Source organism: Kitasatospora sp. SUK 42, assembly GCF_015776785.2.
Classification (GTDB): Bacteria; Actinomycetota; Actinomycetes; order Streptomycetales; family Streptomycetaceae; genus Kitasatospora.
This window is the reverse complement of sequence record NZ_LFMD02000003.1, coordinates 1-57,671: the sequence shown is the minus strand read 5'-3', so window position 1 is coordinate 57,671 and position 57,671 is coordinate 1. Positions and strand designations below refer to the sequence as shown.

Below are 57,671 nucleotides of genomic sequence, written 5' to 3'. Positions count from 1 at the left end.
GGCAGGGAGTTGGCACGGCGGCGGCCCGCTACCGCTTGCGGGCCCGGCTCGGCTGCACCCGGGTGGGCTCGCCCGCCGCCTTGGGATGGTCGGGCGGGTACGGGAGTTCGCCGAGGCCCTCGTCGCGCAGCTGCTTCTCGTACAGCTCCAGCAGCCCCTCCAGCCGGAACGCGTGCTCCTCCATCCCGGCGTTCAGGTCCCCGAGTTCGGCGAAGCGCGCCGGGACGGTCCGCAGGTCGAAGTCCTCCGGGGCGGCGTCGTCCAGCTCCTCCCAGCGCAGCGGGGTGGAGGCGGTGGCGCGCGGGCGGGCGCGCAGGGAGTAGGCGGAGGCGATGGTGCGGTCGCGGGCCATCTGGTTGTAGTCGACGAAGATCCGCTCGCCGCGCTCCTCCTTCCACCACGCGGTGGTGACCCGCCCGGGCATCCGCTGCTCCAGCACCCGGCCGAGGGCGATCACGGCGTGCCGGCCGTCGGTGAAGGTCCACTCGGGGGCCAGCGGGACGTAGACGTGCAGGCCGCGCCCGCCGGAGGACTTGGGCCAGCCGCGCAGCCCGTACTCCTCCAGCAGGGCGCGCAGTTCGTGGGCGGCGCGGACGGCGTCGTGGAAGTCGGTGCCGGGCTGCGGGTCGAGGTCGATGCGCAGTTCGTCCACGTGGTCGGTGTCGGAGCGGCGCACCGGCCAGGGGTGGAAGGTGAGGCAGCCCAGGTTGGCCGCCCACAGCACGGCGGCCGGTTCGGTGGGGCAGATCTCGTCGGCGGAGCGCCCGCTGGGGAACTCGATCCGGGCGGTGGGCAGCCAGTCCGGCAGGCCCTTGGGCGCGCGCTTCTGGTAGAAGAACTCGCCGTCCACGCCGTCCGGGAAGCGCTGCAGCGTGGTGGGCCGGTCGCGCAGCCCGCGCAGCACCCCGTCGGCGACGGCCAGGTAGTACTGCGCGACGTCCAGCTTGGTGAAGCCGCGCTCGGGGTAGTACACCTTGTCCGGGTTCGACAGCCGGACGGTCCGCCCGGCGACTTCCAGTTCCACGGCTGAGCCCATGCCCCACACGCTAAGCGTGCGGTGCCCGGCGCGCGCCCCGGGGCGAACCGGGCGAGGATCGGACCCATGGACCTGCCCGTGATGCCGCCGGTGGCGCCGATGCTCGCCAAGTCGGTGGCCAGGATCCCGCCGGGGATGCAGTACGAGGCCAAGTGGGACGGCTTCCGCACCATCGTGTTCCGCGACGGCGACGAGGTGGAGCTCGGCAGCCGCACCGGCAAGCCGCTGACCAGGTACTTCCCCGAACTGGTCGAGGCCTGCAAGCGCGAGCTGCCGCCCCGCTGCGTGCTGGACGGCGAGGTGGTGATCGCCCGGGACGGGCGGCTGCGCTTCGAGGAGCTGCTGGAGCGCATCCACCCGGCGGCGAGCCGGGTCAGGCTGCTCGCCGAGCGGACGCCCGCCTCCTTCGTCGCCTTCGACCTGCTCGCCCTCGGCGACGACTCCCTCCTGGGCCGCCCGCTCTCGGAGCGCCGCCCGGCCCTGGAGGCGGCCCTGGCCGGCGCCGCCGACCCGGTGTTCACCGCCCCCGCCTCCACCGACCGCGAGCTCGCACAGGCCTGGTTCGCCGAGTACGAGGGCGCCGGGCTGGACGGGGTGGTGGCCAAGCCGCTGGACCAGCCGTACCGGCCGGGGGAGCGGACCATGTACAAGATCAAGCACGAGCGCACCGCCGACTGCGTGGTGGCCGGCTACCGCGAGCACAAGAGCGGCCCGGTCGTCGGCTCGCTGCTGCTCGGCATCAACGACGCCGAGGGCAGGCTCCAGCACGTCGGCGTCTGCGCGGCCTTCCCGATGGCCCGCCGACGTGAACTCGCCGAGGAGCTGGCCCCGCTGCGCCTCGACGACCCCTCCCAACACCCTTGGGGCGCCTGGGCGGAGGAGTCCGCGCACGCCGAGGGGCGGCTGCCGGGCGCGGTCAGCCGCTGGACCGGCGGCAAGGACCTCTCCTGGATCGCGTTGCGCCCCGAGAGGGTGGCCGAGGTCGCCTACGACCACATGGAGGGCACCCGCTTCCGGCACACCGCGCAGTTCCGCCGCTGGCGGCCGGACCGCACGCCGGGGAGCTGCACCTACGAGCAGCTGGAGGAGCCGGTCTCGTACGATCTGCGCAAGGTGCTGGGGACCTGACGACCCGTCATCACCGGGGCGACATCTCGGTCGAGTCGGGCTCCTCGGTGGGCGACAGGGTGTAGACGTTGTTCGGCGAGACGATCCGGGTGATCGCCCTGGCCAGCAGTGTCGAAGGCTGCGAATCCTGGCACGGCACATCGGTGTTGATCAGGATGACCAGCGAGGCCCGTGCCGACGGCAGGTACACCATCACGGCCTGGTAGCCGGGCAGCGAGCCGTTGTGCCCGAGCCAGCCGTGGATGGTGAACAGCCCGAAGCCGTAGCCGACGTCGGGCACGCCGGTGTCCTCGAACCTCAGCCGCTGCGCCTGGGCGGCCTGGCCAAACAGCGGCGTGCCGGTGGCGAGCGTCCTCGACCAGCTCCGGAGGTCGCGCAGGTCGGAGATCGCCGCGCCGGCGGCCCAGATCCAGGACGGGTTCCAGGTGGTGGTGTCCTGGAGCGATCCGTTGGTCGCCAGGATGGTGTAGCCGCGGACGTGCGGGTCCGGGAAGGCCGCGTCGGTCGGGAGGACCGTCCTGTCGAGCCCGGCCGGGCCGAAGACCTGGGCCTTCAGGAAGTCGCCGAGCGGCTGCCCGGCGACCTTCTCGACGACCAGGCCGAGCAGGATCGTGTTGGTGTTGGAGTACTCGAACCTGCTGCCCGGAGCGAAGTCCGACGCGTGCCGGTACGCGTACGCGAGCAGCTGGTTCGGGGTGTAGGCGCGGTCCGGGTGGCTGAACAGGGCCCGCTCGAAGTCCGGGTCCTCGGTGTAGTTGTACAGGCCGCTGCGCATGGTGCCGAGCTGGCGCAGGGTGATCGCGTCGCCGCCGGGCACGTCGGGGACGTACTTGGCGATCGGGTCGTCCAGGTTGAGCCTGTTCTGGTCGGCCAGGCGCAGGACGGCGCTGGTGGTGAAGGTCTTGGTGATGCTGCCGACCCGGGTGGACAGGTCGGGTGTCATCGGCGTTCCGGCGATCTTGTCGGCGATGCCGAAGGCCCGCTGGTAGTCGCCGTCGGGGGTGCTGTAGCCGATGATCGCGCCGGGGATCGAGGCCTGGCTCATCACCTGCCTGATCGTGTCGTCGAGCTCGCTCGTGACGGCGGGCGTGAGCGCCACCACCCCGCCGGGCGCGGTGGGGCCGCCGAGGGCCATGGACGGGCTGGATCCGCCGGTGTCGCCGAGGGCCGCGGACGGGCCGAGCGCGGCGGGTTCGGCGGTGACCGCCCGGCCGCCGGCCGACCCGGGGTGCTGCGCGCCGCTGGAGCAGCCGTAGACCGCGAGCAGACCGGCCAGCGCGAGGGCGGCCCCGCGGCGGCGGACGGCCCCGCGGCGGCGGACGGTCCCGCGGCGGAGGGTGGCCCCGGGTCGGGGACCGGTCCCGGGGCGAGGACGGGTCCCGGGGCGGGGAGGGGTCGGGCGCGGCCGTCGGGTGCTGGTCATCGGTAGAGGCGCCTCTCTGGGGGCGGATCTCCGGGGCGGACGGCCCCTTGGCGAGAAGCGGCCCCGGAGCGCTGCTCCACGGGGCCGCGGGGGAGCGCCGCCACCGTAAGCACCGGCGTCGCCAGGCCGCGCGCCGGTCGCGGCGCCGCTGGCCCGAACGGATCCAAGCCCACCCGAGTGGCCCGACCCGGCTGGCGGTGCGATGTCAAGTACCCCGGCCCACCCGCCGGTTGGTGTCGGCACCGGACGCCCGCGCTCCGCCGGACGGGTGAGCACCGGCATGCCGCGCCCGCCCCCGGCCGCAGCTCGGGCACGATCGTTTAGCCCTGCTGTGGCCGCCGTTAAGAATTCCTCGATGGACCGCACCCGCTCTCACCAGGCAGATTTCTGCCTGCCCGGAGCGTGTCCGTCGGAAGCGGCCGAACCGGGCCCCGTCGGCCTGCCCCGCACCCGCGGGCCGTCCCAGATCCGCACGTCAGGAGCCGCCGCCCGTGAAGGCACTCGTCAAGCAGAAGGCCGAGCCCGGGCTCTGGCTGATCGACGTCCCCAAGCCCGAGATCGGCCCCGGCGAGGTGCTGATCAAGGTGCTGCGGACCGGCATCTGCGGCACCGACCTCCACATCCGCAAGTGGGACGGCTGGGCGCAGCAGACCATCAGGACCCCGCTGGTGCTGGGCCACGAGTTCGTCGGCGAGGTCGCCGAGATCGGCGCCGGCGTCGTGGACATCGCGATCGGCGACCTGGTCAGCGGCGAGGGCCACCTGGTCTGCGGCAAGTGCCGCAACTGCCAGGCCGGCCGCCGCCACCTGTGCCGCAACACCATCGGCCTGGGCGTCAACCGCGACGGCGCGTTCGCCGAGTTCGTGGCCCTGCCCGCCTCCAACGTCTGGGTGCACCGGGTGCCGGTCGACCTGGACGTGGCCGCGATCTTCGACCCCTTCGGCAACGCCGTGCACACCGCGCTGTCCTTCCCGCTGGTCGGCGAGGACGTGCTGGTCACCGGCGCGGGCCCGATCGGCATCATGGCCGCCGCCGTCGCCAAGCACGCCGGCGCCCGCAACGTGATGATCACCGACGTCTCCCCGTACCGCCTCGACCTGGCCCGCAAGGTCGGTGCGACGCTGGCGCTCAACGTCGCCGAGCACACCATCGAGGAGGGCCAGCGGAAGCTGGGCCTGCGCGAGGGCTTCGACGTCGGCCTGGAGATGTCCGGCCGCCCCGAGGCGATGCAGTCGATGATCGCCAACATGACCCACGGCGGGAAGATCGCCATGCTCGGCCTGCCCGCCGAGCAGTTCCCGGTGGACTGGGCCTCGATCGTCACCTCGATGATCACCATCAAGGGCATCTACGGCCGCGAGATGTTCGAGACCTGGTACGCGATGTCCGTGCTGCTGGAGGGCGGCCTGGACCTCAGCCCGGTGATCACCGGCCGCTACGCCGCCTCCGCCTTCGAGGACGCCTTCGAGGACGCCGCGAGCGGCAACTGCGGCAAGATCATCCTCGACTGGACCGCCTGAGCCCCCGCGAACCGCTAAGGAGACCGCCGTGTTCGACAACGTGCGCGCCGACATCGCCACCACCCTGGACGAGATCCGCGAGGCAGGCCTGTTCAAGCCCGAGCGGGTGATCGGCACCCCGCAGAGCGCAGCCGTCACCGTCACGGGCGGCGGCCGCCCCGGTGAGGTGCTGAACTTCTGCGCCAACAACTACCTCGGCCTGGCCGACCACCCCGAGGTGCTCACCGCCGCCAAGGACGCCCTGGACCGCTGGGGCTACGGCATGGCCTCGGTCCGCTTCATCTGCGGCACCCAGGACGTCCACAAGGAGCTGGAGGAGCGCCTCTCGGCCTTCCTCGGCCAGGAGGACACGATCCTCTACTCCTCCTGCTTCGACGCCAACGGCGGTGTCTTCGAGACCCTGCTGGACGACCGCGACGCCGTCATCTCCGACGCGCTCAACCACGCCAGCATCATCGACGGCATCCGGCTCAGCAAGGCCCGCCGCCACCGCTACGCCAACCGCGACATGGCCGACCTGGAGCAGCAGCTCAAGGAGACCCAGGACGCCCGCCGCCGCCTGATCGTCACCGACGGCGTCTTCTCGATGGACGGCTACGTCGCCCCGCTGCGCGAGATCTGCGACCTGGCCGACCGCTACGACGCCATGGTCATGGTGGACGACTCGCACGCCGTCGGCTTCGTCGGCGCGGGCGGCCGCGGCACGCCCGAACTGCACGGCGTGATGGACCGGGTGGACATCATCACCGGCACCCTGGGCAAGGCGCTCGGCGGCGCCTCCGGCGGCTACGTCGCCGCCCGCCGGGAGATCGTCGCCCTGCTGCGCCAGCGCTCCCGCCCGTACCTGTTCTCCAACTCGCTGGCCCCGGTGATCGCGGCCGCCTCGCTCAAGGTGCTCGACCTGGTCGAGCAGTCCAACGAGCTGCGCGAGCGGCTGGCGGCCAACACCGCGCTGTTCCGCACCAGGATGACCGAGGCCGGGTTCGAGATCCTGCCCGGCGACCACCCGATCGCCCCGGTGATGATCGGCGACGCGGCGAAGGCCGGCCGGCTCGCCGAACTCCTGCTGGAGCGCGGCGTGTACGTGATCGGCTTCTCCTACCCCGTGGTGCCGCACGGCCAGGCCCGCATCCGGGTGCAGCTGTCCGCGGCGCACTCCACCGAGGACGTCGAGCGCGCCGTCGCGGCCTTCGTCGACGCGCGCGCCGCGCTCGACGCGTAGGCGCCGCACGAGGTACCGCCGGGCAGGCGGCACAGAGACCGCCCGTGGGCCGGTCCGCTCGGAACCGGACCGGCCCACGGGCCCATGAACGCCGTGCGGCGGAGGTGATGCGATGCGCCTCCGTCGTGCGGTCCACCAACCACCTGCCCCACCCTCCCGCTTCGGGGGCGGGACGCCGGCCCGGCCGACGTCCCGCCCCCGTCGCGGTTCCCGGGGTCGGCCGGTCAGTCGTCCTCGTTCTGGCCCTGGTCGTCGCCGTCGCCCCGGTGGCGCCCGGTGGGCTTGGCGAAGACCTGGGAGTTCTCGACCGGCGGGGTGTTGACCCCGGCGACCAGGTTGCCGCTGGTCGAGCCGAACACCACGGTGTCGCCGGAGGCGTCCACGAAGGGGGCGACGGAGGAACCGTTGCCCGGCGAGCCGTCCGGCGCGGTGGCGACCCGCTCGGTGCGGCCGGTGCGCAGGTCCTGGCGGTAGACGTCCCAGTCCGGGTGCTGAGGGCCGGGCACCAGGTTGTCGGCGGCGGACGCGAAGTAGAGCCAGCGGTTGTCGGCGGTGATGGAGCCGTGGTCGGAGGAGCCGACCGAGCTGGTGCCGGGCAGGCCGCCGCTGACCTTCGTCACGGTGCCGGTCCTCAAATCCCGGACGTGGAGCACGGTGTGGTACCGGTGGCCGTTGGTCGAGCCGCCGGGCTCGGGCAGGGCGTAGATCGCGCGCCGTCCGTCGGGGCTGATCGTGGCGTCGAAGCTGGCGTAGCCGAGCTTGCCGTCGAGGTCGAGGCTCGCGGCCGAGAGCTTCCCGGTGGCCACGTCGTAGGTGTAGTAGACGCCGGTCGTCGGGGTGGCCGCCAGGTTCGGCCGGGCCGGGTTCTCCGGGGTGGCGTGGAGCGCGGCTTCGGCGGCGCTCGGGGCGAGCTCCACGTCGGCGGACGCGGCGGACGCGGCGGACGCGGCGGCTTCGGCCGCCGGGGCGGCGAGGGCGGGGGTCTGTTCGGCCGGCAGCAGGTCGGAGAGGGAGGAGAAGCCGATGGTGCGGCCGTCCGCGCTGATCGTCGGACGGACCGACAGGCTCTCGCCCGGCCTGCCGTTGACGTCGCGGGAGACCAGGCGGGTGGTGTGGGTCCGGCGGTCGGTGAGGTAGATGTTGTACTTCAAGGTGTAGGGCCTGGTGAGCGAGGGGGCGTCGCCCCCGGCGGTCGCTCCGGTGGCTGCTCCGGAGGTCGCCCCGGAGGTCGCCTCGACGGTCGGGTCCAGGTCGGTCCGGGAGGACACGAAGGCCACGTAGCGGCCGTCGGCGCTGAGCGAGGGCTCGTACGAGGCGTGGAACCGGTCGGTGTCGGCGCCGGTGGGGCTGCCGCTGACCAGCTCGGTGCGGCCGGTCTTCCGGTCGCGGAGGTACACCTCGGTACGCCCCTTGACCTGCACGCCCGGCACCACGTTGTCGGCGTCGCTGTCGAAGGCGACGTAGCGGCCGTCGCCGTTGATCGCGACGTAGTCGGTGAAGCCGTCCAGCGCCTGGCCCGAGTCGGACAGGTTGACCCGCTCGGTGCGGCCGTTGCGCAGGTTCGTCACATAGGCGTCGCGCCCGCGCAGCGCGGGCTGGGGCACCAGGTTCCTGGCCCAGGAGGTGAACAGGGCGTAGTGGCCGTCGGCGCTGATGCCCCGGCTCGACGACTGGCTGTCGGGTGCGGCGCCGTTCAGCCCGGTGCTCACCTGGGTGGTGCCGCGCGGAGCCGGGTCGGCCTGGGCGGGCGCGGCGGCGGCCGCGAGTACGGCGACGGCCGCGAGCACGCTGCCGGTGCCCGACAGCCACCGGTTGCGGGTCGTTCGGGTGGTGCGCGTCATGAGGTCTGTCCTCCCCCAGTGATCGCCCGGCCGGGCTCCCTCCCGGCGGCGGGCTCTCGGGAGAGCCAAGCGCGGGGTGGACGAACGGTCAACAGCTGAGATGAATCCAATCTGAAGATACGTCAATAGACGTATGTGGTGCGGGGATCGGTGTTCCGGCCCGATCCCCGTACCGGAGCAGTTCAGAGGCGGCGCAGGAAGACGTCCGTGAAGGTGTTGGTGTCTCCCGGCACCAGGTTGCCGTCGTCGGCGTTGAAGATCACCGTGTCGCCGGCGGCGTCCACGTACGGGCTGGAGGAGTAGGCGGTGCTCTGCGAGCCGTCCGCGGTGAGGCTGACCCGCTCGATCCGCCCGGTCCGCAGGTCGCGGCGGAACACGTCGCCGGAGTTGTTGGTGTCGCCGGGCACCAGGTTCTCCGCGTCGGAGTCGAAGTAGACCCAGCGGTCGTCGGCCGTCATGACGGGGTTGTAGGAGCCGCCGGTGGTCTTGGTCCCGGGCAGGAAGGTGTTGACCTGGGTGACCTTGCCGGTGGCCAGCTCCAGGGCGTACAGGTCCATCCGGATGCCGTGCGAGCCGGGCTTCCCGGCGCCGTAGGTCGGCAGGCCGTAGAGGGCGAAGCGGCCGTCGGGGCTGATCCGGGCGTCCGAGCCGGTGCCGCGCAGGCCGCCGGTGGCGTCGAGACTGGCGCCGGTGATCTTGCCGGTGTCGGCCTTCCAGACGTAGTACGGGTAGAACCTCGGCCCGGCCAGCTCGGGAGTCCCAGCGGTTTCGGCGGCTGCGGCGGGACGAGGTTGCCGGCCCGGGAGGTGAAGCCGACGGCGGAGCCGTCCGCGCTGATCGTCGGGCGGAAGGAGTTGTTGTCGGCGCTTCCGCCGTCGAAGCCCGTGGTGACCAGCCGGGTGGTGTGGGTCCAGCGGTCGGTGACGAAGACGTTGAACTTGCCGCGGTGCACCCCTGGAGTGAGGTCGGTGCGGTCGGAGGAGAAGGCGACGTAGCGGCCGTCCGCGCTCAGGGTGGCGTCGTGGGCGCTGCGGATCGTCTCGTCGTCGGTGGTGGCGAGGTTGCCGGTGGAGATCAGCTCGGTGCGGCCGCTCCAGCGGTCGTGGACGAAGACGTCGCTCTCGTGCTTGGCCTGGCCGGGCACCACGTTGGTGGCGGCGGTGCTGAACGCCACGAACCGGCCGTCGGCGCTGATCGAGGCGTCCGAGGTGGGGGCGTTCAGCTTGGAGGCGTCGTCGGCGACGCTCACCCGCTCGATGTGGCCGTTGCGCAGGTCCCGCACGTAGACCTCGTCCGCGTTCGGGGTGCCGTCCTCGGGCAGCAGGTTGGTGGCGGTCGAGGTGAACAGCGCGGAGCGGCCGTCCGCGCTGAGCCCGAGCGCCGACGAGTAGCCGTTCAGCTGCTCGCCCTTGAAACCCTCGCTGACCCGGGCGGTGTCGCCCTTGGGCGGCCGGGCCTCGGCGGCGGGCATCACCGCGCCGGCCACGACGGCGGCCACCAGGACGACGCCGGTACGGGCCAGTCGGCGGCGGGAACGGGCGTTGGTCATGGATCATCCTCCCCAGATGAGTGCCGGGCCCTGGACACCCCCGCGGCCTGGCTCGGGGAAGAGCCAAGCGCCGAGCGGCCGGGGCGGTCAACGGAGCGGAGGGATCTCGGCCGGAAATACGCCACCGGTGGTATCCCGCCCTCCGCCCCTGTGATCCACCCGGTGGGGCGGATCACAGGGGCGGGGGGTCAACGGGCTTCTCCCGCAGGGGAGTCAGGGCCTCACAGGCGGCGCAGGAACACGTCCTGCAGGATGTTGGTGTCTCCCGGCACCAGGTCGCCGTCCGAGGCGTCGAAGACCACCGTGTCGCCGGTGGCGTCCACGTACGGGTTGTGGGAGGAGGCGGTGCTCTGCGAGCCGTCCGCGGTGAGGCTGACCCGCTCGATGCGCCCGGTCCGCAGGTCGCGGCGGAACACGTCGTAGGCGTGGTTGGTGTCGCCGGGGACGAGGTTGTCGCTGTCGGATTCGAAGTAGACCCAGCGGCCGTCCGCCGTCATGACGCCGCCGGAGGAGTCGCCGTTCGCGGTGGTGCCCGGCAGGCCGGCGTTCACCTGGGTGAGCCTGCCGGTGGCGAGCTCGTGGACGTACGCGTCCAGCCGGGCGTTGCCGCGGCCCGTCAGCAGGCTGTAGACCGCGTAGCGGCCGTCCGGGCTGATCCGGGCGCCGTAGGCGGCGTCGTTCAGCCGCCCGGCGCCGTCCAGGCTGGCGCCGGTGATCCTGCCGGTGTCGGCCTTCCAGACGTAGTACGGGTAGTAGCGGGGCCTGCGCGCCAGCCCGGGGGCGCCGGCCTCGGCGGAGGCGGCCGGGGCGTCGGGGAGCAGGTTCTCCGCCCGGGAGCCGAAGCCGACGGTGGAGCCGTCCGCGCTGATCGTCGGGGAGAAGGAGTTGGCGTCGGCGGCCCTGCCGTCCGCGCCGACGGAGACCAGCCGGCTGGTGTGGGTCCAGCGGTCGGTGACGTAGACGTTGTTGGTGCCGCCCGCCCCGCCCGGGGCGAGGTCGCCGCGGTCGGAGACGTAGGCGACGTAGCGGCCGTCCCGGCTGATGGACGGGCTCGTGGCGTCGAAGGGGCTCTGGTCGCCGGTGCCGGGCAGGCCACCGGCGGAGACCAGCTCGGTGCGGCCGGTCCAGCGGTCGCGGACGAAGACGTCGCCGAGGTGCTTCGGCTGGCCGGGCACCACGTTGGTGGCACTGGTGCTGAACGCCACGTACCGGCCGTCGCCGCTGATCGAGGCCTGGAAGGTCATGCCGTTCAGCTGGGAGCCGTCGTCGGCGACGCTCACCCGCTCGATGTGCCCGTTGCGCAGGTCCCGCACGTAGATCTCGTTCAGGTTCGGGGTGCCCTCCTGGGGCAGGAGGTTGGTCGCCGTCGTGGTGAACAGTGCGGAGCGGCCGTCCTCGCTCAGGCCGAGCGCGTGCGACGGGCCGTTGAGCTGCTCGCCCTTGGGGCCCTCGCTGACGCGGGCGGTGTCGCCCTTGGGCGGGCGGGCCTCGGCGCCGGGCATCGCGGCGCCGGCCACGGCCGTGACCGCCAGGACGGCGGCGGCGCGGGCCAGCCATCGGCGGGTGCGTGCGGTGGTCATGGATCATCCTCCCCAGATGACGTTCCGGGCCCAGGACCCCCGCGACCCGGTTCGGGACGAGCCAAGCGCCGCGCCGGGCGGGCGGTCAACGATTGGGAGCGATCTCGTCCGGAAATGCCCCACCGCCCGTGGTTGCGGCCGAAAGCCCCCGCTCCGCCGGGGGCGCTCCCCGGCCCCGGACGGCCCGCCCCCGCCGCGCTGGCAGAATTGGCCTGTGATCGACGCACGACGGCTGCGGACCCTGCGGGCCGTGGCGGACCACCGGACGGTGACCGCCGCGGCGGCCGCCCTCTACCTGACCCCCTCCGCGGTCTCCCAGCAGCTGGCCGCGCTGGAACAGGAGACCGGCCACCACCTGCTCGCCCGCGAGGGCCGGGGCGTGCGCCTGACCGCCGCCGGGGAGATCCTGCTCGGCCACGCCGACGCCGTGCTCGCCCAGCTGGAACGCGCCGAAGCCGACCTCGCCGCGTACAGCGCGGGCGTCGCGGGCGAGGTCACCGTCGCCTCCTTCGCCACCGGCATCTCCCACGTGCTCGCCCCCGCGATCGGGCTGCTCGCCGAACGCGCCCCGGGCGTACGGCTCAAGGTGCTGGACGCCGAGGGCGACGCCAGCCTGCCGATGGTCCTGGACGGCCGGGCCGACCTCGCGGTGGCCGTCGAGTACCGGGGCGCCCCGCGGGCCGACGACGCCCGGCTCACCCGCGTCCCGCTCTACGCCGAACCCTTCGAGGCCGTCCTGCCGCTGGCCCACCCGCTGGCCGCCGAGGAGGGGCCGCTGGCCGTCGCCGCCCTCGCCGGCGAACCCTGGATCGGGCCCTACCCGGGCAACCCCTGCCACGACGTGGTCCTGCTGGCCTGCGAGCACGCCGGCTTCCAGCCCCGGCTGCTGCACTCCTCCGACGACTTCCGCGCGGTCGTGGCGCTCGCCTCGGCCGGCGCGGGCGTCGCCCTGGTGCCCCGCTCCGCGCTGCGCGGCGTCGACCTCTCCCGGGTCGCGGTGCGCCCGCTCGACAGCGACCTGGCCACCCGCAGGGTCTTCGCCGCCGTCCGGGCCGGCGCCGACGGGCACCCGCTGCTGCGGCCCGTCCTCGACACCCTCGCCGAGGCGGCCGCCTCCGGGGCCTGAGCGCGGCACCAGGGTCAGGCGCGCGCCGGGCTGCCGTCGGGGCGAAGGCCGGCGAACTCGTCCAGGACGGCGACCCGCAGCTCGTGGGCGCCGTCCGTGCGGGTCCACTCGTAGTAGAGGTACCAGCGGCCCCGCGCGGAGACGACGTCGGCGTAGCGGACGTCGAGCCAGGGGCCGTCCGGGGTGAGGCGGCGCCAGGTGCGCAGGTCGGTGGAGGCGGCCAGGCCGCAGCGCTCCTCGTAGTTCCCGGCGGCGTCCGCCCCGCCGTCGTAGAGCGCGAGCCAGCCGCCCCGGCCGTCGGGGAGGACGGCGGTGATCCGCGACTCGTAGCCGTCCCAGGAGCCGGCCGGGCCGACGTCCAGGGCCTCGGCGGCGCGGCCGGGTGCGGCGGTGAAGCGCAGGCCGTCGGGGGAGAGCGCGAGCGCGGTCGGCTGGACGGTGAGGCCGGTGGTGTGGATGTCGGCGGTGGCGTGGGCGCGGTCGCGTTCCTCGGCGGTGAACGGCCGGGCGCGGGAGACGGTGGTGAACAGGTGGACGCCGTCGCCGGTTTCGAGCAGGTACGGGTCCTTGACGCCCTCGGTGCCGGTGCCGGCGGCGGTGAGCACGGGGGTGCGGGTGGAGAGGTCGAAGGACTCGGGGGCGGCCGCGCTCAGGGCGTCGATGCGCCAGCGGTTGTCGGCCGGGTCGACGTAGCTGAGGTGGAGCAGGTAGCGGCCGTCGCGGCGCAGCAGGGCGAGGCGTTCCATCGAGGGGGAGCCCAGCTCGTCGCTGCGGACCGACCACAGGTCGCGGAAGCCGACGCCGTCGTGGCTCTCGGCGACGGCGCAGCGCCAGCCCCGGTCGGGCCCGCCCGCCGCGCCGCGCGGGCGGCGCTCGCGGTAGGTGAGCAGGAAGCGGTCGCGGTCGGGCTCGTACCGGACGCCGGGGCAGCCGGCCCAGTAGCCGGGTTCGGGGCGCTCGGGTGGGCGGACGAGGTGGGAGGCGGTGAGGTCGGGGGCGGCGGGCAGGGCGGGATGCGGCATCGGGACCGTCCTTCGGGAGGGAGGCATCGGGGAGTTTCTATCAGATCGATCAAAAGTCTGAACTGTCCGTGCTGATCGGCGGTCGACCGGCTGACCTGCTCCTTGCTCTCTTCACCTGCCGATCTCCTGTGAAGGCGATGTTTCGCCCGATGGCGATCACACGACACCGACTGGCCCGGCCTTGACCGGGCCCCGGAGAGCGCGGCTAGCTTCTTCTCAGAGTCGATCAAACATCGAGCGACCACGACCCGAGGAAGCCCCGCCCCGATGACCGCCCCCACCACCGACGCACCCGGCTACGCCGGTCTGGGCCTCTACGTCGGCGACCTCCACAGCCACTGCGGCATCAGCTACGGCCACGGCAGCATCGAGGACGCCTACGCCAACGCCAGGCTCCAGCTCGACTTCGCCAGCGTCACCGGCCACGGCTGGTGGCACGACCTGCCCGAGCGCACCCCCGAGCTGGCGAGCCTGGTCGACTACCACACCGAGGGCTTCGCCCGGCTGGACCGGCTCTGGGAGCACGTCCAGGACGTCACGGCCGCCGTGCACCAGGACGGCCGGTTCGTCACCTTGCAGTCCTTCGAGTGGCACAGCCTCGCCTACGGCGACCACTGCGTCTACTTCGACGGCCCGCGCGGCGAGATCATCCGGGCCGCGAGCCTGGAGGACCTGCGCGCCCGGCTGCGCGTGCTCGGCGCCCGGGGCGTACGGACCTGGGCCCTGCCGCACCACATCGGCTACGGCCCGGCCCGCCGCGGCATCGACTGGGCCTCCTACACCGAGGAGTTCTCCCCGGTGGTGGAGATGATGTCGATGCACGGCTGCGCGGAGTCGGACGAGGCGCCCCGCGACTACCTGCACACCATGGGCCCGCGCACCGCCGCCGGAACGGCCGTCCACGGCCTGCGCCTGGGCCACCGCTTCGGGCTGATCGGCTCCACCGACCACCACAGCGCCTTCCCCGGAAGCCACGGGCACGGCCGACTCGCCGTGTGGGCCCCGGAGTTGACCCGCGAAGGAATCTGGAACGCCGTCCAGCGCCGCCGCACCTACGCGATCACCGGCGACCGCATCCTGCTCGCCACCTCCGTCAACGGTGCGCCGATGGGCGCCGAGACCGCCTCCGCCGACCGGCGCCGGATCCGCGTCACCGTCCGGGGCCGGGACGCCCTCGACCACGTGGAGCTGCTGCGCAACGGCGTACCGGTCCACCGGATCAGCCGACCCGAACTCCTCGCCGGAGCACGGGCGTCGGACGCCTTCACCGGCACCCTGGGCCTCGCCGTCGGCTGGGGCCGGCGCGGCGAGCCGGTGCACTGGGACGTCACGCTGCGGATCGAGGGCGGGCGGCTGCTGGACGTCCAGCCCCGGCTGCGCGGTTCGGAGACGGTGGCACCGGCCGAGGCCGAGCCGGACACCTACCGGCCCTCCTCGTGGGAGCGCACCGCGCCGGGCGAGGTCCGGCTGCGGACGGTCACCGACGGCAACCCCAACACCGCCACCGACAGCACCCAGGGCCTCTCCCTGCGGGTCGAGGGCGACCCGCGCACCCGGCTGCTCGCCGTCGTGAACGGCGTGGAGACCGTCCACACCGTCGGCGAGCTCCTGGACGGCGCGCGGACCGGCTTCACCGGCGGGTTCGTGTCCGGCGCCTACCGCTTCGACCGGGCGGTGCCCGACCGGGAGGCGACCGCCGAACTCGACCTGACCGACGAACGCCCCGGCGGCGACGGGGACTTCTACCACGTGCGGGTACGTCAGCTGAACGACCAGTGGGCCTGGTCCAGCCCGACCTGGGTGGGACCGGCCGACTCCTGTCGGCGGGCCGGCTGACCCGACCCCGGGTCAACCGGCCGTGCCCACCGGTCGCCCGTTTCCGAACCCGAGAAGGAGAACCATGTCCCGCCTGCCCGGCCGCCTCGCCGCCGCCGTGCTCACCGCCGCCCTGGCCGTGACCGCCGCCGCCCCCGCCTCCGCCGCCCCCGCCGCGCAGTCCGACGGCACCGTCGTCTTCGCCGACGACTTCGAATCCGGCACCGTCTCCGCCTGGACCCGCCAGCGCGTCGACGGCAACGGCAGCATCACCGTGGCCCCCGCGCCCGCCGGAGGCAGCGGCCTGGCCGCCCGCTTCGACGTTCCGAACGACGGCGTCTCCTACCGCTCCGAGGTCGCCGTCAACTCCCTCGGCTGGGGCAGCTACCGCTTCGCCCTCGCCGACTACCTGCCCGCCGACTGGGTGCGCACCCCCACCGAGACCATCCTCGCCCAGTGGCACGGCTACCCGCTCGCGGACGGCAGCGACACCAAGCCGCCGATCGCCCTCACCCTCAAGGACGGCAGCTGGCGGCTCAAGGTGCACTGGCTCACCGACCCCACCACCGTCCAGGAGGCGGTGATCCCGCTCGGCGACGCGCAGTTCGACCACTGGAACCAGTGGGCGTTCGACATCACCTGGTCCACCGACACCACCCCCGGCGCCATCACCGTCTACCGGGACGGCGTGCAGGTCGGCGCCTACAACGGCCTCAACAACTACCACCAGAACCAGTCGCCGTACTTCAAGACCGGGATCTACCGGGCCAACTGGAACCCGGCCAAGAACATCCCCTACCCCACCGGCGGGCCCGACGTGGTGGCCTGGAGCGACAGCGTCGTCGTGACCAGGTACTGACCCGCCCCCCACCACCGATCGAGCCCCGAGACCCGAAGAGGTAGCACCACCATGAGCGACGCAGCCCGCCACCGAGGCCTGCCCCTGCCCCGACGAGGCTTCCTCGGCCTGAGCGCCGGAGCGGCCCTGCTGGTGGCGGGCTGCCGCTCCGCCACCGAGGACGCCGCCGGCGGGGCCCCCGCCTCCGCCACCGCCTCCGCGCCGGACCTCCAGATCGTCTACGGCGCCGCCCCCGACCCGACCCAGCTGCTCCACCGCGGCCCCGACACCCCGGTGTTCGCCAACCTGGTGCTCGACCGGCTGGTCGACCTCGACCCGCAGACCCTCCAGCCGGTGCCCTGGCTCGCCACCTCCTGGGAGTGGAACACCGACCGGACCAAGGTCGTGCTCAAGCTCCGCGAGGACGTCACCTTCCACGACGGCCGCCCGCTCAGCCCGGACGACGTCGTCTTCTCGCTCACCGGCGCGGCCAGGACCTCCCAGGTCAAGCCGCTGCTGGAACGCCTCGCCGACATCCGGGCGAGCGCCCCGAACGAGGTCACCCTCACCCTCGCCAAGCCCACCAGCAACCTGTTCGACGCCCTCGCCTTCAACCCCGTGGTGGACGCCCGCAGCTACGTCGACGGCAAGGCCGCCGAGAAGGTCAACGGCACCGGGCCCTTCACCTGGCAGGCGTTCAAGGGCGGCAACCAGCTCGACCTGGCCCGCTACGACCGCTACTGGCAGAGCGGCCAGCCCCGCTTCGAGCGGATCACCGTCCGATCGGTGACCAGCAGCCAGGCGGCGCTCTCCGCCCTCCAGTCGGGGCAGTCCCACCTGATCGGAGCGGTCCCCGGGCGCGACCTCAAGGTGCTCGCCGGGAACTCGGCCGTCACCGTGCAGTCCGCCCGGGCCTCCTACCAGCAGGCGTTCCTCGGCGCCAACGTCACCAGCAGGCCGTTCGACGACCGGCGGGTGCGCCAGGCCCTCCAGTACGCGGTGGACCGCGAACGCATCGTCGCCCAGGTGTACGGCGGCTACGCCGAGGCCAGCAGCCTGCCCTGGCCCTCCAACACCCCCGGCGTCACGCCGGACCAGGTCTCGCGCTACCCGCACGACCCGGAGAAGGCCCGAGGGCTGCTCCGGGAAGCCGGCGCCGAGGGCGCCAGGGTGCCGCTCACCGCCGCCAACTCGCCGGTGTTCAGCTCGCTCGTGGAACTGGTCAAGTACGACCTGGAGCAGGCCGGGTTCGGCGTCGACGTCCAGCTGCTGGACAACGCCGCCCTCCAGCCGAAGATCCAGCAGGGCACGCTGGAGGGGCTGTTCATCGCCAACCACGGAATGGTGAGCGTCTCCCCGCTGAGCGGGATCACCGTCTCCGGCCCGCTCCAGGTCGGCCGGAACACCTCGCACGTCACCGACCCGGCCTACGCCGACCTCCAGTCCCGGGCCTTCGCCGCCGCCGACGAACGCGCCAGGGCGGACGTCAACCACGAGCTGTCCGAGTACCTGCTGACCGAGTCCTTCCACATCACCCTCGCGCACGCCTGGGAGACCTACGCCTTCGCCTCCTCGGTGCACGGCGTGGCGACCAGCGCGCTCGGCTACCTGCGGCTCGGCGACACCCGGCGCACCGCCTGAGGCCGCCTGCCCGTCGCGCCGTCCCAGGGCGACCCCCACCGCCCTGGGGCGGCCCTTCCGACCCACCTGGAGTACCCCCGTGCCCTACTGGACCAGAAAGGCGGCCGGCGCGCTGGCCACGCTCTGGCTCGCCTCGGTCGCCGTCTTCCTGCTGCTGCGCCTGGCCCCCGGCGACCCGGTCTCCGCCGCGCTCGGCGCCGAGGCCGACCAGGAGCAGCGCGACCGGCTCGCCGACAGCCTCGGCGTCGACCGGCCGCTGCCCGTCCAGTACCTGGGCTGGCTGCACGGGCTGCTCACCGGCGATCCGGGCAGCTCCTTCCACTACCGCGAACCGGTCACCCGCCTGATCGGCCAGAGCGTCGGCAGCACCGTCCAACTCGCCCTGGTCGCAGGCCTGCTGATGCTGCTGCTCGGCCTGCTCCTGGGCGTCGCGCTGGCCTCCGAGCACCGCGGCCGCCTGGCCCGGCTGCTCGACCCGCTGGTCACCGCCCTGCTGGCGCTGCCGGTGTACGTCACCGCCGTGCTGTTCGTCTTCGTCTTCGCGGTGCTGCTGCGAGTGCTGCCCGCCGGCGGCGAACGGGACCTCCTCACCGCGCCCGACCTCGCCGTCCAGTACCTCGCCCTGCCCGCCGTCGCGCTCGCCCTGCCCGGCTCGGCGGTCCTGGCCCGGCTGCTCGCCACCGAGCTGCGCCGCACCCGCCAGGAGGAGTTCGTCCTGACCGCCGTCGCCAAGGGGGCCTCGCCCCGGCGCGTCCTGGCGCGGCACGTGCTGCCCAACAGCCTGGCGCCGTTCTGCGTCGAATTCGGCCTGCACCTGGGCGAGTTGCTGGGCGGCGCGGTGGTCGCCGAACAGCTCTTCGCCCGACACGGACTCGGCCAGCTGCTGCTGGACGCCATCAACCAGCGGGACTACCCCGTCGCCCAGACCCTGATCATGCTCGCGATCGCGGTCGCCGTGCTCGTCCAGCTCGGCTCGGAGCTGCTCGTCGGCCGACTCGACCCGCGGATCGCCCGCGCCGGCACGGGGGAGGCCCGATGACCGTCACCACCGCTCCCGTCCGTCGCCCGTCACTGCTGCGCCCGCTCCCGCCCGCACTGCGCACCCCGCGCGGGCGCACCGGTGCGCTGCTGGTGCTCCTGGTGGTGCTGCTGGGACTGCTCGGCCCCCTGCTGCTCGGTACGGACCCGTACCAGCAGGGCCGGGACGCCCTGGCCGGGCCCTCCTGGGACCACCCGCTGGGGACCGACGAGGTCGGGCGCGACCTGCTGGCCCGGGCACTGGCCGGGGTCCGCACCGAGCTGCTGGTCTGCCTGCTCGCCGTACCGGCGGCCGCCGTGCTCGGCACGCTGCTGGGGCTGCTCGGCGGCCTGAACCGGCTGCTCGGCGAGCTCGTCCAACGGCTGTTCGACCTGCTGCTCGGGCTCCACGGGCTGCTGCTCGGGCTCGCCCTCGCCCTGCTGGTGCGCCCGGGGCTCGGCACCGTGGTGGCCACCATCGTGCTGAGCGCGCTGCCCTCCTTCGGGCGCCAGGCGCGCGCGGCACTGCTCGGCCAGCTCGCCCGCGACCACGTGGTGGCCGCCCGGGTGCTGGGCGTGCCGCGTGGGCGGATCCTGCGCCGCCACGTGCTGCCGAACGTCGTCGACGCGACCACCGCGCTGCTGGCCGTGGCGATGGCGCACGCGGTCAAGATCGAGGGCGGCCTGAGCGTGCTCGGCCTCGGCGTCCAGCCGCCCGCCCCCGCGCTCGGGGCGATGATCAACGCGGGCTCCAAGTACCTGTTCCTCCAGCCGGGTTACGCCCTGACGCCGGTCGCCCTGCTCGGCCTGCTGGTGTTCGGCCTGACCCTCCTCGCCGACTCGTTCAACCGGGAGAGACTGCGTTGACCGCGACCGACACCGACCGGGCCTCGGCCGCCGCCACCGTGAGCGGGGCGCCCCTGCTGGAGGTGCGCGGCCTGCGCGTCGCGGCGGGCGGCGCCGAGGCGGTGCGCGGGGTGGACTTCACCGTGCGGCCGGGCGAGATCCTGGGCCTGGTCGGCGAGTCCGGCTCGGGCAAGACGCTCACCGCCCTGGCCGTCAACCGGATGCTCCCGCCGGGCTGCCGCACCACCGCCGGCACCGTCCGCTTCGACGGCACCGACCTGCTCGCCCTGCCCGAGCCCGCCGTGCGCGCGGTGCGCGGCCGCCGGATCGGCATGGTCTTCCAGGACCCGCTGGCCTACCTCAACCCCCGGATGCCGGTCGGCCGCCAGCTCGCCGAGGCCGCCCTGGTGCACGGCGCCGGCCGCCGCGAGGCCCGCGCCCGGGCGCTCGAACTGCTCGGCCTGGTCGGCATCGACGGGCCCGGGCGCCGCTACCACGACCGGCCGCACGAGTTCTCCGGGGGCATGCGCCAGCGCGTGCTGATCGCGATGGCGATGGCCAACCGGCCCGAGCTGCTGATCGCCGACGAGCCGACCACGGCGCTCGACCCGAGCACCCGGGTGGAGATCCTGGACCTGCTGGTCCGGCTGCGCGACGAGACCGGCACGGCCGTCCTGCTGATCACCCACGACCTGGGCGTGGTGGCCCGCAGCTGCGACACCGTCCAGGTGATGTACGCCGGGCGGATCGTCGAACGGGCCCCGGCGCGTGACCTGTTGGCCGGCCCCCGGCACCGGTACACCGCCGGGCTGCTGGCCGGGGTGCCCCGGCTGGACGGCCCGCCCGGCGCACCGCTCACCGTGATCGGAGGGCGCCCGCCGGCGGCCGGCGAGGCGTCGCCGGGCTGTGCCTTCGCACCGCGCTGCGCGGCCGCCGTGGAGCGCTGCACGAGCTCGGAGCCGCAGTGGTCGGGCGCCGGCGAGTCCGGCTTCGCCTGCCATCTGCCGGTAGTGCGAGCCGAGGTGACGGAACGTCAGAAAGCGGTGGAGCGGCGCGTGGAGCGGGCCGAGGAGCCCGTCCTGGTCGCCGAGGACCTCACCGTCCGCTACGGCCGGCGACGGCCCCCCGCCCTGGAGGGCGTGAGCCTGAGCGCCGCACCCGGCCGGGCGGTGGGAGTGATCGGCGAGTCCGGCTCCGGGAAGTCCACCCTGGCCCGCGCACTGCTCGGACTGCTGACCCCGCACACCGGGACGGTACGGGTGGCCGGCCGCTCCTGGGCCGAGGCCGGGCGCGCCGGGGAGCGCGAGCTGCGGCGCCGGGTGCAGATGGTCTTCCAGGACCCGTACGCCTCGCTCAGCCCCCGGATGACCGTGCGCGAGGCACTGGCCGAACCGCTGGTCGCCCACGGCCTGCGGGACCGGCGGGATCCGGCGGAACTGTGCGAACTGGTCGGCCTGCCCGAGGCGGTGCTCGACGCCCGGCCGCACCGCCTCTCCGGCGGCCAGCGCCAGCGGGTCGCGATCGCGCGCGCCCTCGCCGTCGACCCGCAGGTGCTGGTCGCCGACGAACCGACCTCCGCCCTGGACGTCTCGGTCCAGGCGCAGATCCTCAACCTCTTCGCCGACCTGCGCGAACGGACCGGCGTCGGGCTGGTGTTCATCTCGCACGACCTCGCGCTGGTCCGGCACCTGTGTGACGACGTCCTGGTGCTCCGGCACGGCCGGGTGGTCGAACGGGCCCCCGCCGCCGAGCTGTTCGCCGCCCCCGCGCATCCGTACACCCGGGAGCTGCTGGCCGCCGCCAGCCCTCCCTCCCGTCCCTGATCCGACTCTGGAGAACCATGCCTGCCGTGACCCCCTCGCGTCGCCAACTCCTGCTCGGCACCGGCGCGGTGGCCGCGCTATCGGTGCTCGGCCCGCCCACCGCCGCCGCCGTCGCGGCGGACGCTGGGCCGGACGTCACCGAACTGGGGCCCGGGAACGCCGACTTCCCGCTGATGAGCGCGACGCTGATCGGCGAGACCCTGTGGATCGGCTCGCGCAACCTCGCCCCCGCCCGGGTGGTCGGCTACCACCTGCCGACCGGCACGGTCACCGCCACCGTCGAACTGCCCACCGGCAACTTCGTCCAGGGCTCGGCCGCCCACGGCGGCGCGCTCCACCTCGGGGTCACGGACGCCCCCGGCGAGGCCAACCTCTACCGCTACGACGGCACCCTGACCGCGCTCGGGAACGTGCCCGGCGCCGACGTCCGGGACGTCGCCGTCGCGCCCGACGGCACGGTCTACGCGACCGGCCGGCAGAAGGGCCGCGCCGCCGGACCGGGCCTGTACGCCTGGGACCCGGCCACCGGCGCCGTCACCGAGGTCGCCTCCCCGGCACCGAACGCCACCCAGGGCCGCGCCGTCGCGGCCACCGCGACCCACGCCTACCTCGGCGTCGGCAGCAACCTCGCGGGCGGCGGGGGAGCGACCGGGGCCGCCCTGTACGCCGTCGACCGGGCCACCGGCGCCGTCACCGACATCACCCCGCCCGAACTGCGCGGCGACACGATCATCCGCCGGATCACCGTGCTCGGCGACGACCTGCTGGCCGTCTCCACCGAGGGCGCGCCCGCCCACGTGGCGCTGCTCGACCCGGCGAGCCACCGGGTTCTCAGGGCCTTCGCCGTCCCCGGCACCAAGAGCGTGACCAACTTCCAGCGGCGGGGGGACACCCTCTGGTTCACCTCCACCGAACACGGGGTGCTGTGGCGGCACGACCTCGCCACCGGCGCGCTCGACCAGCTCGCGGTGCCCGTGCCGGAGGGCAACTCCTGGGGCCTCGGCCGGCTCGGCGACACCCTGGCCGGGGTCACCGAGGGCGGCACCGCGTGGACCCTGGACCTCGCCACCGGGGCCGTCGCCACCCGGGACCTGGTCGAGGCGGGCGCGCCCGCCTCCGCCCAGCTCGGCATGTCGGTGGCGGCCCGCGCCGGGCGGGTGTACGTCGGCGGCAACGGCTCGCTCGCCCTGCACGACCTGGCCGCCGGAACCGTCCACAAGCTCCCGGTGCCGGGCGAGGCCAAGGACACCGTGATCCTCGACGACGGCACGCTCTACCTGGGCGTCTACTCCTCGCAGGGCATCTGGCGCTACCGCCCGGGGGCGGACCCGGCGCCCGTGCGGGAGGCGGCGCTGCCGCAGGAGCAGAACCGACCGCAGGTGATCCGCTGGGACGCCGACAGCGGTCTGCTGCTGCTCGGGATCCAGGCCGACACCACCGGCGGCGGCTCCTTCGTCACCCACCGCCCGGGCAGCGGCCTGCCGACCGTGCACACCGACCCGCTCGGCCCCGGCCAGCTGGTGCGCGCGGTGGCGTCCGGGCACGGGCAGGCGTTCCTCGGCGGCGACAACGCCAAGGCGACCGGCCCGCGCGGCGACCTGGCCGCCTGGGATCCGGTCGCCGGGCGCGAGCTGTGGCGCACCGCGACCGACCTGGGCGCGGGCGTCAGCAGCCTGGCGGTCCACGGGCACACCCTGTACGGCCTGACGGTGAACGGTCGGGCGTTCACCGTCGACCTGTGCGGGTCGGGGCGGGCCGGGTTCACCCCCGTGATCGGGCGGCGGGCGGACCTGGGCGCGGTGGCCGGCACCAATCCGCGGCTGCTGGTCAGCGGTGGGGCCCTGTACGGGATCAGCGAGCGGACGCTGTTCCGGCTGGACCGCGACACCCTGGCCGCCACCGTGCTGGTCGAGGTGGACGCCGAGTGGTACAGCGGCGCCCGGCTGGCCGCCGACGAGGCCGGGGTGCTCTACACCCTGCGGGGGCGTGAGCTGATCGCGGTCCGTCCGTAACCCGGCGGCCTCGTGAACCCGGTGTCCTTGTGGTGAGGGGCCGACCCCGGCGGGTCGGCCCCTTTCGTCAGTGCGCGGCCTGCGGCACGAAGCGGGCGAACGGGTCGGCGACGGCCGTGCAGTGCTCGGACAGCAGGCCCCGGAACCGGTCGAGCAGCGGCGCGTGCCGGGCGTCGACCGAGAGGTTCACCAGCTCGCCGGGGTCGGCGGCGAGGTCGAAGAGCTGCTCGCGGTGGTCGCCCCAGGCGTAGCACACGTACTTGTGTCGCCCGGCGCGGACCATCCGGCCCAGGGCGTTGTTGAAGCCGGGGATCTCCCAGCGGGTCTCGACCACCACGCTGTCGTGCGGTCGCGGCGCGCGGACGCTGCGGCCGGGCAGCCCCTCCGGCGCTTCGAGGCCGGCCAGGTCGCAGAGCGTCGGGATGAGGTCCAGCCCGGCCGCCACCAGCCGCTCGTCGACGGCGCCGGAGGCCACCCCGGGCCCGGCGACCACCAGGGGCACCCGCACACACTCCTCGTACAGGGCCCACTTCTGGTTCCAGCGGTGGGCGCCCGCGCCGTCGCCGTGGTCGGAGCTGAACACCACCACGGTCTCCCGGTCGTGTTCCCCGAGTGCCGCCAGCAGCAGCCCGATGTGGCGGTCCACCCGCTCGACCAGGGCGTAGTAGGCGTGCCGGTAGCGGCGCCAGTCGTCCTCCCGCCAGTCGGCGGTCGGATGGGTGTGCGGCTGGGCCAGCCGGGCGAGCCGGGGCAGCGCGGGGTCGTACGGCGCGGTCGGGAAGTTGGCCGGTAGCGGGGGGAGTTGCGGGACGGGCGGCGCGGGCGGGAGCGGGCCGGTGCGCGGGTCCTGGCCGCGGGCCCACTCGCAGATGCCGTGCGGCTCCAGGAAGGAGGCGACCAGCAGGAACGGCCGGTCGCGTGGTGCGCGGACGAACTCGGCGGCGGCGCGGGCGAGTCCGGCGTCGTCCCCGCCGGCCGGGTGGATCCGGCGGAAGCCCCGGCCCTCGGGCAGGTCGATCTCCGGCAGGTGCCACTTGCCGCCGTAGCCGCAGTCGTACCCGGCCTCGGTGAACAGCCGCCCCAGCAAAGGGTCCTCGGGGCCGCCGGTGTTGCCGGTGACGCCGACGGTGCTGGGCAGGCGGCCCGTCATGAGGCTGGCGCGGGAGGGCGTGCAGAGCGGCTGGGCGCAGTAGGCGTTGGGGTAGCGGGTGCCGGCGGCGGCCAGCGCGTCCATCGCGGGGGTGCGCAGGTACGGGTTCCCGGTGGCGCTCATCGCGTCGGCGGTCTGCTGGTCCGTCAGGATCAGGACGACGTCGGGGCCTGTGTGCTCGGGCATGGGTCAGGCCATCCGTTCGTAGGTGCGCCGGTCGAGCGCCTGGTGCAGCGGTGCGCCGCGCAGCCAGCGTTCGAACTCGCCGACCACCAGGTCGCCGAGGCGGCGGCGCTCCAGCTCGCGGCTGCCCGCGAGGTGCGGGGTGACGACCACGTTGGGCAGGGTGAACAGCGGCGAGCCGGGCGACGGCGGCTCGGGGTCGGTGACGTCCAACACGGCGAAGAGGTCCGGGCGTTCGGCGAGGACCTCCAGCAGCGCGGGCTCGTCGAGGACGGCTCCGCGTGAGGTGTTGACGAGGGTGGCGCCGGGCTTCATCGCGGTCAGCAGTCGCCGGCCGACGAGCCCGCGGGTCTCCGGGAGCAGCGGGGTGTGCACGCTCACCACGTCGGCGGTGGCGAAGAGTTCGTCGAGTCCGACGGCCCGCACCCCCGGCGGTGTCGGGGCGTACGGATCGTGCGCGAGGACCCGGACGTCGTAGTCGCGCAGCATCTCGCAGACCAGGCGCCCGGCCGCGCCGAGCGACAGGACGCCGACGGTGGAGCCGTACGCGCCCGGGGTGCGGGCGGCCGGGACGGCGGCGCGGGCCGCCCGGGCGGCGAGGACGTGGCGCCAGCCGTCCTTGAGGGCGTAGACGATCTGGGCCACGGTGAACTCCGCGACCGGGACGGCGTTGGCGTGGGCGGCGGTGACGATCGGGATGTCCGCCGCCCAGAACGCCTCGCCGGCGATCCGGCGCACCGATCCCGCGGCGTAGAGCACCAGGCGGAGGCGGGGGAGCCGGGCCAGGGCGGGGGCGTCCAGCACCGGTCCGCCCCAGCCGGTGAACAGCACCTCGACCTCGCGCAGCGCCTCGGGTGCGGCGGCCAGCCGCTCGGCGCTCCACACGCCGTGGTCCGAGGCCGGGTCGGTCACCAGCTCGGCGCGGGCGGCGACCCGGGCGCGGGCCTCAGGGCCGTAGACGTCGGGGAAGCGCGCCGGGTCCATCGCGAAGGCGGCGGTCGGCATCCGGGTCTCCTCAGGTCGCTGGCGCGCACGTCGGATCGCCGGCGCGCAAGGAGTTTCTATCATAGTGAGAAATAGTGGGGGATCCGGTGTCGGCGGCCCGGCCCGGCCCACCCGGGCCCGGCCGCGTTCGGCGGCTGACCGGGTGATGAAGGCGGCTCACCGCGTGATGAAGGTCGCCCCGTCCGCGAGCCGGACGGCCGCCGCGGCCGCGCCGACCAGCTCCGTGGTCGTGCTGTGCACCACCACCAGGCGCGGCAGGACCGGCACCCGCCCCTGCAGGCGGCTCTCGATCGCGGCCGGCAGCTCGCCCCCGCTCTCCCAGAACAGCCGCCCGCCGAGGGCGATGAGCTCGGGCGCGAGCAGCGCGCTCAGGTTGGCCACCAGCAGCGCCAGGTCGTCCGTGAGCTCGCCGATCAGCCGCACCGCCGCCGGGTGGCCCTCCCGCCCCAGCCGGAACAGCTCGGCCACCCGCTCGGCCGGGGTGCCGGACACCGTCAGCCCGGCCTCGGTGATCCTCCGGTCCACCGCGTGGTCGCCGATCCTCGCCTGGGTGTCGCCGGTCCGCCCGAGCGGCCGGTCGAGCGCCGCGTGCCCGGACATCAGGTGGCCGAGCGCCCCGGCCGCGCCCAGCCGCCCCCGGTGCAGCCGGCCGTCCAGCACGATCCCGGCGCCGACCTCGATGCCCACCACGACGGCCGCCAGGTCGCTCACCCCGGAGGCCTCCTCCGCCTGCTGCACGGCCAGCGCGACCAGGTTGACGTTGCTCTCGACCGCGACCGGGACGCCGTACCGCTCCTGGAGCAGCGCCCCCAGCCGCAGCCCGGGCCACTCCAGCGCGGGCGCGAACTCCACCAGCCCGGTGCGGTCCCGGACTACCCCGGGCACGCCCGCCACCAGGGCGCGGGGCGGGCCGGCGTGCCGCCCGGCCCAGGCCCGCAGGTCGTCCACCAGCGCGAGCAGGGGCCCGGTCAGCTCGGCGGCGGTGGTCTCCCGCGGTCCGTCCGGGCCGGGGAACGCCCAGTGGTGCTCGGCCTCGTGCAGCACCGTGCCGTCGAGGTCGGCCACCACGCCGACGATCCGGCGCGGGCGCATCGCGACCGCCAGCACGGTCTGCGCGCGGGCGTTGTACCGGATCAGCTGCGGCGGCCGGCCCCCGCTGGACGGCGCCCGGACGGCCTCGACCTCCACCAGCCCCTCGGCCCGCAGCACCTCCACCAGCCGGTGAACGGTCGCGGTGCTCAGCCCGCTCTCGGCGGCCAGCCGCTGCCGGGACAGCGAGCCGTGCCGCCGCAGCACCTCCAGCAGGACGGTCTGGTTCACCTGCGCGACGGTCTGCGTCGTGGCGGTGGCCGGGGTGCGGGTCGGGGGCATGGGGCGCTCCTCGGACCGGGTCGGGGCCCGGGCGGGTCAGGACTTTGTCTCAGTTTGAATATATCCTTGCGCAGCACCCGCGCGGGCCGCACCGCCCGACGTCATCGCCCACGCCACCGACCGAGGAGCCGCCGTGCCGATCGCCTTCTCCACCCTCGGCGTCCCCGGGCTGCCACTGGCCGAGGCCGCCGGGCTCGCCGCCGAGCACGGCTGGGACGGGCTCGAACTGCGCTGCGCCGCGGGCGAGTCGGTCCACCCGGAGATGACCGCCGGGGAGCGCCGCGCCGCCGCCCGCACCCTGCGCGCCCACGGCCTCACCCCGCTCGCGCTCGCCTCCTACATCGGCGTCGCCGCACCGGGACCGGACGCGCCGGTGACGGACGCGCTCCGCTCCCACCTGCACCTCGCCGCCGACCTGGGCGCGGCCGCCGTCCGGGTCTTCCCCCGTGGCGGCGACGGCCCCCGGGCCGAGGCCGATGCCCGCGCCGCCCGACGGCTCGCGGAGGTCGTGGAGGACGCGCGGCGGCTCGGCGTGCGGGTACTCGTGGAGACCCACGACTCCCACCGGAGCGGACGGGCGGTGGCCGCACTGCTGGAGCGCGTCGCCCACCCCGCCGTCGGCGCGCTGTGGGACCTGATGCACACCCACCTCGCCGGCGAGACCCCGGCCGAGTCCCACGCCGCGCTCGGCCCGCACCTCGGCCACGTCCAGGTCAAGGACATCGCCGGCCCGCAGGACCTCACCCCGCTCCCGCTCGGCGCCGGCGTCCTGCCGATCGCCGACTGCCTGGGCCTGCTGCCGCGGGCCGCCTGGGTCTGCTGGGAGTACGAGGCGCCCTGGCACCCGGCCGCCGCCCCGCTGCCCCCGCTCCTCGGGGCCGGCGCCGCGTTCCTCGCGGCGGCGGGCCGCGGTCTTCCGGGCGGTGGCCTACCGGGCGGCGGCCCTGGAGCGTGAGGCCTCGATCTCGGCGTAGGCGTCGGCCTTGTTCGCCCAGTGGGAGCCTTCGACGGACTTCCCGGGTTCGAGGTCCTTGTAGACCTCGAAGAAGTGGGTGATCTCCTGCAGGTCGTGCCGGGGCATGTCGTCGATGTCCTGCAGATGGGTGAAGCGGGGGTCGTGGGCCGGCACGCAGAGGATCTTCTCGTCCGGTCCCTTCTCATCGGTCATGACGAACATGCCGATGGCGCGGCAGGTGATGCCGCATCCCGGGAAGGTGGGCTCGTCGACGAGGACGAGGGCGTCGAGGGGGTCGCCGTCTCCGCCGAGGGTGTCCTCGATGTACCCGTAGTCCGCCGGATAACGGGTGGCCGTGAACAGCATCCGGTCCAGGCGGATCCGTCCGGCGGCCTTGTCCATCTCGTACTTGTTGCGCGACCCCTGAGGGATCTCGACGACCACCTCGAAGTCCATGTCGGCCTCCTTCGCGATCCGCGGCGTCCGACGGCATCGACGGCACCACTGGCATCGACAGCACCATTTTCGAGTGGACCGCCCGCCGCCGCATGCCGGGTACGCGATTGCCCTAACCCCCGTGGAGAGCTCCAGTCCCCGGGGTTAGCCTCGGTCTGAAGCTCCCGGGCGGCTGATTCGCGCGCCCGGCGCCCAGGCACGACGTCAAGGAGGGCGGCATGGCTGGGGTCTTTCCCGCGGGCGCATCCGTTGCGTCCGCACCCCTTGCGGCCGCACCCGTGTTGACCGGGTCGGGCCGAACGCTGCTGGTGATCGTCGCGGTGATCGGGGCGGGAGCCCTGATGGTCGCCTGGGCGCTCGTGCGCCAGGTCCTGGCCGCGGACGAGGGCACCGAAACGATGCGGCGGATCGCCGGGGCGGTTCAGGAGGGTGCGAACGCCTATCTGAGGCGCCAGTTCCGCACCCTGGCCGTCTTCGCCGGCGTGGTGCCCCTGGTGCTGTTGCTGCTGCCGGCGGACAACTGGGGGCAGCGGATCGGGCGTTCGGTGTTCTTCCTGGTCGGGGCCGCCTTCTCGGCGACGACGGGGTACGTCGGGATGCAGCTCGCGGTGCGCAGCAACGTCCGGGTGGCCGCGGCGGCCCGGGCGGGGACGGAGGCCCGGGCGGAGACGGCGCCGGTCCCGGCCGTCGACGCCTGGGAGGAACCGACGGCGGCGTCGATCGTGCGGAGGGTGTCGTACCGGGCGATGCGGATCGCCTTCCGCACCGGTGGAGTGGTGGGGATGTTCACCGTGGGGCTGGGCCTCATGGGGGCGGCGACGGTGGTGCTGATCTACCAGGCGAACGCGCCGAAGGTGCTGGAGGGCTTCGGCTTCGGCGCGGCGTTGCTGGCGATGTTCATGCGGGTGGGCGGCGGGATCTTCACCAAGGCCGCCGACGTGGGCGCGGACCTGGTGGGCAAGGTCGAGCAGGGGATCCCCGAGGACGATCCCCGCAACGCGGCGACGATCGCCGACAACGTGGGTGACAACGTGGGCGACTGCGCGGGGATGGCGGCCGACCTGTTCGAGTCCTACGCCGTGACCCTGGTCGCCGCGCTGATCCTGGGCGGAGCCGCCTTCGGCGACAACGGGCTGACCTTCCCTCTGGTGGTGCCCGCCATCGGGGTGCTCACGGCGGTCCTGGGCATCATGACGGTCTCCCCGCGGCCCACGGACCGCAGCGGGATGACCGCCATCAACCGGGGCTTCTTCGTCTCCGCCGCGGTGTCCCTCGCCCTGGTGGCCGGCGCGGTCTTCGCGTTCCTCCCGGCGCGCTTCTCCGGTCTGCACGGGGTGCCTGCCGAGATCACCCGGCACGCGGGCAGCCCGCGGGTGTTCGCCCTGGTCGCGGTGGTCATCGGGATCGTGCTGGCCGCCGTCATCCAGCAACTGACCGGCTACTTCACCGAGACCACCCGCCGCCCGGTACGGGACGTGGGCAAGTCCTCGCTGACCGGGCCGGCCACCGTGGTGCTCTCCGGTGTCGCGCTCGGCCTGGAGGCGGCGGTGTACTCCGCCGTGGCCATCGGAGCCGCCGTCTACGGCGCCTTCCTGCTCGGCGGCGGCTCGCTGATCCTGTCCCTGTTCGCGGTCGCTCTGGCCGGGACGGGACTGCTGACCACCGTCGGCGTGATCGTCGCGATGGACACCTTCGGCCCGGTCTCCGACAACGCCCAGGGCATCGCGGAGATGTCCGGGGACATCACCGGCGCCGGCGCCCAGGTGCTCACCGAACTGGACGCCGTCGGCAACACCACCAAGGCGATCACCAAGGGCATCGCCATCGCCACCGCGGTGCTCGCCGCCACCGCCCTGTTCGGCTCCTACACCGACACCATCGCGACCGCCGAGGCGCAGATCGGCCCGGCCGCCCACGGTTCGAGCCTGAACCTGGCCATCGACCAGCCCGACAACCTGGTCGGCCTGCTGGCCGGAGCCGCCGTCGTCTTCCTCTTCTCCGGTCTGGCGATCAACGCCGTCTCGCGCTCCGCCGGCGCGGTCGTCTTCGAGGTCCGGCGCCAGTTCCGCACCCGGCCCGGCATCATGGACGGCACCGAGCGGCCCGAGTACGGCCGGGTGGTGGACATCTGCACCCGCGACGCGCTGCGCGAGCTGGTCACCCCGGGCCTGCTCGCCGTGCTGACCCCGATCGCCCTCGGCTTCCTGCTCGGCGTCGGTCCGCTGGGCTCGTTCCTGGCCGGAGCGATCGGCGCGGGCACCCTGATGGCCGTCTTCCTGGCCACCTCGGGCGGTGCCTGGGACAACGCCAAGAAGCTGGTCGAGGACGGTCACCACGGCGGCAGGGGAAGCCCCGCGCACGCGGCCACCGTCATCGGCGACACGGTGGGCGATCCCTTCAAGGACACCGCCGGACCGGCCATCAACCCGCTTCTGAAGGTGATGAACCTGGTCTCCCTCCTGGTGGCGCCCGCGATCGTCAAACTCAGCTTCGGCCCGCACGCCAGCCTCGGCCTCCGGCTGACCATCGCCCTGCTGGCCCTGGCCGTCGTCGTCCTCGCCGTGTGGATCTCCAAGCGCCGGGGCATCACCGTCGGCGCCGACGAAACGCCCACCGACACCCGCGCACCGGAGGAGCCCGCGCCCGTCCGCTGACCAGCCGCCGACCGCCGACCGCAGGCCGGCAGGCGGGATCGTTCCGGGGGCTCCGGTGCCGGGTGGGTGGCGCACGGGACCCGGTGCATAGGGTGGGGGGCGATGGTGTCGGTGCGTACGTGTGGAGAAGCTGATGAATTCGACCCCTGTCCCTGGCGATGGCCTTCTTCCGGTGGGGGTCATCGGGCTCGGTGACATCGCACAGAAGGCGTATCTGCCGGTTCTGGGCGGGTTGCCGGGACTGGACGTCCGGTTGATGACCCGGGACGGGGCGAAGCTGGACCGGATCGGGGACGCATACCGGATCGGGGCCGAGAAGCGGTTCACCGATCTCGGGGAGCTGATCGGGAGTGGGATCCGGGCGGCGTTCGTCCACGCCGCGACCAGTCAGCACGTGCCGATCGTGGAGCGGCTGCTGGCCGAGGGCGTGGACGTGTACGTGGACAAGCCGCTGGACTACACCCTGGACGGCTCGCAGCGGCTGGTGCAGCTGGCCGACCGGACGGGCCGCTCACTGATGGTCGGGTTCAACCGGCGCCACGCGCCCGGCTACGCGCAGGCGCTGGAGCGCCCCCGGGATCTGATCGTGCTGCAGAAGAACCGCGAGGGCCTGCCCGAAGCCGCCCGCACGCTGGTCTTCGACGACTTCATCCACGTGGTGGACACGCTGCGCTTCCTCGCCCCGGGCGAGATCGAGCACGTGGACGTCCGGGCCAGGACCCGGGACGGGCTGGTCGAGCACGTGGTGCTCACGCTCGGCGGGGAGGGCTTCACCGCGCTGGGCGTCATGAACCGGGTCTCCGGCTCGACCGAGGAGGTGCTGGAGGTCTCCGGCGGCGACTCCAAGCGCGAGGTGCGCAACCTGGCCGAGGTGATCGACCACCGGGGCCAGCCCACCGTCCGCCGGCGTGGTGACTGGGTGTCGGTGGCCCGCCAGCGCGGCATCGAGCAGTGCGTCCTGTCGTTCCTGGACGCCGTCCGCGCCGGGCGGAGGGTCGACGCCCACGACGCGCTGCGCACCCACGAGCTGTGCGAGCTGATCGTGGAGCGGATCGGGCAGGGCTGAACGTCCATCGGATCGGGCGGGGCTGAACGCCGAACAGGTCGGGCGGGGCTGAACGCCCACCGGATCGGGCAAAGCTGAGGGAAAGCTGGGGAAAAGCTGGGAGCAGGCTGGGAATCGGCTGCAATGACGGGTGATCAAGTCACCTGGGCGGAACCGACAGTTCACTGACGGGGTCTTGTCGGGGCTTTTTCTACGCGCGTATCTTGAACGGCGACGCGGAGGACGGGTGTTCGTCCTCCGCTTTCTCTCCGTCTTCTCTCTACGCGAGTAGCGCGCGCTTCTCCTCAGCGCGCCTCCCCCGGACCGCCGTGCCACACCAGTGCCGCACGTCGGAGCTAGGAGCCATGTCCCGGTGACCACCGCCCCTGCACCCCGCCCCCGCAGAGCCGCCCTGCTGCGCGCCGCCATCGCCCCGGCCGCGCTCGCCTTCTCGCTGGTGCTCGTCCCGCTGCCGGCCGCCAACGCCGCCGGGGCGGCCGCCGCCCCGCCCGCCCCGACCGAGGCCGGGCCGCTGCGGATCCACGACATCCACGGCACCACCCGGATATCCCCGCAGGCCGGGAAGCCCGTCACCGGTGTGCCCGGGATCGTCACCGGCCTGCGCGCGTACGGCAGTTCCAAGGGCTTCTGGATGCAGGACCCGAACCCGGACGCCAACCCGGCCACCAGCGAGGGCATCTTCGTCTACACCGGCGGAAACCCGACCGTGAAGGTCGGCGACTCGGTGCTGGTGAGCGGCAAGGTCACCGTGTACTACCCGAACTTCAACGGCGGCTCGCAGTCCCTCACCGAACTCAGCGGCCCCGCCGTCACCGTGCTGTCCTCCGGCAACCCGCTGCCCGCCCCGGTGGTCGTGGACACCCGCAACATCCCCGGCCGCTACGCCCCGCCGGCCGGCCCGGACGGCACCATCTCGTCGGTGCCGCTCAACCCGGAGAAGTACGCCCTGGACTTCTACGCCTCCCTGGAGAGCATGCTGGTCCAGGTCAAGGACGTCCGGGTGGTGCAGGCCACCGACAAGTACAACGAGCTGTGGGTCGCCGCCGACAAGCAGGACCAGCGCAGCAAGCGCGGTGGCCTGCTGTACGAGTCGTACAAGGAGCCCAACGTCGGCCGCCTGATGGTGCAGCAGCAGGCGCCGGTCTCCCAGCAGCCCTTCCCGGTGGCCAACGTCGGCGACGAGCTGACCGGCACCACCACCGGCCCGCTGGACTACAACCAGTTCGGCGGCTACACCATCGTGGCCGGCACCCTGGGCACGCTGAAGGACAACCACCTCCAGCGCGAGGTCACCCCGCAGGCGGGCGAGCGCGAACTCACCATCGCCACCTACAACGTGGAGAACCTGGCCGCCACCAATCCCGACGCCAAGTTCGCCCAGCTCGCCCAGGGCATCGTCACCAACCTGCGCTCGCCCGACATCGTCGCCCTGGAGGAGATCCAGGACAACAACGGCGCCAAGAACGACGGCACGGTGGACGCGAGCCAGACCGTCGCCAAGTTCCTCGCCGCGATCAAGGCGGCCGGCGGCCCGGCCTACGACTGGCGCTCGGTCGACCCGCAGGACGGCAAGGACGGCGGCGAGCCCGGCGGCAACATCCGCCAGGTCTTCCTGTTCAACCCGCAGCGGGTCTCCTTCACCGACATCCCCGGCGGCAACGCCACCACCGCCGTCGGCGTGACCGGCGCCGGGGCCACCGCCGCGCTGACCGCCTCGCCCGGCCGGATCGAGCCGAACGACGAGGCGTGGACCAACAGCCGCAAGCCGCTGGTCGGCCAGTTCTCCTTCCGAGGCCAGAAGGTCTTCGTGATCGCCAACCACTTCAACAGCAAGGGCGGCGACCAGGGCATCGACAGCCGCTTCCAGGCCCCGACCCGCAGCTCCGAGGTGCAGCGGATCAAGCAGGCCACCGTCGAGCAGACCTTCGTCGCCAAGCTGCTGGCCGCCGACAAGCAGGCGAAGGTCGTCTCCGTCGGCGACTTCAACGACTACCAGTTCTCGCCCGCGCTCGCCACGCTCACCAAGGGCGGCGTGCTGCGCGACCTGGTGAACGAACTGCCGGAGACCGAGCAGTACTCGTACGTCTACCAGGGCAACTCGCAGGTGCTGGACCACATCCTGGTCAGCCCCGAGGTCGGCTACGCCAAGTACGACATCGTGCACATCAACGCCGAGTTCGCCCAGCAGGCCAGCGATCACGACCCGCAGGTGGTCCGCATCAAGCCGTGACCCGACCTGCGGTTATCCTGCCTCCGCCACCGGTGACGGCCGGCGGCGGAGGCGGGATCGCGGAGCGGGGGCGGACGTGGCGTACCGGATCGAGCGGATCGGGCGCGAGGACTGGCAGCGGCTGCGGAAGGTGCGGCTGGCCCAACTCCTCGACACCCCCATGGCGTTCGGCGAGCCCTACGAGTACGCCCGGCACCAGGGCGAGGGCAACTGGCGGGCCCGGACGAACTGGGTCAACGAGCCCGACAAGATCGGCCTGGTCGCGGTGGACGACACCGGCGAGTGGGTCGGCACCATGCTGTCGGTCCCGAACGGGGAGCACCCCCGGGCCGTCGACCTGATCGGCGTCTGGGTGGACCCGGCGCACCGCGGCCGCGAACTCGGCGTCGCCGACGCCCTGTTGGACGCCGTCCTCGCCTGGGCCCGGGTCCGGCGCGCCGGGCGGATGCTGCTCGGGGTGCACGAGGCCAACCACCGCGCCGCCGCCTTCTACCGGCGGCGCGGCTTCGCGTACACCGGCGGCGAGACGCCGTACGTGCTGGACCGGGAGGCCCGGATCCTGGAGATGGCCCTCCCGCTGGAATGAGCTCCGCACGGCCCTCCCGTACGGAGCTCCCGTACGGGAGGGCCGTCGCCGTGCTCAGCCCACGTAGTCGGCCAGGTGCTCGCCGGTCAGCGTCGAGCGGGCCGCGACCAGTTCGGCCGGGGTGCCCTCGAAGACCACCCGGCCCCCGTCGTGGCCGGCGCCGGGGCCGAGGTCGATGATCCAGTCCGCGTGCGCCATGACCGCCAGGTGGTGCTCGATCACGATCACCGACTTTCCGGACTCCACCAGCCGGTCCAGCAGCCCGAGCAGCTGCTCCACGTCCGCCAGGTGCAGACCGATGGTCGGCTCGTCCAGGACGTAGACCCCGCCCTTGTCCGCCATGTGGGTGGCCAGCTTCAGCCGCTGGCGCTCCCCGCCGGACAGCGTGGTGAGCGGCTGGCCGAGGCTCAGGTAGCCAAGCCCGACGTCCGAGAGCCGCTGCAGGATCCGGTGCGCGGCGGGCAGCTTCGCCTCGCCGGCGCCGAAGAACTCCACCGCCTCGGCCACCGGCATCGCGAGCACCTCGCTGATGTCCCGGCCGCCGAGCCGGTACTCCAGCACCGCGGCCTGGTAGCGCCGGCCCTCGCAGTCCTCGCAGGTGGAGGCCACCCCGGCCATCATCGCCAGGTCGGTGAAGACCACCCCCGCGCCGTTGCAGGTCGGGCAGGCCCCCTCGGAGTTGGCGCTGAACAGGGCCGGCTTCACGTCGTTCGCCTTGGCGAAGGCCTTGCGGATCGGGTCGAGCAGCCCGGTGTAGGTGGCCGGGTTGCTGCGCCGGGAGCCCTTGATCGCGCCCTGGTCGACGTACACCACGCCCTCGTCGGCGGCCCCCGACTGCTGACCCAGCGAGCCGTGGATCAGCGAGCTCTTGCCCGAGCCCGCGACCCCGGTGACCACGGTGAGCACCCCGAGCGGCACGTCCACGTCCACGTCCCGCAGGTTGTGGGTGTTCGCGCCGCGGATCGCCAGCTTCCCGGTCGGCTTGCGGACGGTGCCCCGCAGCGCCGTCCGGTCGGCCAGGTGGCGGCCGGTGACGGTGCCGCTGGCGCGCAGCCCGTCCACGCCGCCCTCGAAGCAGACCGTGCCGCCCGCCGTACCGGCCCCCGGGCCGAGGTCCACCACGTGGTCGGCGATCGCGATGGTCTGCGGCTTGTGCTCCACCACCAGCACCGTGTTGCCCTTGTCCCGCAGCCGCAGCAGCAGGTCGTTCATCCGGCTGATGTCGTGCGGGTGCAGGCCGGTGGTGGGCTCGTCGAAGACGTACGTGGTGTCGGTGAGCGAGGAGCCGAGGTGGCGGATCATCTTGACGCGCTGCGCCTCGCCGCCGGAGAGGGTGCCGGAGGGGCGGTCGAGCGAGAGGTAGCCGAGGCCGATCTCGACGAAGGAGTCCAGGACCTGCCGCAGCGCGGTGAGCAGCGGCGTGACCGAGGGCTCGTCCAGGGCGCGGACCCAGTCGGCGAGGTCGCTGATCTGCATCGCGCAGGCGTCGGCGATGCTGATGCCCGCGATCTTCGAGGAGCGGGCGGCCTCGCTGAGCCGGGTGCCCTCGCACTCGGGGCAGGCGGTGAAGGTGACGGCGCGCTCCACGAAGGCCCGGATGTGCGGCTGCAGCGCGTCCTTGTCCTTGGACAGCATGGACTTCTGGATCTTGGGGATCAGACCCTCGTAGGTGAGGTTGACACCGTTGACCTTGACCTTGACGGGCTCCCGGTGAAGGAAGTCCTGGAGTTCCTTCCTGGTGTACTCGCGGATCGGCTTGTCCGGGTCGAGGAAGCCGGAGTTGGCGTACACGCCGACCGTCCACCAGCTGTCCGGCTTCCAGCCGGGGATGGTGATGGCGCCCTCGGCGAGCGACTTGGTCTCGTCGTAGAGCTGGGTGAGGTCGATGTCGGAGACGCTGCCCCGGCCCTCGCAGCGCGGGCACATGCCGCCGGTGATGCTGAAGCTGCGCCGCTCCTTGACCGTCCTGCCGCCGCGCTCGACGGTGACGGCGCCGGCGCCGCTGATCGAGGGGACGTTGAAGGAGAAGGCCTTGGGGGAGCCGATGTGCGGGGTGCCGAGCCGGCTGAACAGGATGCGCAGCATCGCGTTGGCGTCGGTGGCGGTGCCGACGGTGGAGCGGGGGTCGGCGCCCATCCGCTGCTGGTCGACGATGATCGCGGTGGTGAGGCCCTCCAGGACGTCCACCTCGGGGCGGGCCTGGGTGGGCATGAAGCCCTGGACGAAGGCGCTGTAGGTCTCGTTGATCAGCCGTTGCGACTCGGCGGCGACGGTGTCGAAGACCAGCGAGCTCTTGCCCGAGCCGGACACTCCGGTGAACACCGTCAGGCGGCGCTTGGGGATGTCGACGCTGACGTCCTTGAGGTTGTTCTCGCGTGCGCCGTGCACACGGATCAGGTCGTGGCTGTCGGCGACGTGCGGCTCGGCCATCGTTGTCTTCGCTCCCTGTCGGTCGGGCGGGCAGGTGGGGTCGGGTGAGTGGTCGGGCAGGTGGACGCAGGCCCGCCCCGGCGGTCGACGCCGGGGCGGGCGGGGGCTCAGCGCACCTCGTTGAAGCGGATCATGTTGCCCGCGGGGTCGCGGAAGGCGCAGTCGCGGATGCCGTACGGCTGCAGGGTCGGCTCCTGGACGAGCTCGGCGCCACCGGACTTCAGCCGGTCGAACACCCCGTCCAGGTCAGCGGTGGCGAGCACCAGCCGGGCGTGCGTCCCCTTGGCCATCATCTCGGTGATGGTACGCCGTTCCCCCTCGGTGATGCCCGGGTCGGCGAAGGGCGGCTCCAGCACCAGCGAGACGCCGGGCTGGTCGGCGGGGCCGACGGTGATCCAGCGCATCGGGCCGCCGCCGACGTCGTTGCGGACCTCGAAGCCGAGCAGGTCGCGGTAGAAGGCGAGGGAGGCCTCGGGGTCGGTGTGGGGGAGGAAGGTCCAGTGGATGGTGATGTCGCTCATGGCCGCAACGCTAGGCGGGGCCGCCGTTCCGGCGCTTCTCGAATCCTGATCGGTTCAGCAGTCCTGATCGGACCGGTAGTCCTGATCGGTCCGGCCGGCAACGGGTCGTCGCCGGCCGGACCGCCCCTGCTAGCAGTCGGGGATGGTCGTGCCGTTGTTGTCCTTGGCGGTGTCGTTGCCCCAGCGCGAGAGGTAGAAAGCGGACACCCACTGGCCGGCGGGGCCCCCGTCGGCGTCGGTCCTCAACCACCAGTGGTTGTAGCTGCTGCCGTTGGACATCTCGCGGCCCCAGGCCTTGCAGTAGACGTAGACCGTGCCCTGGTACAGCGTCCCGGTGGCGTTGGTGGAGGTCGGCGAGGCGTAGACGCTCGCGTTGGCGAAGGTGTCCACCCAGTACTTGCCGGTGGCCGGCGGGGTGCCGCCGCCCGGGCAGGTGGGGATGGTCGTGCCGTTGTTGTCCTTGGCGGTGTCGTTGCCCCAGCGCGAGAGGTAGAACGCGGACACCCACTGGCCGCCGGGGCCGACGTCGGGGTCCGTCTTCAACCACCAGTGGTTGTAGCTGCTGCCGTTGGACATCTCGCGGCCCCAGGCCTTGCAGTAGACGTAGTTCGTGCCCTGGTACAGCGTCCCGGTGCTGGTGGTGGAGGTCGGGGAGCCGTACACGGGCGCGTTGGAGAGGGTGTCCACCCAGTACTGGCCGCTGTTCGACGGGGGAGGGGTCGGCGTCGTGGGCGGCGTCGGGGTGGGGCTGCCGGGGCCGTACAGCCGGATGGCGCCGTAGTAGTCGCCGTGCGAGGAGAGCGCCGCCACCTGGACGTAGCCGCCGGAGTAGGGGGCCTCGACGATCCAGCCCTGCCCGAGGTACATCGCGACGTGGTGGATGGTGGAGGCGGTGCCGCCGAAGTACACCAGGTCGCCGGGGAGCAGCGGTGCCGTCCCGTCCGCCCGGTAGTAGCGGGCGACCGCCCGGGAGGTCGGCCACTGGGTCCGGGTGGTGCCGTTGATGACGTCCTCGCCGACGGCCAGGTCGTAGGCGTAGCGGACCATGCCCGAGCAGTCCAGGCCGCGGACGTTGCAGTCGTCGGGCGCACCGTTGGAGGGGTCGCAGAGGCCGTACGTCGGGCCGGGCTGGGAGCCGTGGCCGCCGCCCCACGAGTACGGGGTGCCTATCAGCCCGCAGGCGGAGCGTACGGCGGCGGTCGCCTGCGACGCCGCACCGGTGGAGAGGACCCCGCAGGCGGGCGCCGCCTGGGCCTCGCCGGCGCCGGCGAAGAACACTCCGACCGACACCAGCAGTGACAGCAGGGCAGCCCATCGTAAGGGTGCAACGAGCCGTCGCGACAGAAGGTTTACGCGCGTAGTCATGGTTGCGCATCCTTTCGGAATCACTGACTCCGGGTCAATGGTTGCGTCGTGCGCATCTTCTGTGGTCGAAGCACCCTTCGGCTCGCGGGTCACGGGCGTGGCAACTACCGGCAACCGCACGGCATCCCGCAGGGGAACGGTGGGAGCAGTCGCCCGGCCGGAGCCCCTGTCGATCCACCCGCACGGGCCCTTTCTCCACCGGTGCGCGCGGACCGGGCGGCGCGAGCCCGGCCCTGGAAAACAAGCAGGCATGATTGCTTTTTTCTTCGGCCGGTGCCACGCTGCTGCCCGGCGGTGCCCGCGGGGCGCCGTCAACCCACCGGCAGGGGAGGCGCATTGGCGCGCGAACGCTCGGTACTGCGGATCGGCAACGCCTCGGGGTTCTACGGGGACCGCTTCGCGGCGGTGCGGGAGATGCTCACGGGTGGGCCGCTGGACGTGCTCACCGGGGACTACCTCGCCGAGCTGACCATGCTCATCCTGGCCCGGGACCGGTTGAAGGACCCGTCGCTCGGCTACGCCCGGACGTTCCTGCGGCAGATGGAGGAGTGCCTCGGCCTGGCGCGCGAGCGCGGGGTGCGGATCGTGGTGAACGCGGGCGGGCTCAACCCGGCCCGACTCGCCGAGGAGCTGCGGGGGTTGGCCGGGCGGCTGGGTGTCGAGGCGGCCGTGGCCCACGTCGAGGGCGACGACCTGCTGTCGCGCCGGGCCGAACTCGGCCTGCCCGACGGGCTGTTGGCGGCCAACGCCTACCTCGGGGCGTTCGGTGTCGCCGCCTGCCTGGCCGAGGGCGCGGACGTGGTGGTGACCGGTCGGGTCACCGATGCCGCGCTGGTCGCCGGTCCGGGCATCGCCCACTTCGGCTGGACGCCCGCCGATCTGGACGCCCTGGCCGGGGCGGTGGTCGCCGGGCACGTCCTGGAGTGCGGGGCGCAGGCGACGGGCGGCAACTACGCCTTCTTCCGCGAACACGACGTGGACCACCCCGGCTTCCCGCTCGCCGAACTGCACGCCGACGGCTCCAGCGTGATCACCAAGCACCCCGGCACCGGCGGCGCCGTCACCATCGGCACCGTCACCGCCCAACTCCTTTACGAGACCGGCGGATCGCACTACCCCGGCCCGGACGTCACCGCCCGGCTGGACACCGTCCGGCTCGCCGAGGAGGGTCCGGACCGGGTGCGGATCGACGGCGTGCGCGGCGAGGCCCCGCCGCCCACCCTGAAGGTCGGCCTCAACCGTCTGGGCGGCCACCTGGGCGAGGTGGTGTTCGTGCTCACCGGCCTGGACGTCGAGGCCAAGGCCGCCCTGGTGCGACGGCAGTTCGAGGCCGCGCTGCCGACCGGGGCCCGTCCGGCCGAACTGCGCTGGACGCTCGCCCGCACCGACCACCCGGACGCCGCCACCGAGGAGGCCGCCTCCGCCCTGCTCCGGCTGACCGCCCGCGACCCGGACGCCGCCAGGGTCGGGCGCGAACTCGGCAAGACGGCCGTGGAGTTGGGTCTCGCCGGATACCCGGGCTTCCACCTCACCGCCCCGCCCGGCCCGGGCGCGCCGTACGGGGTGTTCACCGCCGCGTACGTCGACGCCGAGCTGGTCGAGCACACCGCCGTTCTGCCGGACGGCCGCCGGATCGCCGTCCCACCTGCTCCCGTCACCGCCCAACCGGGTGAAGCGGCAGCGGAGTTGCCCGAACCGCTCCCCGCCGGCCCGACCCGCCGCGCCCCGCTCGGCCTGGTGCTCGGAGCCCGCAGCGGCGACAAGGGCGGCGACGCCAACCTCGGCGTCTGGGCCCGCGGCGAGGACGGCTGGCGCTGGCTGGCGCACACCCTCACCGTCGACAGGTTGCGCGAACTCCTCCCCGAGACCGCCGAGTTGCCCATCGCCCGGCACCTGCTGCCGAAGCTCAGGGCGGTCAACTTCACCATCAACGGCCTGCTCGGCGAGGGCGTCGCCGCCCAGCACCGCTTCGACCCGCAGGCCAAGGCCCTGGGGGAGTGGCTGCGCTCCCGGCACCTCGACATCCCGGAGGTTCTGCTGTGACCGCCCTGTCCACCCGTGTCGACCCGGCCGGGCCCGAGTTCGCCGAGCACCGCGCCGCGATGCTCGCCAAACTCGCCGACCTGGACGCCGAGCACGCCAAGGCGCTGGCCGGCGGCGGCCCCACGTACGTGGAGCGCCACCGCAGGCGCGGCAAGCTGCTGGCCCGCGAGCGGATCGAGCTGCTGGTCGACCAGGACTCGCCGTTCCTGGAGCTGTCCCCGCTGGCCGCCTGGGGCAGCGACTACCCGGTGGGCGCCGCGCTGGTCACCGGCATCGGCGTGATCGAGGGCGTCGAGTGCGTGATCACCGCCAACGACCCGACGGTACGCGGCGGCGCCAGCAACCCCTGGACGCTGCGCAAGGCCCTGCGCGCCAACGAGATCGCGCTGACCAACCGCCTCCCGCTGGTGAACCTGGTCGAGTCCGGCGGCGCCGACCTGCCCAGCCAGAAGGAGATCTTCATCCCCGGCGGCGCCCTGTTCCGCGACCTCACCCGGCTCTCCGCCGCCGGAATCCCCACCGTGGCCGTGGTGTTCGGCAACTCGACGGCCGGCGGCGCCTACGTGCCCGGGATGTCCGACCACACCGTGCTGGTCAAGGAGCGCGCGAAGGTCTTCCTCGGCGGCCCGCCGCTGGTGAAGATGGCCACCGGCGAGGAGGCCGACGACGAGTCGCTCGGCGGCGCCGAGATGCACGCCCGCACCTCCGGCCTGGCCGACCACTTCGCGGTGGACGAGGCGGACGCGCTGCGGACCGCCCGCCGGATCGTCGCCCGCCTCGACCACCGCAAGCCGGGCCCCGGCCCGGACCCGCTCGCCGAGCCGCCGAAGTACGACGAGGAGGAACTGCTCGGCATCGTCCCCGGCGACCTCAAGGTGCCCTTCGACCCGCGCGAGGTGATCGCGAGGATCGTCGACAGCTCCGACTTCGACGAGTTCAAACCGCTCTACGGCACCAGCCTGGCCACCGGCTGGGCCCGCCTGCACGGCTACCCGGTCGGCATCCTGGCCAACGCCCAGGGCGTGCTGTTCAGCCAGGAGTCCCAGAAGGCCGCCCAGTTCATCCAGCTGGCGAACCAACGGAGCACCCCGCTGCTGTTCCTGCACAACACCACCGGCTACATGGTCGGCAGGGACTACGAGCAGGGCGGCATCATCAAGCACGGCGCGATGATGATCAACGCCGTCGCCAACTCCGGGGTCCCGCACCTGTCGGTGCTGATGGGCGCCTCCTACGGCGCCGGCCACTACGGCATGTGCGGCCGGGCCTACGAGCCGCGCTTCCTCTTCTCCTGGCCGAGCGCCAAGTCCGCGGTGATGGGCCCGCAGCAGCTCGCCGGGGTGCTGTCGATCGTCGCCCGCCAGTCCGCCGCCGCCAAGGGGCGGCCGTACGACGAGGACGCGGACGCGGCGATCCGGGCGATGGTCGAGCAGCAGATCGAGGCCGAGTCGCTGCCGGTGTTCCTCTCCGGCCGGCTCTACGACGACGGCGTGATCGACCCGCGCGACACCCGTACGGTCCTCGGCCTGTGCCTGTCCGCGATCCACAACGCGCCGGTCGAGGGCGCGCGCGGCTACGGCGTCTTCCGAATGTGAGAGGTCACGTGATCACCAACCTGCTGGTCGCCAACCGGGGCGAGATCGCCCGCCGGGTGTTCCGCACCTGCCGGGAGCTCGGCATCGCGACCACCGCCGTCCACTCCGACCCGGACGCCGACGCCCCGCACGTGCGCGAGGCCGACGCCGCCGTCCGGCTGCCCGGGGCCGCGCCCGCCGACACCTACCTGCGCGGCGAGCTGATCGTGCGCGCCGCGCTCGCGGCCGGGGCCGACGCCGTCCACCCCGGGTACGGATTCCTGTCCGAGAGCGCCGGGTTCGCGCAGGCCGTCCTGGACGCCGGCCTGCTCTGGGTCGGCCCGCCGCCGGCCGCGATCGCCGCGATGGGCTCCAAGACCGCCGCCAAGCGCCTGATGGCCGAGGCCGGGGTGCCCGTCCTGGGCGCGCTCGTCGAGCCGGTCGAGGCCGACCTGCCGGTGCTGGTGAAGGCCGCGGCGGGCGGCGGCGGCCGCGGCATGCGCGTCGTGCGGAACCTCGCGGACCTGCCCGCCGAACTCGCCTCGGCCCGGGCCGAGGCGGCCAAGGCCTTCGGCTCGGACGAGGTGTTCTGCGAGCGCTACCTGCCCACCGGGCGGCACGTGGAGGTCCAGCTGCTGGCCGACGCGCACGGCACGGTCTGGGCGGTCGGCGACCGCGACTGCTCGCTCCAGCGGCGGCACCAGAAGGTGGTCGAGGAGGCCCCGGCCCCCGGCCTGCCGGCGGACGTACGGGCCGGGCTGCACGCGGCGGCCACGGCCGCCGCCCGGGCGATCGGCTACACCGGCGCCGGGACGGCCGAGTTCCTGCTCGCCGAGGACGGCCGGTTCTTCTTCCTGGAGATGAACACCCGCCTCCAGGTCGAGCACCCGGTCACCGAGGCGGTCACCGGTCTGGACCTGGTCGCGCTCCAACTCGCCGTGGCCGAAGGGGAGAAGCTGCCCGGACCGACCCCGCCGCCGACCACCGGCCACGCGATCGAGGCCCGGCTGTACGCCGAGGACCCGGCCAAGGACTGGCAGCCCGCCACCGGCACCCTGCACCGCTTCGAACTCACCCTCCCGCACCGGGAGTTCACCGGCACCGGGATCAGGCTGGACTCCGGTGTCGCGGACGGCGGCGAGATCACCCCGCACTACGACGCGATGCTCGCCAAGGTGATCGCCTGGGCGCCGACCCGCGCGGCCGCCGCCCGCCGCCTGGCCGACGCGCTGGCCCGCGCCCGGATCCACGGGCCCGCCACCAACCGCGAGCTGCTGGTCCACGCGCTGCGGCACCCGGCCTTCCTCGCCGAACACCTGCACACCGGCTTCCTCGCCGAGCACGCCGCCGAACTCACCGCCCCGGCCGCGGACGGTGTCGAGCGCGCCGCCCTGGCCGCCGCCCTCGCCGACGCCGCCGCCCGTCCGGGCGCCTTCCCCTCCGGCTGGCGCAACCTGCCCTCCCAGCCGCAGCTCAGGCGCTACCGGGCGGCCGACGGCACCGAGGCGGAGGTCCGCTACCGCCACACCCGCTCCGGCCTGCGGGCCGAGGACCACCCCGGCGTCGAACTCGTCAGCGCCACACCCGAACAGGTCGTCCTGCTGGAGGACGGGCTCCGGCGCACCTACCGGATCGCCCGCTACGGCGACCGGGTGTACGTCGACACCCCGGCCGGCGGCACCGCGCTCACCGCCCTCCCGCGCTTCCCCGACCCCGCCGTCCGCACCGACCCCGGCGCGCTGCTCGCTCCGATGCCCGGCACCGTGGTGCGCGTCGGCGCCGCCGTCGGCGAGGCCGTCACCGCCGGGCAGCCGCTGCTCGTCCTGGAGGCGATGAAGATGGAGCACCGCGTCAACGCCCCCGCCGACGGCACCCTCGTCGAACTCCTCGCCGCCCCCGGCCGGCAGGTCGAACTCGGCACCCTGCTCGCCGTCGTCAAACCCTCGGAACCGGCCGAACCCGCCACCGTCCGAGCCCCCCGGGAAGCCTGAGCCCCGAGAATTCCGAGCCCCGAGAAGCCTGAGGAAGGACCCGCGCATGTCCACCATCGGCAGTCAGCTCCTCGAAACCCCCGAACGCACCGCCCTGCGCCGGGCTGTCGGCGACCTCGGCCGCCGCTACGGCTCCTCCTACTACCTCGCCAAGGCCCGGGCCGGCGAGCCCGCCGAAGAACTGTGGGCGGAGGCCGGAAAGGCCGGCTACCTCGGCGTCAACCTGCCCGCCGAGTACGGCGGCGGAGGCGGCGGCATCACCGACCTCGCCATCGTCCTGGAGGAACTCGGCACCGCCGGCTGCCCGCTGCTGCTGCTCATCGTCTCCCCGGCGATCTGCGGCACGGTGATCGCCCGCTACGGCACCGAGGAGCAGAAGCGGCACTGGCTGCCCGGACTGGCCGACGGCAGCCGCAGGATGGCCTTCGGCATCACTGAGCCGGACGCCGGGAGCAACTCGCACCGGATCTCCACCGTCGCCCGCCGCGACGGCGAGGACTGGCTGCTCACCGGCCGCAAGGTGTTCGTCTCCGGCATAGACCACTCCGACGCCGTGCTGTTCGTCGCCCGGACCGACGACGCCCGCACCGGCAGGCTCAAGCCCTGCCTGTTCGTCGTCCCGCGCGACACCCCCGGCTTCGAGTACCGGCCGATCCCGATGGAACTCGTCGCCCCCGAGAAGCAGTTCCAGGTCTTCCTGGACGACGTCCGGCTGCCCGCCGACTCCCTGGTCGGCGACGAGGACGCCGGACTGCTGCAACTGTTCGCCGGCCTCAACCCCGAGCGGATCCTCACCGCCGCCTTCTCGCTCGGCCTGGCCCGCCAGGCGCTCGGCAAGGCCGTGGAGTACGCGAAGACCCGCACCGTCTGGTCCACCCCGATCGGCGCCCACCAGGGCCTGGCCCACCCGCTCGCCCAGTGCGCGGTGGAGATCGAGCTGGCCCGGCTGATGACCCAGAAGGCCGGGCTGCTCTACGACGCGGGCGAGGACCTGGCCGCCGGGGAGGCCGCCAACATGGCCAAGTACGCGGCCGGGGAGGCCGCCGCCCGTACCGTCGACCAGGCGGTGCAGACCCTCGGCGGCAACGGCCTGACCCAGGAGTACGGGCTCGGCGCGCTGCTCGCCGCCACCCGGGTCGGCCGGGTCGCCCCGGTCAGCCGGGAGATGGTGCTCAACTACGTCGCCCAGCACACCCTCGGCCTGCCGAAGTCCTACTGAGTCCATCCGGGGGTGCCGCGCCCTCCGGAAGGGTGAACACGTGCCGTCGGCGAGGGGGGAGGAGGCAGGTCCCGCGGGGGTCGCTCCACGGCGAGGGGGCGGGCGGCCGTGGTGCGCGCCGCCCGTTCGGGCGCCCCGGCGGCCACCGTGCCACGTACGCGCCGTCGCGGGTTCCGCACAATGGCCCAGCCACCGCCCTTACTGTCCGTATGCTCCTGAACGCGCCTCGAACCGAACCCTCGCCAGTTTTGTTGCTGCGGCAACTTCCGTCTAGGAGGCATACCTTGGTGTTCCTGAGCGAGTTCCCGGACGTTCCAACGGTCGATCTGCCGATCCACCAGGCGGTACTCGGCGCCGCAGCCGAGTACGGGGACCGGCCCGCCCTGATCGACGGCCTCACGGGGGAGGAGGTCAGCTACACCCGGCTCGCCGACTCGGTCGAGCGGGTCGCCGCCGGGCTGGCCGAGGCAGGGGTGCGCAAGGGCGACGTAGTGGCCCTGTTCAGCCCGAACTCGATCGCCTACCCGATGGCCTGCTACGGCGCGACCCGGGCCGGTGCCACCGTCACCACGGTGTCCTCCATGAGCACCCCCGCCGAACTGGCGGTCCAACTGGGCGACAGCGGCACCCGCTGGCTGATCACCGTCTCCCACTTCCTGCCGACCGCCCGTACGGCCGCCGAACGGCTCGCCGCCGAGGGCCGCCCGCTGACCGAGATCATCGTCCTGGACGGCGCCGACGGCCACCGCTCACTCGCCGACCTGCTGGCCGCCCCCGGCCCGGGCCCCGACGTCCCGATCGACCCGGCCGAGGACATCGCCGTCCTGCCGTACTCCAGCGGCACCACCGGCCTGCCCAAAGGAGTGATGCTCACCCACCGCTCGATCGCCACCAACCTCGCCCAGACCGACGCCCTCTACCGCCCCACCGACGGCGAGCGGGTGCTCGCCGTCCTGCCGTTCTTCCACATCTACGGCCTGGCGGCACTGCTCAACCAGCCGCTGCGCTGCGGCTCCACCGTGGTCGTGCTGCCCCGCTTCGACCTGGAGCAGTTCTGCCGCACCATCGAGCAGCACCGGGTGCAGGCCCTGCTGGTGGCCCCGCCGATCGTGCTCGCGCTGGCCAAGCACCCGGTGGTGGACCGCTACGACCTCTCCTCGGTCGAGTACCTGCTGTGCGCCGCCGCCCCGCTGGACCAGGAGCTCGCCGACGCCTGCGCCAGCCGCCTGGGCCTGCCGCACCTGCTCCAGGGCTACGGGATGACCGAGCTGTCCCCGGTCACCCACCTGGTCTCGCCGAAGGAGAGCGCCCCCTCGCCCGGCTCGGTCGGCCGGATGGTCCCCTCCACCGAGCTGAGGGTCACCGCCCTGGACGGCTCCGGCGCCGACCTCGGGCCCGGCGAGCGGGGCGAGCTGCTGATCCGCGGCCCGCAGGTGATGAAGGGCTACTTCGGCCGACCCTCCGACACCGCCGCGATCGTCGACGCCGAGGGCTGGCTGCACACCGGCGACATCGGCTACGTGGACGGGCGCGGCTACCTGCACATCGTCGACCGGGTCAAGGAGCTGATCAAGTACAAGGGCTACCAGGTGGCCCCCGCCGAGCTGGAGGCCGTGCTGCTCGGCCACCCGCAGATCGCCGACGCCGCCGTGATCGGGGTCCCGGGCGCCGACGGCACCGAGTGCCCCAAGGCCTTCGTGGTCCGCGCGCCGGGCAGCGGCCTGACCGCGGAGGACGTCACCGGGTACGTCGCCGCGCACGTCGCCCCGTACAAGAAGGTGCGCGCGGTGGAGTTCGTGGACGCCGTTCCCAAGTCCGCGGCCGGCAAGATCCTCCGCCGCGAACTCCGGGCCCGGGAGGCCGAGCGCGCGGGGGCCCCTTCCTGACCGGCCCCGGCGCACGAAGAGCGCGGCCCGTCTGTGAGGATCGACCCTCCGCGCCCCGAACGGAACAGGAACCGCCGCCCGCCATGACCAGCCACCCCGCCGTCCGCACCCCCAGACAGGACCGCAGCCGCGCGACCAGGGCCCGGCTGCTCGCGGCCGCCGTCGAGTGCCTGGCCGAGCTGGGCTGGCAGGGCTCCACCGTCACCGTGGTCGCCGAGCGCGCCGGCGTCTCCCGGGGCGCGGCCCAGCACCACTTCCCGACCCGCGAGGGACTCTTCACCGCGGCCGTCGAGCACGTCACCGCCGAGCGGCTGGCGGCCGTCCGCGCCCACGCGGACGAGCTGCCGGCCGCCGGCCCCGACCGCACCCGCGCCGTGGTCGACATGATCGTCCGGCTCTACACCGGCCCGCTGTTCCGCGCCGCCCTGCACCTGTGGACCGCCGCCGCCACCGAGGAGGGCCTGCGCGAGCGGATCGTCGCCCTGGAGGGCCACGTCGGCCGGGAGGCCCACCGGGCCGCCGTGGAGTTCCTGGACGCCGACGAGAGCCGCCCCGGCGTGCGTGAATCCGTGCAGGCCACCCTCGATCTCGCCCGCGGCCTGGGACTGGCGAACCTGCTGACCGACGACAGTCTGCGCCGTTCCGGAGTGATCCGGCAGTGGGCGGGCGTTCTGGAGAGTACGCTGCGGCCGGTACGCCCATGACGCCCGTACAAGTGAGCGGCCGGATGCCCCCTGACCAAGGGGTCGCCGGGCGGCCGATGTCCGTGCAGTCTGGAGAAGAACCCCGGCCGGCACGGACCGCGAGGCCCACCCCGGCCGGGCACGAGCCGAACCGGGGTGCTGCCTGAATGCACGGACACGAGTGGGACGCGACCGCCGCCGACTCCGCGCCGGACGGCGATACCGCACGCCCGGAGGGCCATCGACTGGTCCCGCTCGCGACGGTGCTGCTCCAGTCCGACGGCCTGATCCTGCACTGGAGCGAGGACGCCGAGGCCTTGGTCGGCTACACCGCCGAGGAGGCCGTCGGCAGCTACGCGGCCCAGCTGCTCACCGACGGGACCGACCGCCCCGAGGTGCTCGGCGTGTTCCAGCGGATCGTGGCCGGCACCGGCTGGTCCGGCGTCTTCCCGGTCCGCCACCGCGACGGCCACCGGGTCGAACTGGAGTTCCGCACCTACCCGATCGCCGGACCGGCCAAGACCCTGCTGGTGCTCGCCACCGCCTCCGACGTCCGCGCCCTGCACGCCATCGAGGCCGACATGGCCGTACTCGACGGCATCTTCGACCGCTCGCCGATCGGCATGGCCGTCTACGACACCGACCTGCGCTTCATCCGGCTCAACGAGGCGCTGGCCCGGATGAACGGCGTCCCCGTCGCCGGCCACCTCGGCCGCCGGATATCCGCGGTGCTGCCCGGCATCAACAGCGCCGAGATCGAGCAGATCATGAGACAGGTGCTCAAGACCGGCAAGCCCGTGGTGGACGCCCGCTCGCACGGCCGCGTCCCCGGCGACCCCAAGCGGGACCAGGCCTGGTCCGCCTCCTACTTCCGGCTGGAGGACTCCACCGGCAAGGTCTTCGGCGTCTGCTCCTCGATCATCGACGTCACCGAGCGCTCCCAGGCCGAGGCCCGCGCCGCCCGCGCCCAGGAGCGGCTGGCCACCATCGCCGAGGCCACCGCCCGGATCGGCACCACCCTGGACCTCCAGCGCACCGCCGAGGAGCTGATCGAGGCGGTCGTCCCCCGGTTCGCCGACTTCGCCACCGTCGACCTGCTGGAGCCGGTGCTGCGCGGCGCCGAACCCACCCCGATCCCCGCCGACCGGTCCGTCACCCTGCGGGCCGTCGCCGTCGGCGAGAACTACGAGACGGGCCTCGCGCACGCGGTGGACACCGTCGGCGACACCTCCGAGTACTCGCCCGACCGCAGCTACACCCAGTGCCTGCGCAGCGGGCGGCCCCTGCTGCGCGCCCACGTGGACGAGGAGGCCCTGCGCGGCCTCGTGGCCAGCGAGGACAGGGTCGCCCCCGGGATCGCGGCGGGCATCCACTCGTACATGATGGTGCCGATCTCCGCCCGGGGCATGGTGCTCGGCGGCTCCGAGTTCATCCGGATGCGCAACCCCGAGCCGTTCACCGACGCCGACGTGGCGCTCGCCGAGGAACTGGTGGCCCGGACGGCGCTGGCGCTCGACAACGCCCGGCTCTACCGGCGCGAGCGGGAGACCGCCCTCACCCTCCAGCGCAGCCTGCTGCCGCAGGAGATCCACCGCACCCTCGGGCTGGAGATCGCCTACCGCTACCTGCCCAGCAGCGTGGTCAGCGAGGTCGGCGGCGACTGGTTCGACGTGGTGCCGCTGTCCTGCGGCCGGGTCGCCCTGGTGGTCGGCGACGTGATGGGCCACGGCATCCGGGCCGCCGCCACGATGGGCCAGCTGCGCACCGTCGCCCGTACCCTCGCCACCCTCGACATGCCGCCCGAGCAGGTCCTCACCCGACTGGACGAGACCGCCTCGGGGATCGGCGAGGGCCAGTTCGCCACCTGCATCTGCGCGGTCTACGACCCGCTGGAGCGCACCGTCCAGATCGCCTCCGCCGGGCACCTGCCGCCGGTCTGGGTCGGCACCGACGGCGCCCCCCGCACGATCGAGGTGCCGCCCGGCGTGCCGCTGGGCGTCGGCGGGGTCGCCTTCGAGTCGATCGAGGTGCCGCTCCCCGAGGGCGGCACGCTCGCCCTCTACACCGACGGCCTGGTCGAGCGGCGCGGCCAGGACCTCGACGACGGCATCGACCTGCTCGCCCGCACCCTGGCCGAGCCCGGCCGGACGCTGGAGGAGAGCTGCGACGCCGTCCTCGGCGCGCTGGTCACCGACGGCACCGAGGACGACATTGCGATGATCATGGGCCGGGTGCTGCCGCTGCCCGCCGACCGGATCGCCACCCTGCCGCTCACCGGCGGCGGCAGGGTGCCCGGCAAGGCCCGCCGCTTCACCCGCGCCACCCTGGAGGGCTGGGGCCTGAGCGCGCTCTCCGACTACGCCGAACTACTGGTCAGCGAACTGGTCACGAACGCCCTGCTGCACGCGGAGGCCCCGCGGCGGCTGCGGCTGTTCCGCGACCGGGTGCTCACCCTGGAGGTCTCCGACGCCGGCGGGGCCACCCCGCAGCTGCGCCCCTTCGCCGAGCAGGACGAGGGCGGGCGGGGGATGTTCCTGGTCAGCGAGCTGGCCCAGCGCTGGGGCAGCCGGGTGACCAGGGACGGCAAGGTGGTCTGGGCCGAGCTGGAGCTGCCCTTCGGGGCCTCGTAGCGGCGGCGTCTCGCAGTGGCGGTTCCCGGAAGGGGGCTCCTGTGACGCGGGAACGGCCGCCCCCTCGGGGGGAGCGGCCGTTCTCACCTGCTGTCACGCGCCGACGCTCTCCTGCGCGGCCCGCCCGGGGGCCTCGACCGGCTCGCCCGCCGCCGGTGCGGCGGGTATCCCGCGCAGCAGCCGCCAGGCCAGCGCGGCCGCGGCGATCAGCAGGGCCCCGGCCAGCAGCCCGGCGCTGTTCATGCCGTGCACGAAGGCGTCCTGGGCACTCGCCAGCAGCGGCCGTGCGACCTCCGACGGCAGCCCGTTCGCCGCCTCCACGGCCGCGCCCAGCGACTCGCCCGCCCGGGCGGCCGCCTCCGGGGTGGTCCCGGCCGGGACGGTCAGCCCGTTGGCGTAGATCGAGCCGACCACCGAGCCGACCAGCGCGATGCCGAGCGCGGTGCCCAGCTCGTACGCCGTCTCGGAGACCGCCGAGGCGGCGCCGGCCTTGTCGGCGGGGGCGGCGGAGAGCACCAGGTCGGCGCCGAGCGTGTACACCACGCCCTCGGCGGTGCCGGTCACCAGGAAGGAGGCCGCCAGCAGCAGGTAGGTGGTGTCCTGCTCCAGCCAGCCCAGCGCGCCCGCGGCCAGGCCCATGGCGAGCAGGCTGACGGTCAGCGCCTTGCGGGCGCCGAAGCGCCGGGCGATCCGGGCGGTGAGCAGCCCACCGGCCACCGAACCGGCGAAGGCCGGCAGCTCCGCCAGGCCCGCCTGGAGCGGCTCGTAGCCGCGCACCAGCTGGAGGTACTGCGAGACCACGAAGATCACACCGGACAGGCCGACCAGGGAGATCAGCGAGGCCGTCACGGCGGCGGTGAACCGCCGGTCGCGGAACAGCCGGACGTCCAGCAGCGGGGTCTCCAGCCGCAGCTGGCGGCGGACGAAGGCGGTCAGCGCGGCGGCGCCCAGCACGAAGGCGACCGGGACGTCCCAGCGGGCCACGCCGTGCGCGGCGGCCTCCTTGATCGCGTACACCACGCCGATCACACCGGCCATCGACAGCGCGACGCTCAGCACGTCCCAGCGCCCCGGCTTCGGGTCCCGGGACTCCGGCAGCAGCCGGGCGCCGAGCACCAGCAGCAGGACCAGCACCGGGATGTTCAGCAGGAAGACGGAACCCCACCAGAAGTGGCCCAGCAGCAGCCCGCCGACCACGGGCCCGAGCGCGGCGCCGGCGGTGGCGGCCGCGCCCCAGATGCCGATCGCGGTGGCCCGCTCGCGGTCGTCCGGGAACAGGCTGCGGATCAGGGACAGGGTGGACGGCATGATCGTCGCCCCGGCGACGCCGAGCAGCGCGCGGGCCAGGATCAGCCAGCCCGGGCCGGGCGCGTAGGCGGCCAGCAGCGAGGCGGCGCCGAAGGCGGCGGAGCCGCACAGCAGCAGCTTCTTGCGGCCGATCCGGTCGCTGAGCGCGCCCATGCTGACCAGCAGGCCGGCCAGCACGAAGGAGTAGGAGTCGCCGATCCAGAGCAGCTGGGTGCCGCTGGGGCGCAGCGTCTCGCTGATGGAGGGGATGGCGAGGGAGAGCACGGTCGCGTCCAGCGCGACCACGGTGACGGCCAGGACCAGGACGGCGAGGCCGGTCCAGCGCTGGCGGGCGGTCAGGAGGTGGGCAGGGCTGCTCATGGGGTATCGGTTTCCGGTTTCCGGTCCGGGGTGCTGTGGGCCGGGGGGTGGGGGGTGCGGGCGTCCGGCCGGCGCAGCGCGCCGCCGAGGAACAGCTCGGCGAGCGAGAAGGCGGCCTCGCGGGGGGCGAGCCGGCCGTCCTGGATGGACCAGCCGATGCCGGCGACCAGGTCGAAGAAGGCCTCGCTCAGCCAGGCGGCGCTCAGTTCGATCCGGAACACGCCCTCCTGCTGGCCGCGCAGGAAGAGCGCGTGCAGCCGGGCGATCTGGACCTCCCAGAGGTCGTTGATGTCGTCGTGCTCGTAGAGCTGGTTCTCGCCGGCCAGGAAGGCGCAGAGCATGGCGTCCGGGACGGAGGCGTCGACGAGGCGGCGCAGCGCGGCCTCGGCGTCGCCCGCCCCGGTGTCGGCGGTGTCCAGCGCGGCGGCGAAGCGTTGCAGGCCGAGCAGACCGACCTCCCGGATCAGCGCGTCCCGCCCCGGGAACAGCCGGTGCAGGGTGGCGCGGCTGATGCCCGCGGCGCGGGCGATCTCGTCCATGTGGGCGGTGGGGCGGCGGGACAGCACGCCGACGGCGGCTTCCAGCACGGTGTCGCGGTCGGTGGCCATGCGTCGAGTCTAAGCCAAATGAGACAGTCATGTCTCAGAATTGATTTCGGGGTCTCGACTGAGTCATCGACGATCGGTGCCGGGGCAGCAGAAAACCGGGGACGGCGGATGCGCCGTCCCCGGTCGGGGTCCTGGTGGCCTCGTGGCCGGTTCAGCTCTGGTTGTAGAAGCCGGTGTCGTCGAGCGGCCGGTCGATCACCATGACCTCGACCTCGGCCGGGGTGAGCAGGAACACCCGGCGGGCGATCCGCTCGATGCCGCCCCGGGTGCCGAAGATCAGCCCGGAGGCGAAGTCGACCATGCGCTTGGCCTCGGCCTCGTCCATCTCGGTGAGGTCCATGACCACCGGGGTGCTCGCCCGGATGTGCTCACCGACCGTGCGGGCCGCCTCGAAGCCCGTGGGCCGCAGAGAGACGATCTTGGCGGGCGCGGGGACGGCCGGAACCGTCTCCTGATCGACCCACTCGTCCTCGTACACCGCGGCCGGGTAGTGTCCCGAGGGCATCAGCCACCCGTTGTGGTGCTCGTCGCGAAGTGCTCCCATGCCGCGCCTCCCTGCCTCGTCCCGTCCTGGTCCCCCGGGGTCGCGTGTCGGTTTTGACACGTCATCCACTCGTCGGAACTGTCCGAGTATCGCACTGTTCACCGGTCCCGTGCCCGCTCGCGAGCCCCGTACGAGTCGTGCCGCGCCGGAAACCCGGGTTGATCCGGGCATTATCAGCGACGCGGCGCGGCATCGTACGGTTGCGCGCGTAGACGATATCGGTCGCGGTCGTCGGGCAATTGACCTTCTGTCAACAATGCGGAAACGATTTCATTCGCCGGTGGAACCGTCCACCAGTTCCCGCAGAAGATCGGCGTGTCCGTTGTGTCGCGCGTACTCCTCGATCATGTGGACCAGGATCCAGCGCAGCGTCACCTCCTCGCCGCGGCGCAGCCGCTTGCCGACGGTGTCCAGCGGCAGCCCGGCGGCGGCCCGGCGGGCGCCCTCGACCTCGGCGCGCCAGACGGCGAAGTCGGCGGCGACGTCGGCGGTGTCGACGTCGTCGAAGTCGGCGTCGTCGTTCTCCGGGGTCCAGTAGTGGCCGGTGGCGATCTCGGCGCCGAGCAGGATGCCCTGGAACCAGTGCCGTTCCACCTCGGCCATGTGCCGGACCAGCCCCAGCAGGGAGAGCGTGGACGGCGGGACGGAGCGCAGCCGCAGCTGGTCGTCGGTCAGGCCCTCGCACTTGAGGGCGAGCGTGCTGCGGTGGAACTCCAGCCAGGCGGTGAGCATGGCGGTCTCGTCGGCGGCCATCGGAGGGTCAACCCGCGGGGAGAGTTCGGTCATGGCGGACATCCTGGCCCGCGACGGGGCGCCGCCGCGACTGAATTGTCGGGCGGTGCCGGGGTCGCGGCGGTTACATCCGGTCCCAGGACTGGTTCGGGGTGCCGTTGTACTGCCACATTCCGCCTGCGCTATCCGGCGGCGCGGGAGCGGTTCGCGGCCGCCCGCCAGAGCCCGACCAGGCTGCCCACCACCAGCAGCGCGATCGCCCCGGCCGACACCAGGAAGGCCGTCGAGCCCGGGCGGCTCGCGCTGGCCGCCGCGACCACGTACACGGCGGTGGTCGGCACCACGCCGATCAGGGTGGCGAGGAGGAAGGGGAGGAAGCGGACCCCGGAGAAGGCGGCGCCGTAGTTGCCGGCCTGGAAGGGCAGGCCGGGCAGCAGCCGCAGCACCAGGACGCTGCGGAAGCCCTGGTCGGTGAAGCGCCGGTCCAGCGCGCCGAGCACCCGCCCGCGCAGGTACGGCCGCAGCGCGTCCCGTCCGAGGCCCCGGCCCAGCGCGAAGGCCAGGGCCGCGCCCAGGGTGGTGCCGAGCACGGCGAGCGCCACGCCCTGCTGGATGCCCAGCAGCAGCCCGGCGGCGGCGTTCAGGGCGGGCCGGGGGACGAAGGCGAGGGTGCCGACCGCGTAGACGGCGGTGAACAGCGGGGCGAACCAGTAGCCCGGCAGCCGGTCCGCCAGCCCGCCCGAGACCAGGTCCGTCGGGCTCCACAGCAGCAGCGAACCGGCGGCGGCCCCCAGCAGCACCACCAGCAGGCCGAACCGCCACCAGGGCGAGCGGGCCGGCGTTTCCACGGCGGGCTCGGCGGCGGGATCCGCGGCGTGGTCGGCGGTGTTCGGCGCGGGGGACGTCGTCGCGGTGATAGGCACGGGCACGCGCCGAGCTTAAGGCCTGCGGCCGGATCGACACCGACGACCATGATCGGCAGGATGGCGGCCGGGTCCGGCTGGGCGTACGGCGGGGTGGGGCCAGCCACACTCCTCACCCGACCAGGGCGGACGCGGGCCCCGGACGGTGCAGAGTGGGGACCCACCGGACGGAGGAGGGGGAGGGTCGATGAGGCGGCTGGGTTCCTGGGCGGCTGCGGCGGCGGTGGGGTTCGTCCGGGCGTGCGTGGTGGCGGCCGTCACCCTGCTGGTCCCGGCGGTGTGGGCGGGTGCGGTGGCGCTGGGGGTCCACTGGGGGCCGGCGAACCCGTGGTCCTGGCTGCTGCCGGCGGTGCTGGTGGCGGCGGGCACCCTCGCGCTGTGCCGCCCCGTGTGCCGGGCGGTGCGCGCGCTGGTCGCGCGGTGGAGCGGCACCGGGCTCCCGGCCGGGTACCGGCAGGCCCCGCCGGTGACCAGGATGTCCACCGGCTTCTGGTGGAACGGCTTCACGTACGAGAAGACCCGGCGCGACGCCCTGCTCGACCAGCACTGGCGGATCCGCTGGCGCGACCCGGCCAACCTGCGCGACCTGTGGTTCGTCGCGGTCGCCGTCAGGCCGTGGTCACGGCAGGTTGCGGGCCATGACGATGCGCTGGACCTGGTTGGTGCCCTCGTAGATCTGCGTGATCTTCGCGTCCCGCATCATCCGCTCCACCGGATAGTCCCGCGTGTAGCCGTACCCACCCAGCAACTGCACCGCGTCCGTGGTCACCTCCATCGCCACGTCCGACGCGAAACACTTCGCCGCCGCCCCGAAGAACGTCAGATCCGCATCCCCACGCTGCGACTTCGCCGCCGCCACATACGTCATCTGACGAGCGGCCTCCAGCTTCATCGCCATGTCCGCCAGCATGAACTGCACACCCTGGAACTCCGCGATCGCCTTCCCGAACTGCTTGCGCTCCTGCACATAGCCCTTCGCGTAGTCCAGCGCCCCCTGAGCGATCCCCACCGCCTGCGCCGCGATCGTCACCCGGGTGTGGTCCAGCGTCCGCATCGCCGTCTGGAAACCCGTACCCTCCGCACCGATCATCCGATCAGCCGGAATCCGCACATTGTCGAAGTACACCTCACGCGTCGGCGAACCCTTGATCCCCAGCTTCTTCTCCGGCGCACCGAACGACACCCCCTCGTCGCCCTTCTCCACCACGAACGCCGAGATCCCCTTCGAACGCATCGAAGGGTCCGTCACGGCCATCACCGTGTAGAACTCCGAAACACCCGCGTTGGTGATCCACCGCTTCACACCGTTCAGCACCCAGAAGTCCCCGTCACGCACCGCACGCGTCCTCATCCCCGCCGCGTCCGAACCCGCCTCCGGCTCCGACAGGCAGTACGAGAACATCCCCTCACCCCGCGCCAGCGCCCCCAGGTACTTCGCCTTCAACTCCTCCGAACCCGCCAACTGCACCGGCAGCGAACCCAGCTTGTTCACCGCCGGGATCAACGAGGACGAACCGCACACCCGCGCGACCTCCTCGATCACGATCACCGTCGCCAGCGCGTCCGCCCCCGCACCGCCGTACACCTCCGGCACGTGCACCGCATGCAGATCGTTGCCCGTCAGCGCGTCCAACGCCTCCTGCGGGAACCGCCCCTGCTCATCCACCTCCGCCGCGAACGGAGCGATCTTCGCCTCGGCCAGCGAACGCACCGCCTCACGGAGCATCTCGTGCTCCTCGGAGATACGGAAGAGATCGAA

At 73.5% G+C, this 57,671-nt stretch carries 43 protein-coding genes; 23 read left to right on the top strand and 20 right to left on the bottom strand.

The genetic code is table 11. The annotated features are described in order from the left end of the window. Positions 1-28: 28 nt before the first annotated feature. On the bottom strand, positions 29-1,036 hold the full coding sequence (gene ligD, locus RZ50_RS09820) for a non-homologous end-joining DNA ligase (RefSeq protein ID WP_196947254.1): 1,008 nt from the start codon (positions 1,034-1,036) through the stop codon (positions 29-31). A gap of 66 nt (positions 1,037-1,102) precedes the next feature. Between ligD and RZ50_RS09815 the strand changes: the two genes are divergently transcribed. After that, the gene (locus RZ50_RS09815; RefSeq protein WP_196947255.1) at positions 1,103-2,164 is read left to right on the top strand and encodes an ATP-dependent DNA ligase; all 1,062 of its coding nucleotides are present in this window, start codon (positions 1,103-1,105) and stop codon (positions 2,162-2,164) included. 10 nt (positions 2,165-2,174) lie between these two features. Here the strand turns inward: RZ50_RS09815 and RZ50_RS09810 are convergent, their stop codons facing one another. Continuing rightward, on the bottom strand, positions 2,175-3,587 hold the full coding sequence (locus tag RZ50_RS09810; protein WP_217680426.1) for a serine hydrolase: 1,413 nt from the start codon (positions 3,585-3,587) through the stop codon (positions 2,175-2,177). 491 nt (positions 3,588-4,078) lie between these two features. Between RZ50_RS09810 and tdh the strand changes: the two genes are divergently transcribed. Both tdh and RZ50_RS09800 read left to right on the top strand, forming a co-directional pair. Next, positions 4,079-5,107, top strand: coding sequence for an L-threonine 3-dehydrogenase (gene tdh, locus RZ50_RS09805; protein ID WP_196947829.1), 1,029 nt, complete (start codon positions 4,079-4,081; stop codon positions 5,105-5,107). A 28-nt stretch (positions 5,108-5,135) separates the two neighbouring features. Further along, positions 5,136-6,329: a glycine C-acetyltransferase gene (locus RZ50_RS09800; protein ID WP_196947828.1), complete on the top strand. Its 1,194-nt coding sequence runs from the start codon at positions 5,136-5,138 to the stop codon at positions 6,327-6,329. A gap of 224 nt (positions 6,330-6,553) precedes the next feature. Here the strand turns inward: RZ50_RS09800 and RZ50_RS09795 are convergent, their stop codons facing one another. The 4 genes from RZ50_RS09795 to RZ50_RS09780 all read right to left on the bottom strand — a co-directional run bounded on the left by RZ50_RS09795 (position 6,554) and on the right by RZ50_RS09780 (position 11,299). Then, positions 6,554-8,170: a PD40 domain-containing protein gene (locus RZ50_RS09795; RefSeq protein WP_196947827.1), complete on the bottom strand. Its 1,617-nt coding sequence runs from the start codon at positions 8,168-8,170 to the stop codon at positions 6,554-6,556. Between the two features lie 182 nt (positions 8,171-8,352). After that, positions 8,353-8,727, bottom strand: coding sequence for a hypothetical protein (locus RZ50_RS09790; RefSeq protein WP_196947826.1), 375 nt, complete (start codon positions 8,725-8,727; stop codon positions 8,353-8,355). Further along, positions 8,625-9,719, bottom strand: coding sequence for a PD40 domain-containing protein (locus RZ50_RS09785; protein ID WP_196947825.1), 1,095 nt, complete (start codon positions 9,717-9,719; stop codon positions 8,625-8,627). The genes RZ50_RS09790 and RZ50_RS09785 overlap by 103 nt, the downstream gene beginning before the upstream one ends. A gap of 221 nt (positions 9,720-9,940) precedes the next feature. Continuing rightward, positions 9,941-11,299, bottom strand: coding sequence for a PD40 domain-containing protein (locus RZ50_RS09780; RefSeq protein ID WP_196947824.1), 1,359 nt, complete (start codon positions 11,297-11,299; stop codon positions 9,941-9,943). 214 nt (positions 11,300-11,513) lie between these two features. On the opposite strand from RZ50_RS09780, the gene RZ50_RS09775 reads away from it, so the two are divergent. Beyond that, positions 11,514-12,425, top strand: coding sequence for a LysR family transcriptional regulator (locus RZ50_RS09775; protein WP_196947823.1), 912 nt, complete (start codon positions 11,514-11,516; stop codon positions 12,423-12,425). Positions 12,426-12,439: 14 nt separating this feature from the next. Here the strand turns inward: RZ50_RS09775 and RZ50_RS09770 are convergent, their stop codons facing one another. Then, a complete protein-coding gene (locus RZ50_RS09770; RefSeq protein WP_254802437.1) occupies positions 12,440-13,447 on the bottom strand; it encodes a hypothetical protein in 1,008 nt (335 codons plus the stop codon). Positions 13,448-13,714: 267 nt separating this feature from the next. Between RZ50_RS09770 and RZ50_RS09765 the strand changes: the two genes are divergently transcribed. The 7 genes from RZ50_RS09765 (at position 13,715) to RZ50_RS09735 (ending at position 23,439) form a co-directional block, all read left to right on the top strand. Further along, positions 13,715-15,283: a DUF3604 domain-containing protein gene (locus RZ50_RS09765; RefSeq protein WP_196947821.1), complete on the top strand. Its 1,569-nt coding sequence runs from the start codon at positions 13,715-13,717 to the stop codon at positions 15,281-15,283. 64 nt (positions 15,284-15,347) lie between these two features. Next, positions 15,348-16,121, top strand: a complete 774-nt coding sequence (locus tag RZ50_RS09760; RefSeq protein ID WP_196947820.1) for a polysaccharide lyase — start codon at positions 15,348-15,350, stop codon at positions 16,119-16,121. 51 nt (positions 16,122-16,172) lie between these two features. After that, complete coding sequence (locus tag RZ50_RS09755) at positions 16,173-17,741, top strand: ABC transporter substrate-binding protein (protein ID WP_196947819.1); 1,569 nt, start codon at positions 16,173-16,175, stop codon at positions 17,739-17,741. 79 nt (positions 17,742-17,820) lie between these two features. Next, complete coding sequence (locus tag RZ50_RS09750) at positions 17,821-18,780, top strand: ABC transporter permease (RefSeq protein WP_196947818.1); 960 nt, start codon at positions 17,821-17,823, stop codon at positions 18,778-18,780. Next, positions 18,777-19,625, top strand: a complete 849-nt coding sequence (locus RZ50_RS09745; protein WP_196947817.1) for an ABC transporter permease — start codon at positions 18,777-18,779, stop codon at positions 19,623-19,625. The genes RZ50_RS09750 and RZ50_RS09745 overlap by 4 nt, the downstream gene beginning before the upstream one ends. Next, complete coding sequence (locus tag RZ50_RS09740; protein ID WP_254802436.1) at positions 19,622-21,427, top strand: ABC transporter ATP-binding protein; 1,806 nt, start codon at positions 19,622-19,624, stop codon at positions 21,425-21,427. Before RZ50_RS09745 ends, RZ50_RS09740 begins: the two co-directional genes overlap by 4 nt. A gap of 26 nt (positions 21,428-21,453) precedes the next feature. Then, the gene (locus tag RZ50_RS09735) at positions 21,454-23,439 is read left to right on the top strand and encodes a hypothetical protein (RefSeq protein WP_196951291.1); all 1,986 of its coding nucleotides are present in this window, start codon (positions 21,454-21,456) and stop codon (positions 23,437-23,439) included. A 67-nt stretch (positions 23,440-23,506) separates the two neighbouring features. Here RZ50_RS09735 and RZ50_RS09730 read toward each other — a convergent pair whose 3' ends face one another. The 3 genes from RZ50_RS09730 to RZ50_RS09720 all read right to left on the bottom strand — a co-directional run bounded on the left by RZ50_RS09730 (position 23,507) and on the right by RZ50_RS09720 (position 27,148). After that, positions 23,507-24,775 (bottom strand): sulfatase, encoded by a 1,269-nt coding sequence (locus RZ50_RS09730; RefSeq protein ID WP_196951290.1) that lies wholly within the window; start codon positions 24,773-24,775, stop codon positions 23,507-23,509. Between the two features lie 3 nt (positions 24,776-24,778). Next, positions 24,779-25,777 (bottom strand): hydroxyacid dehydrogenase, encoded by a 999-nt coding sequence (locus tag RZ50_RS09725; protein WP_196951289.1) that lies wholly within the window; start codon positions 25,775-25,777, stop codon positions 24,779-24,781. Positions 25,778-25,933: 156 nt separating this feature from the next. Then, on the bottom strand, positions 25,934-27,148 hold the full coding sequence (locus RZ50_RS09720) for an ROK family transcriptional regulator (protein WP_196951288.1): 1,215 nt from the start codon (positions 27,146-27,148) through the stop codon (positions 25,934-25,936). Positions 27,149-27,281: 133 nt separating this feature from the next. Between RZ50_RS09720 and RZ50_RS09715 the strand changes: the two genes are divergently transcribed. Next, entirely contained in the window at positions 27,282-28,103 is an 822-nt protein-coding gene (locus RZ50_RS09715; RefSeq protein ID WP_196951287.1) for a sugar phosphate isomerase/epimerase, read from the top strand. On the opposite strand, the gene RZ50_RS09710 is transcribed toward RZ50_RS09715, so the two are convergent. Then, positions 28,077-28,559 (bottom strand): inorganic diphosphatase, encoded by a 483-nt coding sequence (locus RZ50_RS09710; RefSeq protein WP_196951286.1) that lies wholly within the window; start codon positions 28,557-28,559, stop codon positions 28,077-28,079. The genes RZ50_RS09715 and RZ50_RS09710 overlap by 27 nt on opposite strands. Positions 28,560-28,777: 218 nt before the next feature. Here RZ50_RS09710 and RZ50_RS09705 point away from each other — a divergent pair, with 218 nt between their 5' ends. The 4 genes from RZ50_RS09705 (at position 28,778) to RZ50_RS09690 (ending at position 35,095) form a co-directional block, all read left to right on the top strand. Beyond that, positions 28,778-31,213 (top strand): sodium-translocating pyrophosphatase, encoded by a 2,436-nt coding sequence (locus RZ50_RS09705; RefSeq protein WP_196951285.1) that lies wholly within the window; start codon positions 28,778-28,780, stop codon positions 31,211-31,213. A 133-nt stretch (positions 31,214-31,346) separates the two neighbouring features. Beyond that, the gene (locus RZ50_RS09700; protein WP_196951284.1) at positions 31,347-32,279 is read left to right on the top strand and encodes a Gfo/Idh/MocA family protein; all 933 of its coding nucleotides are present in this window, start codon (positions 31,347-31,349) and stop codon (positions 32,277-32,279) included. A 352-nt stretch (positions 32,280-32,631) separates the two neighbouring features. Beyond that, positions 32,632-34,509 carry an endonuclease/exonuclease/phosphatase family protein gene (locus RZ50_RS09695; protein ID WP_196951283.1) on the top strand — a complete coding sequence of 626 codons (1,878 nt, stop codon included), beginning with the start codon at positions 32,632-32,634 and terminating at the stop codon, positions 34,507-34,509. 76 nt (positions 34,510-34,585) lie between these two features. Then, positions 34,586-35,095 (top strand): GNAT family N-acetyltransferase, encoded by a 510-nt coding sequence (locus RZ50_RS09690; protein WP_196951282.1) that lies wholly within the window; start codon positions 34,586-34,588, stop codon positions 35,093-35,095. A gap of 54 nt (positions 35,096-35,149) precedes the next feature. Here the strand turns inward: RZ50_RS09690 and RZ50_RS09685 are convergent, their stop codons facing one another. The 3 genes from RZ50_RS09685 to RZ50_RS09675 all read right to left on the bottom strand — a co-directional run bounded on the left by RZ50_RS09685 (position 35,150) and on the right by RZ50_RS09675 (position 39,336). Continuing rightward, on the bottom strand, positions 35,150-37,525 hold the full coding sequence (locus tag RZ50_RS09685) for an excinuclease ABC subunit UvrA (RefSeq protein ID WP_196951281.1): 2,376 nt from the start codon (positions 37,523-37,525) through the stop codon (positions 35,150-35,152). 107 nt (positions 37,526-37,632) lie between these two features. After that, the gene (locus tag RZ50_RS09680; RefSeq protein WP_196951280.1) at positions 37,633-38,046 is read right to left on the bottom strand and encodes a VOC family protein; all 414 of its coding nucleotides are present in this window, start codon (positions 38,044-38,046) and stop codon (positions 37,633-37,635) included. A gap of 129 nt (positions 38,047-38,175) precedes the next feature. Continuing rightward, positions 38,176-39,336: a C40 family peptidase gene (locus RZ50_RS09675; RefSeq protein WP_196951279.1), complete on the bottom strand. Its 1,161-nt coding sequence runs from the start codon at positions 39,334-39,336 to the stop codon at positions 38,176-38,178. Between the two features lie 411 nt (positions 39,337-39,747). On the opposite strand from RZ50_RS09675, the gene RZ50_RS09670 reads away from it, so the two are divergent. The 7 genes from RZ50_RS09670 (at position 39,748) to RZ50_RS09640 (ending at position 51,437) form a co-directional block, all read left to right on the top strand. Next, entirely contained in the window at positions 39,748-41,454 is a 1,707-nt protein-coding gene (locus RZ50_RS09670; protein ID WP_196951278.1) for an acyclic terpene utilization AtuA family protein, read from the top strand. Next, the gene (locus RZ50_RS09665) at positions 41,451-43,049 is read left to right on the top strand and encodes an acyl-CoA carboxylase subunit beta (protein WP_196951277.1); all 1,599 of its coding nucleotides are present in this window, start codon (positions 41,451-41,453) and stop codon (positions 43,047-43,049) included. The genes RZ50_RS09670 and RZ50_RS09665 overlap by 4 nt, the downstream gene beginning before the upstream one ends. Before the next feature lie 8 nt (positions 43,050-43,057). Further along, positions 43,058-45,019 carry a biotin carboxylase N-terminal domain-containing protein gene (locus tag RZ50_RS09660; protein WP_196951276.1) on the top strand — a complete coding sequence of 654 codons (1,962 nt, stop codon included), beginning with the start codon at positions 43,058-43,060 and terminating at the stop codon, positions 45,017-45,019. Between the two features lie 46 nt (positions 45,020-45,065). Next, a complete protein-coding gene (locus tag RZ50_RS09655) occupies positions 45,066-46,238 on the top strand; it encodes an acyl-CoA dehydrogenase family protein (RefSeq protein ID WP_196951275.1) in 1,173 nt (390 codons plus the stop codon). Positions 46,239-46,525: 287 nt separating this feature from the next. Then, on the top strand, positions 46,526-48,124 hold the full coding sequence (locus RZ50_RS09650) for a 4-coumarate--CoA ligase family protein (protein ID WP_308271766.1): 1,599 nt from the start codon (positions 46,526-46,528) through the stop codon (positions 48,122-48,124). 83 nt (positions 48,125-48,207) lie between these two features. Continuing rightward, positions 48,208-48,828 (top strand): TetR/AcrR family transcriptional regulator, encoded by a 621-nt coding sequence (locus tag RZ50_RS09645; RefSeq protein WP_196951273.1) that lies wholly within the window; start codon positions 48,208-48,210, stop codon positions 48,826-48,828. 146 nt (positions 48,829-48,974) lie between these two features. Next, positions 48,975-51,437 (top strand): SpoIIE family protein phosphatase, encoded by a 2,463-nt coding sequence (locus RZ50_RS09640; RefSeq protein ID WP_196951272.1) that lies wholly within the window; start codon positions 48,975-48,977, stop codon positions 51,435-51,437. Between the two features lie 93 nt (positions 51,438-51,530). Here the strand turns inward: RZ50_RS09640 and RZ50_RS09635 are convergent, their stop codons facing one another. The 6 genes from RZ50_RS09635 to RZ50_RS09610 all read right to left on the bottom strand — a co-directional run. Continuing rightward, positions 51,531-53,105 (bottom strand): MFS transporter, encoded by a 1,575-nt coding sequence (locus tag RZ50_RS09635; protein WP_196951271.1) that lies wholly within the window; start codon positions 53,103-53,105, stop codon positions 51,531-51,533. After that, entirely contained in the window at positions 53,102-53,713 is a 612-nt protein-coding gene (locus tag RZ50_RS09630) for a TetR/AcrR family transcriptional regulator (RefSeq protein ID WP_196951270.1), read from the bottom strand. Before RZ50_RS09630 ends, RZ50_RS09635 begins: the two co-directional genes overlap by 4 nt. Positions 53,714-53,864: 151 nt before the next feature. Continuing rightward, positions 53,865-54,257 carry a cell division protein SepF gene (locus tag RZ50_RS09625; protein WP_196951269.1) on the bottom strand — a complete coding sequence of 131 codons (393 nt, stop codon included), beginning with the start codon at positions 54,255-54,257 and terminating at the stop codon, positions 53,865-53,867. A gap of 270 nt (positions 54,258-54,527) precedes the next feature. After that, a complete protein-coding gene (locus RZ50_RS09620; RefSeq protein ID WP_196951268.1) occupies positions 54,528-55,043 on the bottom strand; it encodes a DinB family protein in 516 nt (171 codons plus the stop codon). Positions 55,044-55,171: 128 nt separating this feature from the next. Next, positions 55,172-55,918, bottom strand: coding sequence for a TVP38/TMEM64 family protein (locus tag RZ50_RS09615; protein WP_196951267.1), 747 nt, complete (start codon positions 55,916-55,918; stop codon positions 55,172-55,174). A 613-nt stretch (positions 55,919-56,531) separates the two neighbouring features. Further along, positions 56,532-57,671 (bottom strand): acyl-CoA dehydrogenase family protein (locus tag RZ50_RS09610; RefSeq protein WP_254802433.1); only part of this gene is annotated, 1,140 nt, incomplete at its 5' end.

Bases quoted from the DNA above. Each gene is read 5' to 3' on its own strand.
- RZ50_RS09640 (WP_196951272.1), top strand. From the start codon at position 48,975: ATGCACGGACACGAGTGGGACGCGACCGCCGCCGACTCCGCGCCGGAC.
- RZ50_RS09720 (WP_196951288.1), bottom strand. From the start codon at position 27,148: ATGCCCCCGACCCGCACCCCGGCCACCGCCACGACGCAGACCGTCGCG.
- RZ50_RS09630 (WP_196951270.1), bottom strand. From the start codon at position 53,713: ATGGCCACCGACCGCGACACCGTGCTGGAAGCCGCCGTCGGCGTGCTG.
- RZ50_RS09645 (WP_196951273.1), top strand. From the start codon at position 48,208: ATGACCAGCCACCCCGCCGTCCGCACCCCCAGACAGGACCGCAGCCGC.
- RZ50_RS09700 (WP_196951284.1), top strand. From the start codon at position 31,347: ATGAATTCGACCCCTGTCCCTGGCGATGGCCTTCTTCCGGTGGGGGTC.
- RZ50_RS09635 (WP_196951271.1), bottom strand. From the start codon at position 53,105: ATGAGCAGCCCTGCCCACCTCCTGACCGCCCGCCAGCGCTGGACCGGC.
- RZ50_RS09760 (WP_196947820.1), top strand. From the start codon at position 15,348: ATGTCCCGCCTGCCCGGCCGCCTCGCCGCCGCCGTGCTCACCGCCGCC.
- RZ50_RS09620 (WP_196951268.1), bottom strand. From the start codon at position 55,043: ATGACCGAACTCTCCCCGCGGGTTGACCCTCCGATGGCCGCCGACGAG.
- RZ50_RS09810 (WP_217680426.1), bottom strand. From the start codon at position 3,587: ATGACCAGCACCCGACGGCCGCGCCCGACCCCTCCCCGCCCCGGGACC.
- RZ50_RS09625 (WP_196951269.1), bottom strand. From the start codon at position 54,257: ATGGGAGCACTTCGCGACGAGCACCACAACGGGTGGCTGATGCCCTCG.
- RZ50_RS09755 (WP_196947819.1), top strand. From the start codon at position 16,173: ATGAGCGACGCAGCCCGCCACCGAGGCCTGCCCCTGCCCCGACGAGGC.
- ligD (WP_196947254.1), bottom strand. From the start codon at position 1,036: ATGGGCTCAGCCGTGGAACTGGAAGTCGCCGGGCGGACCGTCCGGCTG.
- RZ50_RS09745 (WP_196947817.1), top strand. From the start codon at position 18,777: ATGACCGTCACCACCGCTCCCGTCCGTCGCCCGTCACTGCTGCGCCCG.
- RZ50_RS09790 (WP_196947826.1), bottom strand. From the start codon at position 8,727: ATGGACCTGTACGCCCTGGAGCTGGCCACCGGCAAGGTCACCCAGGTC.
- RZ50_RS09815 (WP_196947255.1), top strand. From the start codon at position 1,103: ATGGACCTGCCCGTGATGCCGCCGGTGGCGCCGATGCTCGCCAAGTCG.
- RZ50_RS09780 (WP_196947824.1), bottom strand. From the start codon at position 11,299: ATGACCACCGCACGCACCCGCCGATGGCTGGCCCGCGCCGCCGCCGTC.
- RZ50_RS09785 (WP_196947825.1), bottom strand. From the start codon at position 9,719: ATGACCAACGCCCGTTCCCGCCGCCGACTGGCCCGTACCGGCGTCGTC.
- RZ50_RS09765 (WP_196947821.1), top strand. From the start codon at position 13,715: ATGACCGCCCCCACCACCGACGCACCCGGCTACGCCGGTCTGGGCCTC.
- RZ50_RS09680 (WP_196951280.1), bottom strand. From the start codon at position 38,046: ATGAGCGACATCACCATCCACTGGACCTTCCTCCCCCACACCGACCCC.
- RZ50_RS09655 (WP_196951275.1), top strand. From the start codon at position 45,066: ATGTCCACCATCGGCAGTCAGCTCCTCGAAACCCCCGAACGCACCGCC.
- RZ50_RS09685 (WP_196951281.1), bottom strand. From the start codon at position 37,525: ATGGCCGAGCCGCACGTCGCCGACAGCCACGACCTGATCCGTGTGCAC.
- RZ50_RS09770 (WP_254802437.1), bottom strand. From the start codon at position 13,447: ATGCCGCATCCCGCCCTGCCCGCCGCCCCCGACCTCACCGCCTCCCAC.
- RZ50_RS09730 (WP_196951290.1), bottom strand. From the start codon at position 24,775: ATGCCCGAGCACACAGGCCCCGACGTCGTCCTGATCCTGACGGACCAG.
- RZ50_RS09705 (WP_196951285.1), top strand. From the start codon at position 28,778: ATGGCTGGGGTCTTTCCCGCGGGCGCATCCGTTGCGTCCGCACCCCTT.
- RZ50_RS09710 (WP_196951286.1), bottom strand. From the start codon at position 28,559: ATGGACTTCGAGGTGGTCGTCGAGATCCCTCAGGGGTCGCGCAACAAG.
- RZ50_RS09725 (WP_196951289.1), bottom strand. From the start codon at position 25,777: ATGCCGACCGCCGCCTTCGCGATGGACCCGGCGCGCTTCCCCGACGTC.
- RZ50_RS09795 (WP_196947827.1), bottom strand. From the start codon at position 8,170: ATGACGCGCACCACCCGAACGACCCGCAACCGGTGGCTGTCGGGCACC.